51 protein-coding genes and 1 pseudogene (1 of these 52 running past the window's edge) are annotated in these 56966 nt (G+C 60.5%); 22 read left to right on the top strand and 30 right to left on the bottom strand.

What is annotated here, in order from left to right:
• Positions 1 to 165: the start of a methionine--tRNA ligase gene (gene metG / locus LT42_RS10845; protein WP_037012281.1), read on the bottom strand. Its footprint begins 1884 nt before the window's first position; the window shows 165 of its 2049 coding nt (coding positions 1-165); the start codon lies at positions 163 to 165; its stop codon lies off the left edge, out of view.
• 181 nt (positions 166 to 346) lie between these two features.
• Here metG and apbC point away from each other — a divergent pair, with 181 nt between their 5' ends.
• Complete coding sequence (apbC, locus tag LT42_RS10840; RefSeq protein WP_037012279.1) at positions 347 to 1441, top strand: iron-sulfur cluster carrier protein ApbC; 1095 nt, start codon at positions 347 to 349, stop codon at positions 1439 to 1441.
• A 172-nt stretch (positions 1442 to 1613) separates the two neighbouring features.
• On the opposite strand, the gene LT42_RS10835 is transcribed toward apbC, so the two are convergent.
• Positions 1614 to 1823 carry a cold-shock protein gene (locus tag LT42_RS10835; protein WP_002554837.1) on the bottom strand — a complete coding sequence of 70 codons (210 nt, stop codon included), beginning with the start codon at positions 1821 to 1823 and terminating at the stop codon, positions 1614 to 1616.
• A 310-nt stretch (positions 1824 to 2133) separates the two neighbouring features.
• Here LT42_RS10835 and dcd point away from each other — a divergent pair, with 310 nt between their 5' ends.
• Together dcd and LT42_RS10825 are read left to right on the top strand one after the other, a co-directional pair.
• Entirely contained in the window at positions 2134 to 2700 is a 567-nt protein-coding gene (gene dcd / locus LT42_RS10830; protein WP_002554836.1) for a dCTP deaminase, read from the top strand.
• A 109-nt stretch (positions 2701 to 2809) separates the two neighbouring features.
• Positions 2810 to 3028 (top strand): hypothetical protein, encoded by a 219-nt coding sequence (locus tag LT42_RS10825; RefSeq protein ID WP_052075224.1) that lies wholly within the window; start codon positions 2810 to 2812, stop codon positions 3026 to 3028.
• A gap of 152 nt (positions 3029 to 3180) precedes the next feature.
• On the opposite strand, the gene pdeM is transcribed toward LT42_RS10825, so the two are convergent.
• The 9 genes from pdeM to LT42_RS10780 all read right to left on the bottom strand — a co-directional run bounded on the left by pdeM (position 3181) and on the right by LT42_RS10780 (position 13928).
• Entirely contained in the window at positions 3181 to 3837 is a 657-nt protein-coding gene (gene pdeM, locus LT42_RS10820; protein ID WP_037012276.1) for a ligase-associated DNA damage response endonuclease PdeM, read from the bottom strand.
• Positions 3834 to 6326, bottom strand: a complete 2493-nt coding sequence (locus LT42_RS10815; protein WP_037012273.1) for a ligase-associated DNA damage response DEXH box helicase — start codon at positions 6324 to 6326, stop codon at positions 3834 to 3836. The genes pdeM and LT42_RS10815 overlap by 4 nt, the downstream gene beginning before the upstream one ends.
• 274 nt (positions 6327 to 6600) lie before the next feature.
• On the bottom strand, positions 6601 to 7365 hold the full coding sequence (locus LT42_RS10810; RefSeq protein ID WP_037012269.1) for an ABC transporter ATP-binding protein: 765 nt from the start codon (positions 7363 to 7365) through the stop codon (positions 6601 to 6603).
• 12 nt (positions 7366 to 7377) lie between these two features.
• Positions 7378 to 8496: a succinylglutamate desuccinylase/aspartoacylase family protein gene (locus LT42_RS10805; RefSeq protein WP_037012266.1), complete on the bottom strand. Its 1119-nt coding sequence runs from the start codon at positions 8494 to 8496 to the stop codon at positions 7378 to 7380.
• Positions 8497 to 8505: 9 nt separating this feature from the next.
• Entirely contained in the window at positions 8506 to 9216 is a 711-nt protein-coding gene (locus LT42_RS10800) for an ABC transporter permease (RefSeq protein WP_037012264.1), read from the bottom strand.
• Entirely contained in the window at positions 9213 to 9941 is a 729-nt protein-coding gene (locus tag LT42_RS10795) for an ABC transporter permease (protein WP_037012262.1), read from the bottom strand. The genes LT42_RS10800 and LT42_RS10795 overlap by 4 nt, the downstream gene beginning before the upstream one ends.
• A gap of 79 nt (positions 9942 to 10020) precedes the next feature.
• The gene (locus LT42_RS10790; RefSeq protein ID WP_037012260.1) at positions 10021 to 10803 is read right to left on the bottom strand and encodes a transporter substrate-binding domain-containing protein; all 783 of its coding nucleotides are present in this window, start codon (positions 10801 to 10803) and stop codon (positions 10021 to 10023) included.
• Between the two features lie 378 nt (positions 10804 to 11181).
• On the bottom strand, positions 11182 to 12897 hold the full coding sequence (locus LT42_RS10785) for an ATP-dependent DNA ligase (RefSeq protein WP_037012258.1): 1716 nt from the start codon (positions 12895 to 12897) through the stop codon (positions 11182 to 11184).
• On the bottom strand, positions 12894 to 13928 hold the full coding sequence (locus LT42_RS10780) for a ligase-associated DNA damage response exonuclease (RefSeq protein ID WP_037012256.1): 1035 nt from the start codon (positions 13926 to 13928) through the stop codon (positions 12894 to 12896). Before LT42_RS10780 ends, LT42_RS10785 begins: the two co-directional genes overlap by 4 nt.
• 397 nt (positions 13929 to 14325) lie before the next feature.
• Between LT42_RS10780 and LT42_RS10775 the strand changes: the two genes are divergently transcribed.
• Positions 14326 to 14604: a hypothetical protein gene (locus LT42_RS10775; RefSeq protein WP_152597624.1), complete on the top strand. Its 279-nt coding sequence runs from the start codon at positions 14326 to 14328 to the stop codon at positions 14602 to 14604.
• Positions 14605 to 14695: 91 nt separating this feature from the next.
• On the opposite strand, the gene LT42_RS10770 is transcribed toward LT42_RS10775, so the two are convergent.
• From LT42_RS10770 to LT42_RS10755, 4 genes are all read right to left on the bottom strand, one after another.
• Positions 14696 to 17179 (bottom strand): penicillin acylase family protein, encoded by a 2484-nt coding sequence (locus tag LT42_RS10770; protein ID WP_037012252.1) that lies wholly within the window; start codon positions 17177 to 17179, stop codon positions 14696 to 14698.
• A gap of 508 nt (positions 17180 to 17687) precedes the next feature.
• On the bottom strand, positions 17688 to 18332 hold the full coding sequence (locus tag LT42_RS10765) for a glutathione binding-like protein (RefSeq protein WP_037012250.1): 645 nt from the start codon (positions 18330 to 18332) through the stop codon (positions 17688 to 17690).
• A gap of 122 nt (positions 18333 to 18454) precedes the next feature.
• Entirely contained in the window at positions 18455 to 18661 is a 207-nt protein-coding gene (locus tag LT42_RS10760; protein ID WP_037012248.1) for an SEC-C metal-binding domain-containing protein, read from the bottom strand.
• A 4-nt stretch (positions 18662 to 18665) separates the two neighbouring features.
• Complete coding sequence (locus LT42_RS10755; RefSeq protein ID WP_037012246.1) at positions 18666 to 19148, bottom strand: LEA/WHy family protein; 483 nt, start codon at positions 19146 to 19148, stop codon at positions 18666 to 18668.
• A 102-nt stretch (positions 19149 to 19250) separates the two neighbouring features.
• Between LT42_RS10755 and LT42_RS10750 the strand changes: the two genes are divergently transcribed.
• Positions 19251 to 19853 carry a hypothetical protein gene (locus tag LT42_RS10750; RefSeq protein WP_037012243.1) on the top strand — a complete coding sequence of 201 codons (603 nt, stop codon included), beginning with the start codon at positions 19251 to 19253 and terminating at the stop codon, positions 19851 to 19853.
• Positions 19854 to 19905: 52 nt separating this feature from the next.
• On the opposite strand, the gene LT42_RS10745 is transcribed toward LT42_RS10750, so the two are convergent.
• Positions 19906 to 20379 carry a YchJ family protein gene (locus LT42_RS10745; RefSeq protein ID WP_037012242.1) on the bottom strand — a complete coding sequence of 158 codons (474 nt, stop codon included), beginning with the start codon at positions 20377 to 20379 and terminating at the stop codon, positions 19906 to 19908.
• Positions 20380 to 20389: 10 nt separating this feature from the next.
• Complete coding sequence (locus LT42_RS10740) at positions 20390 to 20887, bottom strand: DUF6231 family protein (RefSeq protein ID WP_037012241.1); 498 nt, start codon at positions 20885 to 20887, stop codon at positions 20390 to 20392.
• A 242-nt stretch (positions 20888 to 21129) separates the two neighbouring features.
• Between LT42_RS10740 and LT42_RS10735 the strand changes: the two genes are divergently transcribed.
• From LT42_RS10735 to LT42_RS10725, 3 genes are all read left to right on the top strand, one after another.
• The gene (locus LT42_RS10735; protein ID WP_037012239.1) at positions 21130 to 21831 is read left to right on the top strand and encodes a PA1041 family peptidoglycan-binding anchor lipoprotein; all 702 of its coding nucleotides are present in this window, start codon (positions 21130 to 21132) and stop codon (positions 21829 to 21831) included.
• A 339-nt stretch (positions 21832 to 22170) separates the two neighbouring features.
• Positions 22171 to 22446, top strand: coding sequence for a DUF1145 domain-containing protein (locus LT42_RS10730; RefSeq protein WP_037012237.1), 276 nt, complete (start codon positions 22171 to 22173; stop codon positions 22444 to 22446).
• Between the two features lie 7 nt (positions 22447 to 22453).
• Positions 22454 to 23212 carry a collagen-like protein gene (locus tag LT42_RS10725; protein ID WP_420806900.1) on the top strand — a complete coding sequence of 253 codons (759 nt, stop codon included), beginning with the start codon at positions 22454 to 22456 and terminating at the stop codon, positions 23210 to 23212.
• A 107-nt stretch (positions 23213 to 23319) separates the two neighbouring features.
• Here the strand turns inward: LT42_RS10725 and LT42_RS10720 are convergent, their stop codons facing one another.
• A complete protein-coding gene (locus LT42_RS10720; RefSeq protein ID WP_037012236.1) occupies positions 23320 to 23784 on the bottom strand; it encodes a CopD family protein in 465 nt (154 codons plus the stop codon).
• Between the two features lie 129 nt (positions 23785 to 23913).
• On the opposite strand from LT42_RS10720, the gene dinG reads away from it, so the two are divergent.
• The 6 genes from dinG to LT42_RS10690 all read left to right on the top strand — a co-directional run bounded on the left by dinG (position 23914) and on the right by LT42_RS10690 (position 32380).
• Positions 23914 to 26058, top strand: a complete 2145-nt coding sequence (dinG, locus tag LT42_RS10715; RefSeq protein WP_037012234.1) for an ATP-dependent DNA helicase DinG — start codon at positions 23914 to 23916, stop codon at positions 26056 to 26058.
• Between the two features lie 133 nt (positions 26059 to 26191).
• Entirely contained in the window at positions 26192 to 28525 is a 2334-nt protein-coding gene (locus LT42_RS10710; protein ID WP_052075223.1) for a beta-galactosidase, read from the top strand.
• Positions 28526 to 28600: 75 nt separating this feature from the next.
• Entirely contained in the window at positions 28601 to 29749 is a 1149-nt protein-coding gene (locus LT42_RS10705; RefSeq protein WP_037012232.1) for an EstA family serine hydrolase, read from the top strand.
• A 150-nt stretch (positions 29750 to 29899) separates the two neighbouring features.
• The gene (locus LT42_RS10700; protein WP_037012229.1) at positions 29900 to 31003 is read left to right on the top strand and encodes an OmpA family protein; all 1104 of its coding nucleotides are present in this window, start codon (positions 29900 to 29902) and stop codon (positions 31001 to 31003) included.
• Between the two features lie 48 nt (positions 31004 to 31051).
• The gene (gene pdxH / locus LT42_RS10695; protein ID WP_037012227.1) at positions 31052 to 31699 is read left to right on the top strand and encodes a pyridoxamine 5'-phosphate oxidase; all 648 of its coding nucleotides are present in this window, start codon (positions 31052 to 31054) and stop codon (positions 31697 to 31699) included.
• A 216-nt stretch (positions 31700 to 31915) separates the two neighbouring features.
• Positions 31916 to 32380, top strand: coding sequence for an outer membrane lipoprotein (locus LT42_RS10690; RefSeq protein WP_037012225.1), 465 nt, complete (start codon positions 31916 to 31918; stop codon positions 32378 to 32380).
• Positions 32381 to 32749: 369 nt separating this feature from the next.
• Here LT42_RS10690 and LT42_RS10685 read toward each other — a convergent pair whose 3' ends face one another.
• The 3 genes from LT42_RS10685 to LT42_RS10675 form a co-directional block, all read right to left on the bottom strand.
• Positions 32750 to 34363 carry an NAD(P)/FAD-dependent oxidoreductase gene (locus LT42_RS10685; RefSeq protein WP_037012223.1) on the bottom strand — a complete coding sequence of 538 codons (1614 nt, stop codon included), beginning with the start codon at positions 34361 to 34363 and terminating at the stop codon, positions 32750 to 32752.
• Between the two features lie 208 nt (positions 34364 to 34571).
• The gene (locus LT42_RS10680; RefSeq protein WP_037012221.1) at positions 34572 to 35252 is read right to left on the bottom strand and encodes a COG3650 family protein; all 681 of its coding nucleotides are present in this window, start codon (positions 35250 to 35252) and stop codon (positions 34572 to 34574) included.
• A 62-nt stretch (positions 35253 to 35314) separates the two neighbouring features.
• Positions 35315 to 35914, bottom strand: coding sequence for a short chain dehydrogenase (locus tag LT42_RS10675; RefSeq protein WP_037012219.1), 600 nt, complete (start codon positions 35912 to 35914; stop codon positions 35315 to 35317).
• 104 nt (positions 35915 to 36018) lie between these two features.
• On the opposite strand from LT42_RS10675, the gene LT42_RS10670 reads away from it, so the two are divergent.
• The gene (locus LT42_RS10670) at positions 36019 to 36927 is read left to right on the top strand and encodes a LysR family transcriptional regulator (protein ID WP_037012218.1); all 909 of its coding nucleotides are present in this window, start codon (positions 36019 to 36021) and stop codon (positions 36925 to 36927) included.
• 590 nt (positions 36928 to 37517) lie between these two features.
• Here the strand turns inward: LT42_RS10670 and LT42_RS10665 are convergent.
• From LT42_RS10665 to LT42_RS10645, 5 genes are all read right to left on the bottom strand, one after another.
• The gene (locus LT42_RS10665) at positions 37518 to 38219 is read right to left on the bottom strand and encodes an ABC transporter ATP-binding protein (RefSeq protein ID WP_037012216.1); all 702 of its coding nucleotides are present in this window, start codon (positions 38217 to 38219) and stop codon (positions 37518 to 37520) included.
• The gene (livG, locus tag LT42_RS10660; protein ID WP_037012214.1) at positions 38220 to 38987 is read right to left on the bottom strand and encodes a high-affinity branched-chain amino acid ABC transporter ATP-binding protein LivG; all 768 of its coding nucleotides are present in this window, start codon (positions 38985 to 38987) and stop codon (positions 38220 to 38222) included.
• Entirely contained in the window at positions 38987 to 40249 is a 1263-nt protein-coding gene (locus LT42_RS10655) for a high-affinity branched-chain amino acid ABC transporter permease LivM (RefSeq protein WP_037012212.1), read from the bottom strand. Before LT42_RS10655 ends, livG begins: the two co-directional genes overlap by 1 nt.
• Positions 40246 to 41172 (bottom strand): high-affinity branched-chain amino acid ABC transporter permease LivH, encoded by a 927-nt coding sequence (gene livH / locus LT42_RS10650; protein WP_037012211.1) that lies wholly within the window; start codon positions 41170 to 41172, stop codon positions 40246 to 40248. Before livH ends, LT42_RS10655 begins: the two co-directional genes overlap by 4 nt.
• A 214-nt stretch (positions 41173 to 41386) precedes the next feature.
• Complete coding sequence (locus tag LT42_RS10645; RefSeq protein ID WP_037012208.1) at positions 41387 to 42514, bottom strand: branched-chain amino acid ABC transporter substrate-binding protein; 1128 nt, start codon at positions 42512 to 42514, stop codon at positions 41387 to 41389.
• A 326-nt stretch (positions 42515 to 42840) separates the two neighbouring features.
• Between LT42_RS10645 and LT42_RS10640 the strand changes: the two genes are divergently transcribed.
• Positions 42841 to 43140 carry a DUF2288 domain-containing protein gene (locus tag LT42_RS10640; RefSeq protein WP_037013234.1) on the top strand — a complete coding sequence of 100 codons (300 nt, stop codon included), beginning with the start codon at positions 42841 to 42843 and terminating at the stop codon, positions 43138 to 43140.
• Between the two features lie 266 nt (positions 43141 to 43406).
• A complete protein-coding gene (locus LT42_RS10635) occupies positions 43407 to 44762 on the top strand; it encodes a spinster family MFS transporter (RefSeq protein ID WP_037012207.1) in 1356 nt (451 codons plus the stop codon).
• A 159-nt stretch (positions 44763 to 44921) separates the two neighbouring features.
• On the opposite strand, the gene rapA is transcribed toward LT42_RS10635, so the two are convergent.
• The gene (gene rapA / locus LT42_RS10630) at positions 44922 to 47768 is read right to left on the bottom strand and encodes an RNA polymerase-associated protein RapA (RefSeq protein WP_037012206.1); all 2847 of its coding nucleotides are present in this window, start codon (positions 47766 to 47768) and stop codon (positions 44922 to 44924) included.
• A 205-nt stretch (positions 47769 to 47973) separates the two neighbouring features.
• Between rapA and LT42_RS10625 the strand changes: the two are divergent.
• The 3 genes and pseudogenes from LT42_RS10625 (at position 47974) to ccoM (ending at position 48795) form a co-directional block, all read left to right on the top strand.
• Positions 47974 to 48320 (top strand): annotated as a pseudogene (locus LT42_RS10625) (aspartate-semialdehyde dehydrogenase).
• A 64-nt stretch (positions 48321 to 48384) separates the two neighbouring features.
• Complete coding sequence (locus LT42_RS26010; protein ID WP_162835395.1) at positions 48385 to 48546, top strand: hypothetical protein; 162 nt, start codon at positions 48385 to 48387, stop codon at positions 48544 to 48546.
• A 132-nt stretch (positions 48547 to 48678) separates the two neighbouring features.
• Positions 48679 to 48795 (top strand): cytochrome c oxidase subunit CcoM, encoded by a 117-nt coding sequence (gene ccoM, locus LT42_RS26240; RefSeq protein WP_276209511.1) that lies wholly within the window; start codon positions 48679 to 48681, stop codon positions 48793 to 48795.
• Positions 48796 to 49365: 570 nt separating this feature from the next.
• Here the strand turns inward: ccoM and LT42_RS10615 are convergent.
• The 3 genes from LT42_RS10615 to LT42_RS10600 all read right to left on the bottom strand — a co-directional run bounded on the left by LT42_RS10615 (position 49366) and on the right by LT42_RS10600 (position 52474).
• Entirely contained in the window at positions 49366 to 50337 is a 972-nt protein-coding gene (locus LT42_RS10615; protein WP_037011250.1) for an IS110 family RNA-guided transposase, read from the bottom strand.
• Positions 50338 to 51019: 682 nt separating this feature from the next.
• Positions 51020 to 51490 carry a MaoC family dehydratase gene (locus LT42_RS10605; RefSeq protein ID WP_037012202.1) on the bottom strand — a complete coding sequence of 157 codons (471 nt, stop codon included), beginning with the start codon at positions 51488 to 51490 and terminating at the stop codon, positions 51020 to 51022.
• Between the two features lie 39 nt (positions 51491 to 51529).
• Positions 51530 to 52474 carry an alpha/beta hydrolase gene (locus LT42_RS10600; RefSeq protein WP_037012200.1) on the bottom strand — a complete coding sequence of 315 codons (945 nt, stop codon included), beginning with the start codon at positions 52472 to 52474 and terminating at the stop codon, positions 51530 to 51532.
• Positions 52475 to 52710: 236 nt separating this feature from the next.
• Between LT42_RS10600 and fadD2 the strand changes: the two genes are divergently transcribed.
• Both fadD2 and fadD1 read left to right on the top strand, forming a co-directional pair.
• Positions 52711 to 54399 carry a long-chain-fatty-acid--CoA ligase FadD2 gene (gene fadD2 / locus LT42_RS10595; RefSeq protein ID WP_037012198.1) on the top strand — a complete coding sequence of 563 codons (1689 nt, stop codon included), beginning with the start codon at positions 52711 to 52713 and terminating at the stop codon, positions 54397 to 54399.
• Between the two features lie 342 nt (positions 54400 to 54741).
• Positions 54742 to 56439 (top strand): long-chain-fatty-acid--CoA ligase FadD1, encoded by a 1698-nt coding sequence (fadD1, locus tag LT42_RS10590; protein ID WP_037012196.1) that lies wholly within the window; start codon positions 54742 to 54744, stop codon positions 56437 to 56439.
• Positions 56440 to 56966 lie beyond the last annotated feature (527 nt).

The following is a 56966-nucleotide window of genomic DNA, read 5'->3' as shown; positions in this document are numbered from 1 at the left end:
ACCATGAGCGTCGTCCGCGCAGACATAGATGCACTGATTGCCGCGGTGCTTCTGAAAGCGCACCCACATGTCGGTCTGGATGTACTCGAGCATGTGGCCCAGGTGGATGGAACCATTGGCATAGGGCAGGGCGCTGGTGACGAGAATCTTGCGTGGCTCGGACATTGGGCTCGGCTACTTGAAGTGAAACGGAGGTCGGCCACTATAAAGGCCTGAGCGTTTTTTTTCATCCCGCGCAGCATGTGGGAATCTGCCTATCAACCTGAAAGGGCAGCTCATTGCGCTCTTGCCTGGCAGACAAGGTAGGATGGCCGCCTGTTTTATCAGTCTTTTTAGGGAGTCAGCCATGAGCGCAGTCAATCGCGCAACGGTGGAAGCGGTCCTTCGCCAGTACACCGATCCTTATCTGAATCAGGACCCTGTCAGCGCGAGATGTGTGCGCGCTATCGAAATCGACGGCGGCAGCGTCAGCGTGCATCTGGAGCTCGGCTATGCCGCAGCGCTGTTCAAAAATGGCTGGGCGCAGACGCTGCAGATGGCCATTGAGGGCCTGGATGGCGTCGCATCGGCCAGCGTGCAGATAACGACAGTCATCCGGCCCCACAAGGCAGTAGGGCAAATTCCCGGCCTGGCCAACGTGAAGAACATCGTTGCCGTGGCCTCGGGGAAAGGCGGCGTTGGTAAATCGACGACCGCGGCAAATCTTGCCTTGGCACTGTCTCGCGAGGGCGCTCGTGTCGGTATTCTGGACGCCGATATTTACGGGCCCAGTCAGGGGGTCATGTTCGGCATTGCCGAGGGCACCCGCCCGAAGATCAAGGACCAGAAGTGGTTCGTCCCGATAGAAGCCCACGGCATTGAAGTGATGTCCATGGCGTTTCTGACCGACGACAACACCCCGATGGTCTGGCGAGGGCCGATGGTTTCCGGAGCCCTCCTTCAGCTGGTGACCCAGACCGCGTGGAATGATCTGGATTACCTGGTGATCGATATGCCCCCTGGTACCGGCGATATTCAGCTGACTCTGGCGCAGAAAGTCCCGGTTGCCGGCGCGGTGATCGTAACGACCCCACAGGACCTCGCATTGCTGGACGCGAAGAAAGGCGTGGAGATGTTCCGCAAGGTCAACATTCCGGTGTTGGGCGTTGTGGAAAACATGGCGGTACACATCTGCTCCAATTGCGGGCATGCGGAGCATTTGTTTGGCGAGGGCGGTGGGGAGAAGCTGGCAACTCAGTACGGCGTCGAACTGCTGGCATCGCTGCCCCTGTCCATGCTGATCCGGGAGCAGGCCGATGGCGGCAAGCCCACTGCGATGGCCGAGCCCGAAAGTCAGATTGCGATGGTGTATCAGGAGCTCGCTCGCCACGTCGGCGCGCGTATCGTACTGCAGGAATCGGTATCCGCCCCCATGCCCGACATCTCTGTAAGCGACGATTGATCCGCCCAACCTGAGCGTTGTCTGTGCGATGTGCCGTGGCCAACGGCATGTCGCAGCCAGCAGCCAGCAGGCACGGGTCGCGTACGCTAATTACGGGCGCGATTTATGTTTTCTTCAGGCGTAAAAAAACCCCGCTTTTGAGGGCGGGGTTTTCTAAGCGATTCAGCTCAAGTTAGATAACTTGAACTTCCTCAGCTTGCATGCCTTTCTGACCGCGGGTAGCGATGAAAGAGACCTGTTGGCCTTCTTTCAGGCTTTTGAAGCCGTCGGATTGGATAGCTTTGAAGTGTACGAACAGGTCGTCACCGGATTGTGGAGTGATGAAGCCGAAGCCTTTTTCATCGTTGAACCACTTAACGGTACCAGTTTGGCGATTAGACATGGTGTATCTCCTTGGACAAAGTTAACTGCGACTCAGGAAGTGCCCTGGCCGAGACTGAGTGCAAAGAGCAGGAAAAATTCTTGGAGATGGTTGGATCGAAATTCAACATCGTGTAGATATTCTCAGTGACACAAGCAACACAGTGGAGCCACCTTACCCCTTTTTTTCAGATGTGCAAAGGGGCTGTCTGCGATTTTTTCTTGAGGTGGCTCAACGCCTTTAACGGCCGCGGTGCGCAATCTTTGAACCCGAAGCATTCGCCCGGTAAGATGCCTGACATCTTTTTCACCTCGCTATTCAGGACACCGCCATGAGCATCAAATCGGACAAGTGGATTCGCCGCATGGCGCAGGAACACGGCATGATCGAGCCGTTTGTGGAGCGTCAGGTGCGCGGCGAAGGCGCTGATCGGGTGATCTCTTTCGGCGTGTCCAGTTATGGCTACGACGTGCGCTGCGCCGATGAATTCAAGGTGTTCACCAACATCAATTCGGCCACGGTCGACCCGAAGAATTTCGACGAAAAAAGTTTTGTCGACATCAAAAGTGATGTCTGCATCATCCCGCCCAACTCCTTTGCCCTGGCTCGTACCGTCGAATATTTCCGAATTCCGCGCAATGTGCTGACCATTTGCCTGGGCAAAAGCACCTATGCGCGCTGCGGCATCATCGTCAACGTCACGCCGCTTGAGCCGGAGTGGGAAGGGCATGTCACTCTGGAATTTTCCAACACCACTACGCTTCCGGCGAAAATCTATGCCAATGAAGGCGTCGCACAGATGCTTTTCCTTGAGTCGGATGAAGAGTGTGAAGTGTCTTACAAAGACCGCGGCGGCAAGTACCAGGGTCAGCGCGGCGTGACACTGCCACGTACATAAACGCGCCATTGGTCATGTCAGAAATGAATTTGTCTCGAATTTCGCACTCTACTGACTGAACTGTTCCCATCCGCACCATGCGGTTGGGGCCAACGCTCGGGAGTGCCCTATGAAGAGACAAATCAACACCAGCAACAAGGAAATCGACCCCAGTGCCAATCAGGTCGGGTTGCTGGCTTGGTCGCTGTTAGCGCATCCACATCTTGTCAACATGGTGGCAGGGGGTATTCCCGGCCAGCCCAACCCCGATACCCCGGATTACGATCAACCGATTGAACCCGGCGTGCCAACCGTACCCGACGAGCCGCCACCCGCTCCGGTAGCCTGATTCCCCCTCCCGTCGATGCCCTGCATCGGCGGGTCTAGCATGCCTCGTGTCCCCTTTTATTCGGCCTTTGACGCGTGGCGCTGCCGTCTCGCGGTGTGCCTCGAAGTCGCCGCAAACCATCAAGTCGCTGCGCACAATCGCAGCAGGTTGCTCTACATCGCCTCCCATACCGCGCCGTCCCCTACCACATAGACTTTGCTGTTCTCGGCTCGCTCAATGTTCATCCCTCCAGTGAAGGCGCCAAACGCCGGCAGCAGGCTAACCTTTGGCAGCATGTAGAAACACGGCAATCGCAACCGCTGGCGGCCTCGTCCATACAAGCGATAAGCAGGGTGTACGTGCCCGGCGAGGACGTGAAGGTGCGGATGAGGGTCAGGTTCGTGCTGAAGTGCGTACGGCCCCAGCAGCAGGGGCTCCTCAACCACCTCCATGCGCAGCTCTGGGGGCGGATCGCCTGCGCGTTTGTCGTGGTTGCCGCGAATCAGCGTAATCACGAGGTCAGGGTGGTTGTCGCGCCACGCCTGGATCGCCGCCAGTGTCCCCGCCGCATGGGATTCGGGCGCATGCAGGAAATCCCCGAGAAAGATCAGCCGGTCGCATTCGTAGCTGGCAAGCAACGCGTCCAGCCGCTGCAGATTGGCGTCTGTGGTGCCGTGGGGCACCGGTTGGCCAAGCCGCCTGTAGGCGGCGGCTTTGCCGAAGTGGGCATCGGCAATCAAGAGCGCTTTTTCGGCCGGGTAATAGACGGCTTTGTCGGCCAGCAACCACAGCTCTGCGCCCGCCAGCTGAATCGAAAGACATGGCGTCATGACACGATCTCGGGCCCTGCGGCTTTTTCGAGGTCGCTGACCATGCGTGCGATGCGGTCCGAGAGCTTTTCGGTACTGAGGCTTTCCCGCATGCGTTCCACCAGAAGCGGGAACGCCATCGGGGTAGGGCGTTTAATCACGTGCAAATCCAGGGTCCGGTTGTTGATGCGGTTGAGGGTCTGTTCGAGGCGGGCCACGTCGAGCTCCTGGCGCAGCACCTCTTCCTGAGCCTGGGTCAGTAACAGGTTTCCCGCGTCATACTGCTTGAACACTTCAAAAAACAACCCGCTTGATGCCTGAAGTTGTCGGTTGCTTTTGGGAGCACCGGGATAACCCGAGAACACCAGGCCGGCGATGCGGGCGATCTCCCTGAAGCGGCGTAATGCAAGTTCACCGGCATTCAGGCTGGCGATGATATCCGCCAGCAGTTCGTCGCTGGAAAACAGCTGCGTGGTCAGGCGTTCGTGCCAGTCAATGGCGGTGGCGCTGAGCAACTCAAAGCCGTAATCGTTTACAGCGATGGAGAACGTCAGCGGTGTATGGCGGCTCAGACGCCACGCGAGCAGGCTGGCCAGACCCAAATGCACGTGTCGACCGGCGAAGGGGTAGATAAACAAGTGCCAGCCCTCACGGGATTTCAAGACCTCCGCAAGCAGCGTGTCTTTGCGCGGCAGTGCCGACCATTGCCGTTGTACTTCAAGCAACGGGCTGACGACGTGCATTTCAGGGCTGCTGAAATCGCCCCGCGCGGCGGCGTCAAATTTCTCCACCACCGCGTCTGCCAGTTCGTTGGATAGCGGCATCCGTCCGCCATTCCAGCGCGGCACGGCGGCTTTCTTGGTTGTCGCGCGTTTCACATACGCGGTCATGTTCTCGACCCGCACCAGTTCGAGCAGGCGACCGCTGAACAGAAAACCATCACCCGGCTTCAATCGTGCGATGAAGCCTTCTTCGACGCTGCCCAGTGACCCGCCCCCGCCGCCCTTGCTCCAATACTTCACGTTGATACTCGCCTCACTGACGATGGTGCCCACGCTCATGCGATGGCGTCGAGCGAGTCGTGCATCCGGGACGCGCCAGATGCCGTCCTCGTCCGGCTCGACGCGCCGATAGTCAGGGTAAGCGGTCAGCGACAGGCCGCCATAGCGGACGAACGCCAATGCCCACTCCCACTCATCATCGGTCAGTTCGCGGTAGGCCCAGGCGGTGCGCACTTCGGCTAACAATGCGTCAGGGGTAAAGCCGCCGCCCAGGGCCATGCTCACCAAATGTTGTACGAGTACGTCCAGCGGCTTGTGAGGCGATTCGCGTGGCTCGATCAAACGGGCGTCAACAGCGTCGCGGGCCGCAGCGGCTTCCACCAATTCCAGGCTATGGGTGGGGACCAGCGTGACGCGCGACGGTCGCCCCGGCGCGTGGCCGGAGCGCCCGGCCCGTTGCATCAGCCGGGCGACGCCTTTCGCGGAGCCGATCTGCAACACGCGCTCCACCGGCAGGAAATCCACGCCCAGATCAAGGCTTGAGGTGCAGACCACGGCTTTCAGATGGCCTTCCTTTAGCGCACGCTCGACCCAGTCGCGGACCTCCCGCGAGAGCGAACCGTGGTGCAGTGCGATCAGCCCTGCCCAGTCCGGGCGGGCTTCCAGCAATGCCTGATACCAGATTTCCGACTGTGCCCGGGTATTGGTGAAGAGCAGGCAGCTGGAGCTGCTGTCGACCTCGGCCAGCACTTGCGGCAGCATGCGCAGCCCCATGTGCCCCGCCCAAGGGAAGCGCTCGATGGAAGGCGGCAGCAGCGTGTCGACGATCAGTTCCTTGACCACCTTGCCGTGCACTGTGGTGCCATGGTCGCCGACCAGAACTTGCTGAGCGTGTTGCTGGTTACCCAGGGTTGCGGACAATCCCCAGATCACCAGCTGCGGATTCCATTGGCGCAGCCTTGCCAGGGCCAATTGCAACTGGATACCGCGTTTGTTTCCGATGAGTTCGTGCCACTCGTCCACGACCACCATCTTCAGCGTCGACATGGTGGCCTGCGCGTCGGCTCGCGTGAGCAGCAGCGTCAGGCTTTCCGGGGTGGTGATCAGTGCGGAGGGCAGGCGTCGGCCCTGTTTGGCGCGCTCGCTGCTGCTCGTATCACCGGTGCGCAGGCCTACGCTCCAGGGGATTTGCAGGTCCTGTAGCGGACCTTCCAGGGCGCGCGCGGTGTCGGCTGCCAGCGCTCGCATGGGGGTAATCCACAGCACGCTGAGCGGCGCCGCTGCCGGCTTGCGCTTGCGCGGCTTCAGCTCCGTCAGCTCGGCAGCGGGACGGGCGAACTGATTAAGGGCAGCAAACCACACCGAGTAGGTTTTGCCCGCGCCGGTGCTGGCGTGCAACAGACCCGACTCGCCGCGAGCCACAGCGGCCCAAACCTCTTTCTGGAAAGGGAACGGTTTCCAGCCACGCTCGGCAAACCAGCGCTTGGCGAAATTGACGGCTCTTGGCATGCGCAGGCTCTGGGAGGGATTAAGTCAGAGACCGCTGGGAAGGTGGATTAGTTTGATGGAATATCCGTTTGGATCGATTTGCCAAGCCAACGACGCGGCTGCACCGGTGATTGTGGGAGCGTGCTTGCGCGCAAAAGTAGTGTTCGGTGAGAGCAGTGTTCAGTGAGAAACCTGCGTCAGTCGTACCGGCTTCTTCGCGAGCAAGCTCACTCCCACACGTGTGCGTATTTCTGTACAAAGCGGGGTGTCCAGCCTGCGGCTTAACAGCAGGCTGTTACTTCAAATTCCCGCTCAAAAACTGCTGCAAGCGCTCGCTTTTCGGGCTGCCCAGTACGTCGTCCGGGTGGCCCATTTCTTCAATTTGCCCCTGGTGCAGAAACACCACCTGGTTGGCCACTTTGCGTGCGAAGCCCATTTCGTGGGTCACCAGGATCATGGTCCGGCCTTCTTCAGCCAGGCCCTGGATCACCTTCAATACTTCGCCGACCAGTTCCGGGTCGAGGGCCGAGGTGGGCTCGTCGAACAGCATGATTTCCGGTTCCATCGCCAGTGCGCGGGCAATGGCGACGCGCTGCTGCTGGCCACCGGACAGAAACGCAGGGTATTGATCAGCGACCCGTGCAGGCAGGCCGACCTTGTCCAGGTACTTGCGCGCGCGGGCCTCAGCTTCGACCTTCGACACGCCCAGCACCCGGCGCGGGGCCATGGTGATGTTTTCCAGCACCGTCATGTGGCTCCACAGATTGAAGTGCTGGAACACCATCGCCAGCCGTGTACGAATACGCTGCAGTTCGGCCGGATCGGCCACGCGCATGCCGCCAGCGTCGCTGACCATTCGAACCGGCTGGCCGTCCAGGCTCATGGCGCCATCGTTGGGTTGTTCAAGAAAATTGATGCAGCGCAGGAAGGTACTTTTACCCGAGCCGCTGGCGCCGATCAGACAGATGACGTCGCCGACGCTGGCTTTGAGCGACACCCCTTTGAGCACCTCGTGGTCACCGTAGCTTTTATGCAGGCCATCGATGGTCAGTTTGTACATGAAGGGCAGTCCTCAAGGAGAAAGTAAGTAGCCGCTGCGGTAGGCTTCGGTGCCGGCGACATGGGCAATCACCATGCCGGCGGTCGCCATGCGTCGCAATGAGCGGGCGTACATAAGGCCGTCGTTGGCCGTGTGGATCGGGGTCACCGCGTCGCTGATCGGGTCGATGACCTCGGCGATCAATTGCCCCGCTTCGACGTGTTCGCCGGGCGCGGTGCAGAACACCAGCAGACCGCCTACGGGGGTGGTGACCGGCTCGACGCCGGCTAGCGGCGTCGCCGGGTAAATGAGCTCGGGCAGCTCGGCCGGCTCGCCGGCGATGGTGCCCTGGTGCATCAGGAAGCTGATGATCGCCTGACAATCCCGACTGGCAAGGGCGTGGTTGACGTCGCCCTGGCCGCGCAGCTCCAGGGTCACCGAAAAGTTGCCTAAAGGAATCGGAAAGCGTTTGCCAAAGCGCTGCTGCAGTTGCCACCACACCAGCGTGAAGCACTCGTCAAATGACTGCCCGCCGGAGTCTGTCGCCAGCAGGCTCGCCTGTGCGCCGAGATAACGCGACAGCGGCTCGACCTGCGGCCAGGCTTCGGGCGTGGTGTAGAGATGCTCGACGGACTCAAAATCGCAATGCAGATCCAGCACCACATCGGCGTCGCAGGCAAGGCGCTGCAGGATCAGGCGTTGGGATTCAAGCTGGGTGCTGCCGACACAGGCGTTCAATGCCGTCAGCAGCGCGTTGCGAATCAGCGCGACGTTGGCCTTGGGGTCATCCGTCAGCAGCGCTTCGACTTCATCGCCCACTTGCTGGCCGAGGTCGACGAAGCGGCGGTTGAAGTTCTGCCCGCTCTCCAGCTCATAACGGCCCAGCGGTATGTCCATCAGCACCTGTTCCAGCCCGACGGGATTGGCGACCGGAACAACCACTACTTCACCCAGCAACTGCCCGGCGTTTTCCAGCTCGGCCAGGCGCTGTTTCAGATACCAGGCCACCAGCATGCCGGGCAGTTCATCGGCGTGCAGTGAGGACTGGATGTAAACCTTGCCGGCGCCGTTTTCAGGGCCGTAATGGAAACTGTGGATCTGCCGCGCGGTGCCCGGCACGGGTGCCAGCAGATCATGGGTCTGGTGTCGCATACGTGATTCCTAGTGAGTCGGCCCGAGGAAAGCCAGCCAGCGGCGTTCAGCCAGTCGGAACAGGCCCACCAGAATGAACGTGACGGTCAGGTAGATCAGCGCGGCGATACCGAACGACTGGAACGTCAGGAAGGTCGCCGAGTTGGCGTCGCGCGCCACCTTGAGGATGTCCGGCACGGTGGCGGTGAAGGCGACCGTGGTCGAGTGCAGCATCAGGATCACTTCGTTGCTGTAATAAGGCAGCGAGCGGCGCAGTGCCGACGGCATGATCACGTAGGTGTACAAGCGCCAGCCGGTCAGCCCGTAAGCCTTGGCCGCCTCGACCTCGCCGTGGTTCATGCTGCGAATTGCACCGGCGAAGATCTCGGTGGTATAGGCGCAGGTGTTCAAGGCGAAAGCCAGAATGGTGCAGTTCATTGCGTCGCGGAAGAACGCGCCGAGCATTGGCTGTTCGCGCACGGCGGCGATGCTGTAGATGCCGGTGTAGCAGATCAGCAACTGAATATAGAGCGGAGTCCCGCGAAACAGGTAGGTGTAGAACTGCACCGGCCAGCGCACCATGGGGTTGCGCGACACACGGGCGATGGACAGCGGAATCGAAACAATGAAGCCGATGGCGATGGATGCGCTGAGTAGCCACATCGTCATGGCCAGACCGGTGATGTTCTGGCCGTCCGTATAAAGGAAGGCGCGCCAGTATTCCTGCAGCAATTCGATCATCGTTGAGCCTCCCGGCTGCCAGCGGCATAACGCCGTTCGGCCCAGCGCAGGGCGAAGTTGGACACGCTGGTGATGACCAGATAGATCAGTGCGGCGAGTACCAGGAAATAGAACAGTTGATAGGTGCTTTTACCCGCGTCCTGGGCAGCTTTGACCAGATCGGCCAAGCCGATGATCGACACCAGCGCCGTTGCTTTGAGCACCACCTGCCAGTTGTTGCCGATGCCGGGCAGGGCGAAGCGCATCATTTGCGGGAACACCACCATGCGAAACCGTTGTGAGCGGCTGAGCCCGTAGGCGGTTGCGGCTTCGACCTGACCGCGAGGGACGGCGAGAATCGCACCCCGGAACGTCTCGGTGAAGTAGGCGCCGTAGATGAAGCCCAGCGTGATGACGCCGGCAGAGAAAGGGTCGATCTCGATGTAATCCCATTCCATCGCTTCAGTCAGCGTGGTCAGCCAGGTTTGCAGGCTGTAGAAGATCAGCAGCATCAGCACCAGGTCCGGCACGCCACGGATCAGCGTGGTGTAGATCTGGGCCGGAACGCGCAGCACGGCGGCTTTCGACAGTTTGGCACTGGCGCCCAGCAGGCCAAGCACGATGGCCAGCAGCAGCGACATTACCGATAATTTGACGGTCATCCAGGTGCCTTCCAGCAGCAGCGGGCCGAAGCCTTTCAGGCTGAATGCTGACAGTCCCAGGTTTTGCAGGAGAGTTTCGAACATGTGCAACCTATACAGTCAATAAAAACGCCCGTGAACTTCAGCGGCGGATTCTGGCTGAAATTGACGGGCGTTTGTTTTCTTATTTACCGCTGTACAGATTCAGATCGCCGAAGTGTTTCTTCTGGATCTCGGCGTATTTGCCGTCATCGTGCAACGCCTTGATGCCCTTGTCCAAAAGCGCTTTCAGCTCCTTGTCACCTTTGGAGATGCCGATCGCCGTTTTGGCTGGCAGCAGTGGGTCGTCGATTGGCTGGCTGACTTCGTAGTCGCCGCCCTGTGGCGACTTCAGGAAGCCCAGTTCGGCTTGCAGCATGTCTTGCACCGAGGCGTCCAGACGACCCGAAACGAGGTCGGCATACACTTGGTCCTGGTTGGCATAAGCCTGGGTTTTCACGCCAGCCTTGTCCAGAACGGCCTTGGCATAGGCTTCCTGGATAGTGCCTTGCTCGTAACCAACGGTCTTGCCTTTGAGCGATGCGGTGTCAGCGCTCAGGCCGGAGCCTTTCTTGTACACCAGCGAAGTCGGGCCGGAGAACAGCTCGTTGGAGAAGTCGATGACTTTCTCGCGCGCCGGGGTCACGGTCATGGACGAAATAACGCCGTCGAACTTCTTGGCCTTCAGGCCCGGGATCATGCCGTCGAAATCGCTTTCGACCCACTTGCACTTGACCTTCAGTTCAGCACAGATCGCGTTGCCCAGATCGATATCGAAGCCCACCAGGCTGCCATCGGCGGCTTTGGATTCGAATGGTGCGTAGGAAGGATCGACGCCGAAACGCAGCTCCTTGTATTCCTTGGCCATTGCGTTACCGGCGGCCAGACAGATGGCGAGTGCGGAAAGGGTCAGCCATGCTTTTTTCATCGTTCAGTCCTTAAAACCAAATTGAGCGTTGGGAACACGCGAAGGCTTGCTACCGGCAAGAGCCAGACCGCAAATAGACAGCAATTTCCGAACCAATCAAACAAACACGCGTTTTAAATGTACGGACTTGTCGCAATGATGACTTTGGGCCATCTTTTGTCTGTGTTTACGGCCTCGCAGGCCACCGCAGAGTAGCCGTATCTTGTTGAGAGTGGGCGAAAAAGTTGCAGATTGGAGGGTGTCGACGGCGCTGAGTTTGATCCGGTAGCGATTGGAAACGCCTGCCAGCCCGAAGCATTGGAGCACCAGGGATTTTAGGCGCCCCAAATCAGCGCATTTTCGGCAAGGCGGGGGCTGGCCGGCGCACTGCAACGGGGCTCAGGCCAACAGGTCCTGAAGGGTCGCCAGACTGTCCGCTTCAGCGACCGGCTTGTCGAGCCGCCAGCGGAGCATTCTGGGGAATCTCACGGCAATGCCGCTCTTGTGCCGCTTCGACAAAGCGATGCCCTCGAAGCCCAGTTCGAATACCAGGGTGGGGGTCACGCTGCGCACGGGGCCGAACTTGTCCACAGTAGTTTTACGAATGATCGCGTCCACTTTGCGCATCTCTTCATCGGTCAGCCCGGAATAAGCCTTGGCGAAGGGGACGAGCGTGCGTTCACTGGACTCTGGCGGCCCGTCCCACACCGCGAAGGTGTAATCGCTGTACAGGCTGGCGCGTCGCCCATGACCGCGTTGCGCGTAGATGAGGACGGCGTCGACGCTGAACGGATCGATCTTCCACTTCCACCACACGCCCATGTCTTTGGTGCGGCCCACGCCGTACAGTGAATCCCGCGCTTTGAGCATCATGCCTTCCACGCCAAGGCTTCTGGACGCCTCGCGTTGCCGGCCGAGATCGAGCCAGTCAGTGCCGGTCAGCACGGGCGAGGGCATCAGCACCGGGCTTTGAGCGTCGGCGATGACCTTCTCCATCTGGGTGCGACGTTCATGCTGCGGGCGACTGCGCCAGTCGTGGCCTTCCCATTCCAGCAGGTCGTAAGCCAGTACCACGACCGGCACGTCTTCCAGAATTTTCTTGCCCAGGGTTTTGCGGCCAATGCGCTGCTGCAACAGGGCGAACGGCTGAACCGACGGGGTCGCTTCACCGGGCGTTCCGGGGGCGGGGGTTTGCAGTGCAAAATCGCTGTCTTCGGCGTCCGCCGGTGCTGCGGCTTTCCACACCACGATTTCGCCGTCGATCACTGTTCCGTCAGGCAGGCACTGGGCGAGGCTATGCAACTCCGGGAAGCGATCCGTAACCAATTCTTCGCCCCGAGACCATATCCACAACCGACCTTCACGCTTGACCACTTGTGCACGAATGCCGTCCCACTTCCACTCCACCTGCCAGTTCTCGGCAGCGCCCAGCAGGTTCTCGAATTGGTCCACCGGTTGCTGCAGGGAATGGGCAAGAAAGAAAGGGTAGGGCTGGCCGCCCCGTTGCGCATGTTCGTCAGCTGATTCCTCGGCGATCAATTTGAGATAGCCTTCAGCGCTGGGCCGGTGCGAGAGGTCGGTATACCCCACTAGTCGTTGGGCCACGCGCTTGCTGTCAATGTCCGCCAAGGCGGCAAGGGCTCGGGTGACCAACAGCTTAGAGACCCCGACCCTGAAACTGCCGGTGATCAGCTTCAGGCAGACCATCAGGCTTTGCGGGTCCAGCTGCGACCAGAACGTGGGCAAGCGTGCGAGCAACTCTTCGGGGGGCAAGCCGCGCAGGGGCAACAGGTGATTTTCCATCCAGCTGGCCAGGCCCTCTTCGGAGCTGTGCTCGGCTTTGGGCAGCAGCAGCGATAACGTCTCCGCCAAATCGCCTACCGCCTGGTAACTCTCCTCGAACAGCCATTCCGGCAGGCCGGACAGCAACAGCGCCTGCTCACGCAGCATGCGCGTCGGCACCAGTTGCCGTGGGCGTCCGCCGGCCAGGAAATACACCGCCCACGCGGCGTCTTCGGGAGCGGCCTGGCTGAAGTAAGCCTGCATCGCGGCCAGCTTGGCGTTGCTGGAGGTGGTGGCGTCGAGGTCCGAATACAGCTCGGCGAAGGCCTTCATGAGGCGGCCTCTTCTGCCGGTTCAGATTTGGCTGCCGCATCGTCTTCTTCATCGCCGTACTCGGTGGTGAAGCCCTGCGCATCCAGGCCTTGTTCGCGCAGGTAGCGCACCAGTACCGCGACCGATCCGTGGGTCACCATCACGCGCTCGGCGCCCGTGTTTTCGATGGCCCACAACAAGCCGGGCCAGTCGGCGTGATCCGAGAGCGCGAAGCCCCGGTCCACGCCGCGCCGACGGCGCGTGCCGCGCAGCATCATCCAGCCGCTGGCAAAGGCGTCGCTGAACTCGCCGAAACGGCGCATCCAGGTGCTGCCTCCGGCAGAGGGCGGGGCGACGATGAGGGCGCTGCGCAATGCCGGGTCGGTTTTTTTGAAATCGCCGGCGTACTGGGTTTCCGGGATGCGCACGCCGGCTTCGCGGTATACGCGGTTCAGGGGTTCGACGGCGCCGTGGACCAGAATCGGGCCGATGCTGGGGTCGATGCCGTGGAGGATGCGCTGGGCTTTGCCGAATGAATAAGCGAACAGGACGCTGGCTTTGCCGGCGGCGGCATTGGCGCGCCACCATTCGTTGACGCCGGCGAAGATTTCCGATTGCGGCTGCCATTTATAGATGGGCAGGCCGAAGGTGGATTCCGTGATGAAGGTGTGACAGCGCACTGGCTCGAAGGGCTCGCAGGTGCCGTCGGGTTCGACTTTGTAGTCGCCTGAGGCAACCCAGACTTCGCCCTGGTATTCGAGGCGAACCTGGGCGGAACCGAGTACGTGGCCGGCCGGGTGGAGGCTGAGTTTGACGCCGTGGTGGGTGATGCTTTCGCCGTAGGCGAGGGTTTGAAGGTTGATGTCCTGGCCCAGTCGGGAGCGCAATATGCCTTCGCCGGGCGCGGCGGCGAGGTAGTGCTGGTTGCCGGTTCGGGCGTGGTCGCCGTGGGCGTGGGTGATGACGGAGCGTTCGACCGGGCGCCACGGATCGATGTAGAAATCACCGGGCGGGCAGTAAAGGCCTTCGGGGCGGGCAATGACAAGATCCATGGGGTGACCGGGTTTGGGGGCTTGTCTTGGTAGAGCGGTGGGCGGGGGTGGAAGTTCGGTCGGGGTGCTTCGTGTAGCTGCGTGTTTATCCGGCATCTCGGGTGATCCGAATGGAGATCAAGAGCGTCGGCCTAAAGGCTCGACTGTTTCGCCTTCGGCGAGTTACTTGGAAAGGCACCCCAAGTAACCAAGGGTGCCTGCTCCTGGTTTGGCCCGACTTCGTCGGGTTCCTTCACTCCGGTCTTGCTCCGTGGGCCCGCGCCGAACGGACATCCATGTCCTGACGGCGCTCTCGCCGCATCCATGCGGCTCGGCCCACTGCGCAAAACCTGCGTTCAGCCTGCACCCAAGTCGCGATGGGTGTCGTCTGAGCTTTTTGTGTTTGAAGATCAAGGGCGTGGAGCAGATCAAAAGCGTGGATCAAATCAAGGACGTGGAGCAGATCAAAAGCCTGGAGCAGATCAAAAGCCTAGAGCGGATCAAGGGCGTGCAGGAGATCAAAAGCTTCCCGGCTGAAGCCGGTCCCACTGACTGCATGCGCATTCACTGTAGGAGCCGGCTTGCTGGCGAACGCGGTCTGTCATTGACGCTAGATGTTTCTGATCCAACGCTTTTGCCATCGAGCCGCCAGCTGCCACGGGGCCCTCCGCGTAATGGGGCGGCGTTTAGCGCTTGATCGTTCCCACGCTCTGCGTGGGAATGCATCCCGAGACGCTCTGCGTCATTGCGCAGGATCTCGCTGACCCCGGCAACCCAGTAAGTGCTGCTTACTTTCCGGGCGTCAGTGTCAGGCGCTGTTTGCCGTAGGCTTTTTCGAAGTTTTCCGGTTGCATCGGCACAGACATGTACAGGCCTTTCATCCACGGGTCTATGCCGTTGGCGTAGTACGGGCTGGCAGGGTTGCCGGATTGGCCGGCGGCGTTCTGCGCCATCATGGGCTCTTGTTGGGCGAAGTCGACGATCATGCGCATCGCCGGAACGACCGCGGCGTTGAAGTCCTGGCCCCAGTGGAAGCCCGAGGCGTTGAGCGTGGTGTGGTCACCGCCGCTGGCCACGGGGCCTTTGACTGCGCCGGCCTTGCTGCCACCCAACGCGGCGCTCAGCTGCGCGCTTTGCGAGGTCCACACGGTTTGATGCAGCTTGCCCCACTGCCAAGCCTTGTGATCGGCACCCAGCTGGCTGTCCCCTGTGGAGATTGCGGCGGCCAGGCTGCGCGCCAGGATGGCGGGCTTGTCTTCTTTTTGCGGCGTTTTCACGTCGTCCCAGTACGGACTGTCTTCGCGGCCCAGCAGGTGATCGGCCTGGGGTGAGTAGGACAGGTCTGCGTTTTGCACCAGCGCTTTCCAGGCCGGGCTGGTTTCCGGGCCCAGTTCGTCGAGGAAGGTTTGTCGCGCGCTTTCCTGCAGGAACAGCTCATAGACGGCGGCATCAGCCGATCCCGGCGACAGCCTGCCGTCGAACGCCATCAGACGGCTCAATGCTTCACGCGCCTTGTCCCGATCTGCCGATGGCAGTGCGTCGATGGCCTGCTTCAAAGGGGCTGACATGCCGGGCGCGGCGAACATTTTTTTAAGCTTCGCGGCGAAGGTTGTCGTTTGGTCATATTGCATGGCCACGGTGCTGCGCGTGTCTTGCTTGCCAGCGTTGGCCAGCTCGGCGATCCGTTCTGCACGCTCAGGATAGTCCCAGGAATTGGACAGCTGCATGCCATAGCCTTTGGGCATCGTGCGCTGGTTGGCGGTGGCGATCCAGCCTTGCGGCGAATCCTGATCGTACGGATGCAGCATGGCGTCGGCATAGCCGTCCCAGTCGAACTTGCCGTCCCAGCCTGGCGAGGGAATCAGCCCCAGCCCGTCACGACGGTTCGGGTATTTGCCGGTCACTTGCCAACCGGTGTTCGACGCATCCGCGAACACCATGTTCAGGGTGATCGCGCGGATCTCACGGGTGGTGTCGAACGCCCGCTGCACGTTGGGTGCGCGGGTCAGATCGAACAGCGCATCGAGGGTTTTGTCGTCTTTGGCGTCCGGCGTTTGCAACGCGATGCCCAGCCCGCTGGCCAGTTGCGCGGCGCCTGCGTTGAGTAACGGGCCATGCCGGGTTTCGTAGGCGGGCTCGCGCACCGGGCTCTGGCCCTTCACGAAGTAGGTTTCTTCATGCGCGCCCGCTGCCACCCATTTGCCGTCGGCCATGACCATCAGGCGGTTGTTTTCCCGTTTGATCTTTTCAAGAAACAGGTCCTGGTTGTCGCCCATGGCCGGGCCCATGCCCCAGGCCAGCTTGCCGTTGAAGCCGGACAACACCAGTGGCAGGCCAGCCACGGTTGCGCCGGCGGCCTGGTATTTCGGCGAACGGATCTGCACGAAGGTCCACATGGAGGGAAGGGTGGGCGACAGTTGGCTGTCGGTGGCCAGCAGGCTCCTGCCGGCGCGGGCGCGCTGCGGCGAAATTACCCAGTTGTTCGACGCCGATACCCCCAGCAGATTGAGATCGGAGAGCTGCAACGCCGCCTTGTCCAGATCGCTCAGCCCCGGCAATTGGCTGCCCAGGTTCAAACCCTTGAGCTTGTCGGCTTCATCGAAAGGCAGCGCTTCGTCCGGATAGGTGGGCAGCAGCCAGGCCAGTTTGTCCGCCCCGACCTTTTGTGCCAGCACCAGCGAGGCGATTTCTTCCTGCAGATTCACCGACAGGCTGAAGTTGAGCAGGCTGAAAATCAGCGCCGAATCCTCCGGCTTCCAGTACTCGGGCTTGTAGCCAGAATCGGCGAGGTCGGCCGGCAGCTTGTCGCGATAGCGGAACAGGTAGGCGTTGACGCCGCGCGCATACACCTCGAAGAAGCGTTTCAGGCGCGGCGAGGAAGCGGCGTACAGCTGGCTGGCAGTCTGCTTGAGGTTGGCGGCGCGCATCATGCGGTCGAGATCGAGCGCACCCGGTCCGGCGATTTCCGACAGCCGGCCCTGAGCCAGCAAACGCATTTGCATCATTTGCGTGATGCGGTCGCTGGCGTGGACGTAACCCAGGGTAAACAACGCGTCATGAAACGTGCTGCTTTCAATCAGCGGCATACCCAGTGAATTGCGGCGGATAGAGACGTTCTGCGCCAGACCTTTAATAGCGAACACTCCGCTGGCAGGCGGCAGGCTGTCACGGTCTTCACCCCCGAGCTGGCAACCCGCCAGGCTTAGCAGACCGATCATGGCAGCGGCCACGCTCACGCGCGTTTTCAACGTTGAAAGGGCTGGCGACGCCATGATGTAGCTCCTGCGGGGGTGATCGTTCAAAGGGCGCTACGTTAGTGAGCCGTCGAGCGCCACGCAAGCCGGGGACGAGAGTTTATTTTCGGGATTTGGGGGGGGGGAGCGGTCGTCAGCGCAGAGAGCAGACCGCAGAACCCGTGGGCTCGGCTTGCTGGCTGTCGAATCTGTAGGAGCCGGCTTGCTGTGCATCGAATCTGTAGGAGCCGGCTTGCTGGCGAACAGGGTGTGTCAGGCACCTCAGTAGCGACTGATCTACGCGGTTCGCCAGCATGCTGGCACCTACAACGGGTATTCGTCAGTTGGCAGCGCGGTACAGTCGGTGTTCGTCCGTCGGCAAAGTCGTAGAACCTTCATTCGCCAGCAAGCCGGCTCCTACAACGGGTATTAGTCAGTTGGCAGCACTGTACAGTCGGTGTTCGTCGGCTGGCAAAGTCGTCGAGCCTCGCTTTCGCCAGCAAGCCTGCGCCCGTAGCTTTATCCGCCTGTCGGACGCCTTCAGCGGTCAGGGTTTCGGTGGGTTGATCTGGTCGACCAGCGCGTAGGCGCGTTTTACCGCATCACGACTGGCGATCGATTCGAACCAGCGCTTGAGGTGCGGGAAGTCATCCAGATCCTGCTGCTGAAACGTATGCGGCACAATCCACGGATAGATCGCCATGTCCGCAATGCTGTAGTCCTCACCCGCCACAAATGCGCGGTCGGCCAGGCGCTCGTTCAAAACGCCGTATAGCCGCGCAGTTTCGTCGACGTAGCGTTTGATGGCGTAGGGGATCTTCTCTTTGGCAAACCGGTTGAAATGGTGGTTCTGACCCGCCATCGGTCCCAGGCCGCCCATCTGCCAGAACAGCCACTGCAGGGTTTCCTGCCGACCGCGCAGGTCCTGGGTCATGAACCGGCCGGTCTTTTCCGCCAGATACAGCAGGATCGCGCCTGACTCGAACAGGTTCAGCGGCTGGCCGCCGTCTGCCGGTTCGTGATCAACGATGGCCGGGATTTTGTTGTTGGGCGATATCTTCAGGAAATCGGGCTCGAACTGCTCGTTCGCGCCGATATTGACCGCAAAGATCTTGTAAGGCAGGCCCGCCTCTTCCAGGAAGATCGAGACTTTGTGGCCGTTGGGGGTGGTCCAGTAGTGCAGGTCGATCATGGTGCGCTCCGGGTGTGGTCATCACGACTGCCATTGAGGCTGACGCTGTTTTACCCCTTCGCGTGTTCGTTGCACAAACAAAAACGGCCTGAAAGCTCAGGCCGTTGCAAGGGATCGGGCTGTCAGGCGCCGTGGCATTTCTTGAATTTCTTGTCGCTGCCGCAAGGGCAGGGATCGTTGCGGCCCACGTCCTTGAGCGTGTTGCGCACGGGCTCTTGGGGGGCGTGGTTGCAATGCGGGCCATGCACGTGGCCGTGGTCATGATGATGATCGTGATGGTCGTGATCGTGGTCGCAGTCTGGACCGTGCACGTGAGCTTGCTGGTTCATGGGGTTACTCCGGAATCAAATCGCCGGGGATTATGTCGCCATTGCGTCCAATGCGCACGCTGTGTCCGAATAAAAATCCGGTCTTGAGCTTGCCGTCCAGCCGGTAATGCACAGGCTGACCGGACTTGCCCAGCACCCGCGAGATGTCCTTGAGGTGCTCCCACAAATTGGCGCGGATCGGTACGGAGAAGTTTTTGTGGCTGTTGGCTTTGACAATGAACCAGTCGCTGTACACGCCCTCGCTGAGCAGCATGTCGTTGAGCATGATCTTGTAGCGCAAGCCGCGCACCAGCAGGCTTGAGTCATTCGGATTGTCGACTCTCAGGCGCAGCTTGAAATCCTGGCGCAGGAGTTTTGCCTTGACCACCTCAACTTTAAGCAGTTTGACGTCAGGGTCTTCAAATCCGCCGGTTATCCAGGTCGAACAGCCGGTCAGCGCAAGTAATGCGCAGAGGCCTGCGATTCTGAGGACGTATGCTGCAAACATCGTGGGTCGCTCCCTTTTGCCCGGTCTGACAGTCGTCAGCGTGACTCGCCGTTCCACACAGCCTGCGCCATACTCGCGCCATGTGTCGAAGGAGTATTGACCATGAAGCTCTATGAAATCGTATTTTCCGGCCAACTGGTCCCGGGCGCGCAGCCCGATCTGGTCAAGGCCAACATGGCGAAGCTGTTTCAGGCCGACGCCCAGCGTATCGCGTTATTGTTTTCCGGTCGTCGGTTGGTGCTGAAAAACAATCTGGACGAGGCCGCAGCCGAAAAATACCGCTCGACGCTGGAGCGGGCTGGGGCCTCGGCCCAGGTTGTGCAAATGGCGCAGGCAGTCCCGCCACCACAGGAAGTGCCCGGTCAGGTGGAGGTCGAAGAGGTCGAGCTGGCGCCGCCGCCCGATGAGCCCAACTGGACACGCAAGCCCTCATCAGCAACCGCTCCGCGCACCGATGCCGCGCCAGCGCGTAAAGCCGAAGTCAAGCCACGCGACGTGTACATGGCCGCTTTCGTCGATGTGGAGGCGCCCGACTTCACGCTGTCCGAGCCGGGTCAGGACGTGCAGGATGCGAAAGCCCCGCCGCGCGCGCCGCAGCTGGACCTGTCGGCACTTAGCCTTGCACCTGCCGGGAGCGAGCTGGGTCAGGAAAAAGCTGAGCGGCAAGTACGGGTGCCGGACATTTCCCATATCCGTCTGGCCTGAAGGCTGCGCCTGTTTGGATGGTAGATGACGGATACGGCGCTCAGATCACCACTCAGTTGAGATATGCCGAGCAGCATTTCTTGAATTTCTGCCGGCTCCCGCAAGGACAGGCATCGTTACGGCCCGCCTTGAGCGACACCGTCGGGTCGATGAAAAACCAGCGCCCTTCATGCTGCACAAATGCGGAGCGCTCGCGATGCCGATGCTCGCCTTCGGCATCGTGCCAGCGTGCGGTGAACGTCACGAAGGCATGTTCAGGCTGGCCGCCGATCAGCTCGGCGCTCTCAACGTCCAGCCCCAGCCAGGTGCTCTGCGTGCTCCATTGAGCAATGGCTTCGTGATCCAGGCCGTCTCTCTGCGCAGGCAGCGTGGTGTCCAGCAGATACTCCACCCGCCCCAATACATAGGCGCTGTAGCGCGAACGCATCAGTGCCTCGGCACACGGCGCCGGCAAGCCCGCGTGATATCGATTGCAGCAGCCGTCCAGAAGATTGCCGCTGCCACAAGGACATGTTGCGCTGCTCATGATGCGTCTCTCACCACCAGTACTTGCCGTAATTCTCCGGGTTGGCCCAGAACTTTGCGTTCAACCAGTCCGGCACCTGTTTATATTCCCGCAGATCATAGGTGAACAGCGTCAACACCTGCTCGTCCCGGGAAAACCGTTCGCTGGCCTGCAGCGCCAACGAATAAAAATCCGTGGGCTGCCAGCCGCAGGCATCGAGGTCGGCCAACACCGCAATGCGGCTGGCATTGAGGTTGCGGATGCCGCCCAACAGTTCCAGCCCTCCGCGTTTTTGCATGTGCTCCAGACAGTCGACCACCAGCGCCAGGTCGAATCGCTGCCCGGCCAGTTCAGCGGGTAGACGTCCGGGCGCGGCCCATGCCAGCTCGGTCTGAGGATGTGCTTCGCAAAAAGCCTGCAGGGCCGGAAAACGCTCGGCGCCGATCAATAACAGACGCTTGGGCGCGTAAAGATCGAGCAGAGCGGCCAGGGCCTGTTGCGGCGTGCGGCTGGAGAAGCGATCGGTCATTTGAGGTCCTCGGTCGGACGGGAAGGTTAGCGCGCAAAACTCCAATGGCCTAGTGCTGAACTTTTCCATTTCGCGGCGTGACAAAGCGTACGGAGTGAAGGCAAAAGGCTATTCCCCCAAGAAGAGTCCGTATTGTGCGGTAAATACCGTAACAGCCGCCCACATTGGGGTGGCGAACGGCCCCACACGCGTCTTTACTGCATTTCAGTCGGTTTTAGCCGATACCAAAGGAGAAGAACTGTATGAGCATGATTCGGACAGCGTTACCTCTGATTTTGGTGACCAGTGTATTGACGGGGTGTGCGGGCTTGCAAAAGACCGACTGGCCTCTGTGCGCGGCGGGCGGTGCGCTGAGCGGCGCAGCGATCGGGGCCTTTCAGAGCGCATCGGTGGCGGCAGGTTTTGGCGCTGCGGTCGGCGTCATGGCTGGCGCGTATTGCTGGACGCATGGCGACGGCGATGATGACGGTGACGGCGTCCTCAATAGCAGGGACAAGTGCCCGGACACGCCTAAAGGGACGCCGGTCGATGCAACCGGTTGCCCACTCGTAACGCCGGCGCCTGAGCCTGTTGCCGCGCCGGTGGTGCTGCCGAAGGAAGAAGTCATCACCATCCGCGATGTGCATTTCGAGTTCAATAAAGCCACGCTGACGGCAGGTGACAAACAGCAACTGGACATGGTCGCCACCAAGCTAAAAACCGAGGCGCCTAACGTACAGCTGCATGTCAGCGGTCACACCGACAGCGTCGGCGGCGATGCGTACAACCAGAAACTGTCGCAGAAACGCGCGCAGTCGGTGACCGATTATCTGGTTAGCGCAGGCATCCCGCGTGCTTCGTTTGTTTCCGTGGAAGGCGACGGTGAAGCGCGTCCGGTTGCGGACAACAAAACCGCCGACGGCCGTGCCCTGAACCGCCGCGTTGAGATCAAAATCAACCGTTGAAACAAGGTTGATGCGGTGAAAGAAGCCCCGGTTCAACAGCCGGGGCTTTTTATTGTCGGCGACTTGGTCGCCACCGCAATCTCAACCGCAAGAACCATTGATTGTCACTGAACCTGTAGGAGCCGGCTTGCTGGCGAACCCGGTACTTGCCAACACAGATAGATGTGCTTGTTCGTGATGGCCAGCAAGCCCCCTCTACAACGACATGGCCTGCTTGCCCTTGATCCATTCAACACCTGTAACTTTTGAAACCTGCCTCTGGCATAGTCCCGCGCGTCACCGTACTGTGCGCAAATCATTTTTCACCGCACAAAATCAATAAAACAGCAGAGGCCTTGCATGAGTGTGTTTTGGGGAACAGGGAAAGTGCTGACAACGGGGTTCTGGCTGCTGGTGCTTGCCAGCCTTGCCACCGTCATGCCAAACCCCTTTGACGTACTGTTCAAACTGGCGGGCGGGTTGTTGCTTGTTCTCCATGTCATTGAGCTCATCGGCTTCAATGCCACCCTGCGCGGCCGGCCACACCCGGCGCGGGACCGCCTGATGATCCTGCTCTTTGGCATTTTCCACTTGAACACCATCGCACGCCCACAGGCCGAGGTTAATCATGCGTAACGCAATGCTGATGACGGCGGCTCTGCTGTCGGCGCTGAGCAGTTCCTGGGTCATGGCCCAAAGCATTTCCGTTGAGTCTCATTCGCTGATGCGTCTGCCCTCCAAGACCAGCGTGTTGCAACTGGACCGACTCGAAGTCGCCGATTACGGCACTCTCCTGATTCCGGCAGGGCTCACTGAGGTGAAAGTGGGGCAACTGATCATGGGCCACGAGTCACGCATCGCCATCGTGCCCAGCGCCGAGCCGTTCAGCTTGCAAGTCAAACAGGGCGACCTGGGCACCGGCGCGGAAATTACCGCACGCGGCGCACCGGGGACCTTCGAGAAGGCGCCTACTCCAGGCCGTAACCTGACCCTGCGTATCGAACAACTCAATGCCGATCAGCTGTTTGTCGATGCCCGTGGCGGCGCCGGCTCGCCGGGATACGTCGGACTGGATGGCGGCAATGGCATCGATCCGGGGTGCACATGGGGCTCGGCCAGTCGGGGAATCGATGGCGATAATGGCGGCAATGGCCGCGATGGCGCCCCAGGTGCCGTCGTGCGCCTTGAACTGCCGGCAACCTTCACTAACGACCGCATAAAGGTCAACGTTCAAGGCGGTGCCGGTGGCGTTGGCGGCGACGGCGGGCGGGGTGGCAAAGGCGGCGCGTCCAAAGGCTGCGTGGTCTACCGTGCTGACGGCGCCAAGTCCGGCAAGAACGGCGAAAAAGGCCAGTCTGGTGCGGTCGGGCCAGCGGGCGCTATTGTGGTTCGCAACCTCTGATTCGCCTCCACGCGATAGCTGCTTCGCGGCGTGGCCCTGTGTCTGAACGCACATTTACCTTCGGGTGATGGCCGCAAGGCATGGGGCTTCATGTAGGGCCAAATGGCTCAGAACATGGGCCTGCTGGCAGCAATCGCCACGACGGCCATTCCCACGATCAGATTGATCCCCACCAGACGTCTGATGCCGCCCAGTGCGGCGGCGCCCTCAGCCCATTGCTCGGCCAGTACGGCCTTGCGCAACTGGGGAAGGTTCAGCGTCGATGCCCGCAGAAACAGCGCCACCATCACAACGTACAGCCCCATCATCACCTGGACGTAGCGTGGCGCCGTCTGAAAGCCACTGAAATTCATATTGATCATGCCAATACCGGTGACCGGCAGCAGGATCACTGCGGCCCATACCCACACGAAAAACCGTGGCAAAACCTGCAGCCACAGCTTCAACCGGGCCGGGCCCTCCAGGGCTGCGATGACCGCCGGTCGAAGAATCATCCAGGCGAAAAACATTCCTCCTACCCAGGCAATCGCTGCCAGTACGTGCAAGACGTAGACAAAGGCTACAGGTGACATCCAGAACTCCGATCTGCGCAGAAAGAATTAGCGCGGTATGATAGCCGCCCGCCGAGAGTACTGAAGATATATCCAGCGGTTTTCGTGTTTTCATTCAGCACCCGTGACGCCGAGCCAACGACCCAGCCCATGATCAGCACCGAACTCAAATCCCAGATTCAGGGCGCCTACTCGCGTTTCCTCGAAGCCAAGAGCCTCAAGCCTCGCTACGGTCAGCGTCTGATGATCGCTGAAGTGGCCAAGGTGCTGGGCGATGTCGACACCGACGAAGAAGGCCGCCGTTCGGGAGACCCTGCCGTGGTGGCGGTCGAGGCGGGGACTGGCACCGGTAAAACCGTGGCCTACGCGATTGCAGCCATTCCGACAGCCAAAGCCGCCGGCAAACGGCTGGTGATCGCGACTGCGACCGTCGCGCTGCAGGAGCAAATCGTCTACAAGGACCTGCCCGACCTGATGCGCAACAGCGGCTTGAACTTCACGTTCTCGCTGGCCAAGGGTCGTGGTCGCTACATGTGCCTCTCCAAGCTGGACATGCTGCTGCAGGAAGGCGACGCCCAGAGCGCAACCGCGCAGCTGTTCGAAGAAGAAGGCTTCAAAATCGAAGTCGACGAGGCCAGCCAGAAGCTCTTCACGACGATGATCGAGAAGCTCGCCGGCAACAAATGGGACGGCGACCGCGACAGCTGGCCCCAGGAGCTGGCCGACCAGGACTGGGCGCGCCTGACCACCGATCACAGCCAGTGCACCAACCGCCACTGCCCGAACTTCCAGCAATGTGCCTTTTACAAAGCGCGCGAAGGCATGGGCAAGGTCGACGTCATCGTCACCAACCACGACATGGTTCTCGCCGACCTCGCGCTGGGCGGCGGTGCGGTTCTGCCCGACCCCCGCGACACGCTGTATGTGTTCGACGAAGGCCATCACCTGCCCGACAAAGCCATCGGCCACTTTGCGCATTTCAGCCGTTTGCGTTCCACTGCCGACTGGCTCGAACAAACGGCAAAAAACCTCACCAAATTACTAGCCCAGCACCCGCTGCCGGGCGATCTGGGCAAGCTGATCGAGCAAGTGCCGGAGCTGGCACGCGAGATCAAGACCCAGCAGCAGTTCATGTTCACCGCCTGTGAGCAACTGGCGGACTTCAAGCAAGGCGAAGACATGGAAGGGCGCGAGCGTCCGCGTCATCGCTTCATTGGCGGTGTAGTCCCCGAACACATGCGCGAGATGGGCATCGAGCTGAAAAAAGGTTTCGCTCGGCTCGACGACCTGTTCACGCGCCTGACCGAGCTGCTCAAAGAAGGCATGGACGGTGAGGTCAACATCGGCATCGCCAGCCACCAGGCTGAAGAGTGGTATCCGTTGTTCGGCAGCCTGCTGGCTCGCGCTCATGGCAACTGGGAGTTGTGGACGGCATTCACTGCCGAAGACCCGGAAAACAGCCCGCCCATGGCGCGTTGGCTGACCCTGGCCGACAGCGGCTCGTTGTTCGACATCGAGGTCAATGCCAGCCCGATACTCGCGGCCGAAATGCTGCGCCGCAATCTGTGGAACGTGGCCTATGGCGCGCTGGTGACCTCGGCGACGCTCACGGCCCTCGGCAAGTTCGACCGCTTCCGCATGCGTGCCGGGCTACCCAAAGACGCTGTCACTGCGGTGGTGCCAAGCCCGTTCCATCACGCCGACGCTGGCGTGCTGCGTGTGCCGGACCTCAAGGCCGACCCGCGCAATGCCGCTGAACACACGGCGGCGATCATTCGCGACCTGCCCGGGCTGGTTGAAGGCTCCAAAGGCACCCTGGTGCTGTTCTCGTCACGCAAGCAGATGCAGGAAGTGTTCGACGGTCTGGAGCGGGACTGGCGCAAGCGGGTGTTCATTCAGGGCAACCTGTCCAAGCAGGAAACACTCAACAAGCACAAGGCTCGGGTGGACGGCGGCGATGAGAGCGTCCTGTTCGGGCTGGCCAGCTTCGCCGAAGGTGTCGACCTTCCTGGCGCTTACTGTGAGCATGTGGTGATCGCCAAGATTCCTTTCGCGGTGCCCGACGATCCGGTCGAAGCCGCTCTGGCGGAATGGATCGAGGCGCGCGGCGGCAATCCGTTCATGGAAATCGCCGTCCCCGACGCTTCGTTGCGCCTGATCCAGGCGTGTGGTCGTCTGCTGCGTACCGAGCAGGATCGCGGCATCATCACGTTGCTCGATCGCCGCGTCGTCACCCAGCGGTATGGCAAAGCCATCCTCAATGCACTGCCGCCATTTCGGCGCGAAATTTCCTGAGGCCGTGTCGTTGATAAAACGTTGCTGACAAAACGTTGCAAACGAACACGGTTGACCGGGCTTTCCCGGTCCGCCTGGCTGCGCATCACCTGTTGCGCGTCAGGCCGCAGACGATCAAGGAGCTTCCGATCACATGATTCGCCGTTCACTGCCCGCCATTCTTGCCACGCTGTGGGTCGGCATGGCCCACGCCGCGCCCGATGTGCAACAAACGCTGTTCAACTTCGTCCGGCCTGCCGACGTCGTCAAAGTCACCACTCAGGATGCCGGTTTTCCGCAGGCCAATGCCGAACAGACCGCCGAGGGTGAAGTGCTGCGCCGCGTCATTTTCAATCCGGTAGCAAAACCGAGTCTGCGCTTGACGCCGCAGGCAGGTGTGTGGGACTGGAGTCAGGACAGCGCGATGACCCTGCGCCTTCAAAGCGCGATGGACTGGGCCCTGACCCTCTATGTGCAGATTGAAAGCCGTGACGGCAAAATCCTCACCAGCCGCATTGATTTGCCCGCCGGCCCTGCACAAACCTTGGTCCTCCCGCTCAAAGCCAGCTCACCGCTGACCCAAGGTATGCGCGCCGGTCCGCCGATGCCATGGACCTACGAGGGGCAGCGGGTATTGCTGGCCAACACCGAAGGTGAGTTGAACAGCGCTGAAGTTGCATCGGTCACCGTGTCGATGTCACAGCCCAACGTTGCGCAGAGCGTGCTGATCGAAAAATTCGGCGTGCAAGAAGGCAACGCCATGCAAACCGCGGCCTACAGCAACCTCGTCGACAGTTACGGGCAGTTCACCCGCGGCAAATGGCCTGAGAAGGTCGCCAGTGACGATCAACTCAAGTCCCAGGCCGACAAGGAGCAGCAGCAGTTGCAAGCCTGGCTGAGGGACCGCCCGGCCCACGATAAATACGGCGGTCTGGTCAGCGGCCCGACCTTTGAAGCGAAGGGGTTCTTCCGCACTGAAAAGCGCGACGATCGCTGGTTTCTGGTGACGCCGGAAGGCCACCCCTTCTACTCGCTCGGGGTCAATGCCGTGTCCCTGGACGACAGCCAGACCTACGTCGAACGCCGCGAAGGTATGTTCACCGGCCTGCCCGGCAGCGACGATCCACTCGCCGTTTTCTTCGGAAAGGGTGATGACAACCGCGAAACAGGCGCGAACCGGAACCGGCAGTTCGACCAGGGCCGGTGGTTCGATTTCTATGGTGCCAATCTGCAGCGCACTTATGGCGCGCCCAAATGCGCGGACGCGCCAAGCCCCGCTGAAAGCCGTGACGATGAAGAAGCCGCCGCTGCCAACCCGGCAAGCGCGGCCGCACCCGTCCCTGCGCCTGCGACGGATAAGCCTGTGGCAGCAGCGGTTGATTGCAAACCGCCCATTGTGGACAGCCAACGTTGGGTCGATCACACGCTGCAACGGCTCCGGGCCTGGGGTTTCAACACCATCGGCAACTGGAGCGAGCCCGCGCTGGAAAACGCGGAAAGCGACCGGCAAGACCGCGTTCCGTACACGCTGCCGCTGTCCATCGTTGGCGATTACGTGAGCATCAGCACCGGTCAGGACTGGTGGGGCGGGATGCCGGACCCGTTCGATCCGCGCTTCGCCATGGCCACCGAACGAGCCGTTGCCATCGCCGCACGCGACCACCGCGACGACCCTTATCTGATCGGTTATTTCTCGGACAACGAACTGGCCTGGGCGGCACCGGGCAATGATCCGAAGGAGCGCTACGGGTTGGCGTACGGCACGCTGAAGCTGACCACCGATGTGCCGGCCAAGCGAGCATTTCTCAAGCAACTGCGCGACAAGTACCGGAACGAAGAGGGGTTGTCCAAAGCGTGGGGTATTCATCTGTCTGCCTGGGAATTGATGGAAGATCCAGGTTTTGAGCCGCCGCAACCGACCCCGGATCACCCGGAAATCGAAAACGACTTCCGGTATTTCCAGCGCATATTCGCAGAGACCTATTTCAAGACAATCTCCGACGCCCTGAAATGGCACGCGCCCAACCATATGCTGCTTGGGGGACGTTTCGGCGTCACAAGCCCAGAAGCTATCGAAGCCTGTGCGAAGTATTGCGATGTGCTGAGTTTCAATATGTACACCCTCAAGCCGCAGGATGGGCTGGATTTTGCGAAATTGAGAGTGCTGGACAAGCCTGTGCTGGTCACCGAGTTCCACTTTGGTTCTCGTGACCGTGGTCCGTTCTGGGGCGGCGTTCTCGAAGTGCCCCGAGAAGAAGACCGGGGTCCCGCGTATGCCGGCTTCCTGAAAAGCGCGCTGGCCGAGCCTTCGATTGTCGGCGTGCACTGGTTCCAGTATTTGGACCAGCCTGTGACCGGCCGCCTTCTGGATGGCGAAAACGGGCACCTGGGCCTCGTCGGCATCACCGATGTGCCTTACCAGGGTTTTGTGGAGGCTGTGCGCAAAGCCAATGCCCAGGTGGCGGGTGTGATCGGCAAGCGGCTTTAGCCGGGCGGTTCACAAAGCCGCCATTCACTGGAACAATGTCCGCCATTTTTCGCCGCCCGACCGGAGAGCCAGACCGTGCAGATTCAAGGCCATTTCGAGCTTCAGTTTGAAGCGGTACGCGAGGCGTTCGCCGCATTGTTCGACGATCCGCAGGAGCGCGGCGGTGCGTTGTGCGTGCAGATCGGCGGTGAAACGGTGCTGGATGTCTGGACGGGCACGGCCGACAAGGACGGCAGTGAAGTCTGGCACAGCGATACCATTGCCAATCTATTCTCCTGTACCAAGACGTTCACCGCCGTCACGGCGTTGCAGCTGGTAGGGGAGGGCAAGTTGAACCTCGATGAACCGGTTGCACGGCTCTGGCCCGAGTTCGCCGCCAATGGCAAACAGTCCATTACGCTGCGCCAACTGCTTTGTCATCAGGCTGGCCTCCCTGCAATCCGGGAGATGTTGCCGGCTGAGGCGCTTTATGACTGGCACGCCATGACCGACGCGCTGGCGGCCGAACAGCCCTGGTGGACGCCGGGGCAGGGCCATGGTTACGCGGCGATTACCTACGGCTGGCTGGTAGGTGAGCTGATTCGCCGTGCTGATGGTCGCGGGCCGGGCGATTCCATTGCGGCGCGGATTTCGCGGCCGTTGGGCCTGGATTTTCATGTCGGGCTGGCGGAAGAGGAATTTCACCGGGTCGCCCATATCGCCAGGGGCAAGGGCAATACCGGTGACGAGTCCGCGCAACGCCTGCTGCAGACCACCCTGCGCGAGCCCGCCTCCATGACGGCAAGAGCGTTTACCAACCCTCCGTCGATCATGACCAGCACCAACAAGCCCGAATGGCGGCGCATGCAGCAACCCGCCGCCAACGGTCACGGCAACGCGCGCAGTCTGGCCGGCTTCTACAGCGGCTTGCTCGATGGCAGCCTTTTGGATGGCGACTTGCTCAACGAGCTGACGCGCGAGCACAGCATCGGCCAGGACAAGACACTCCTCACCCAGACCCGCTTTGGCCTGGGCTGCACGCTTGATCAGCCGACCGTACCGAACGCGACCTTCGGGCTGGGCGCCAAAGCGTTTGGCCACCCTGGGGCGGGCGGTTCAGTGGGGTTCGCCGATCCCGAGCGCGACGTCGCGTTTGGCTTCGTGACCAACACACTGGGTCCCTATGTACTGATGGATCCTCGCACCCAACGCCTGGTGCGCGTGCTTGGTGAGTGTTTGCAATAAGTTTCGTCGTTAAGTGCTTGTTCTACCGACTGTCAGTTAATCTTAGTTAACCGAACCGTAGGGCGGTTTCTTTTTCCAAAACCGCCTTTATGCGTGTTATATGAGCGCTGCTTCGTTCATTTTCTGATCAATTATTTGTGTGGGTCACCCATGTCAGCCAACAAAAGTCTCGCATTTGCTCTGTGCCTCGCCGTCACCGGCTGTGCACAAACCCCTCAGGATCAATCAGCCAGTAACGATCACTGGTGGTCGTTCGGCTCGGGCAAAGGTGCGGATGCCGCTCCGGCAACTCAGGCACCAAGTCCAGTGGCGGCGCAGGTAGCGAAGTCTCAGGCCGAAACCGGCACGCGTTGGTACTGGCCGTTCGGTTCGGACCATGGCGTCACCGAGAAGAAGCCCGAGGTCGCTGCAACCCAGCCTGTCGCTCCGGCCGTCGCTCAAGCCAATGACGGCGCCAAGTGGTGGTGGCCGTTCGGGGCCAGCGAGGCCAGGAAAGACGCGGCGCCAGTGCTGCCGAAGATCGACCCCAAGGTCACCCAGGCGTGGCTGGACCTGAACGAGCCGAAAGTGCGCGAAGCGATCAAGGACAGCCAGTTCCAGCTCGAGCGCCGTGACGACATTCTCGTGGTGACCGCGCCCGTCGACAGCACCTTCAATCCGAAGCGTCCGGAAATGCTCCTGCCGACCAACCTTGGCCCGATCAGCCGCATGGCCAAGATCGTTGAAGTCGACCAGCGCGCCGCCGTTCTGGTGTTGGGCCACAGCGATGTCGCCAGCGATGCCGACCTCAAGATCAGCCAGCAGCGTGCCCAGTCGGTCGCGGCGATTTTCCGCCTCAGCGGCCTGCAGCGTAACCGTCTGAGCCTGCGTGGCATGGGCGCCGACATGCCGCGCGCAGCCAGCGACAGCGCCCCGGGTCGTGCCCTGAACCGTCGTGTTGAAATCATCCTCACCCCGCAAGACACCATGGTTGCCCAAATGGCCAAGTACAACTTGCCGCCAGCGCCGACCCTGCTGGCCGTGCAAACTGCCAACGCCCCGGCTCCCGCCCCGGTTGCTGCTCCGGCCAAGGCCGCTGCACCTGCCAAATCGGCTGCACCGGCCAAGAAAGCCGTTGCGAGCAAGGCTTCCGCAGCCAAAGCGCCTGCGGCTAAAAAAGCCCCGGTGAAGAAGGCTGCGCCGGTGAAAGCCAAGGCAGCGCCTGCCAAAGCTGCGGCCAAGAAACCCGCCCCGGATGCTCAGGCCGGCAACTGAGGTTATTATCGGGATCCCGCTCACGGATCTCGATAAAGGAAGGCAGTGATGAGCCAGCATCTGGCCGATATGCGCCGTAATTATGCCCGCGAAGGTTTGACCGAAGCCCAGGCACCGGAAGAACCCTTCGCGCTGTTTCGCCGCTGGTTTGACGAGGCGGTCGAAACGGAGCAGGCGCCTGTCGAAGCCAATGCCATGACGCTGGCGACCGTTGACGTTGACGGTCGTCCCCACTGCCGGGTCTTGCTGCTCAAGGGGCTCGATGCCCACGGCTTTACGTTCTTCTCCAACTATGAGAGTGCCAAAGGTCAGCAGCTGAGCGAGCGGCCCTTCGCCGCCATGACATTCTTCTGGCCCACCCTGGAACGTCAGGTGCGGATCGAGGGGCGGGTGGCAAGAGTCAGCCACGAAGAGTCCAACGCTTACTTCCAGATCCGCCCGCTCGGCAGCCGACTCGGCGCATGGGCATCGCCGCAGAGCCGGGTTATCGCCGACCGTGAAGAACTTGAAGGCCTGCTCAGAGCCACCGAGGCCCGATTCAGCGATTTGCAACCCGAGTGTCCCGAGCACTGGGGCGGTTACCGCCTCGTCGCGGATCGCATCGAGTTCTGGCAAGGGCGCCCCAGTCGCCTGCATGACCGCCTCAATTACCGGTTGGTGCAAGAGACGTGGCAGCGCGAGCGTCTGGCGCCTTAGCCCCGGCTCAACGTGCCGGCGGTCAGGTAAAAGGCCATGGGGCAGGGCCTCTGTCACACTTTTATTTGAATCAATGCCTGGCGCTGCCGTCCATTGTTTGAGACGTGGACGGGTTGCTGTATCACGGCTGAATAAACGTAAATTATCGGTACAGGACCGTGACATCGATTAACGTCGCAGAGTCTAATGGCTACCTGTTCCTCTGGAGATACTGTTATGCGCAAGTCTGTTCTGTTGGTTGCTTCGTTCACCGCCATGGCGTTGACGCTGGGCGGCTGTACTTCGAGCCTCACCGGTGACTCGTACTCGCGCGACGAAGCTCGCCAGGTGCAGACCGTACGCCTGGGCACCATCGAGTCGCTGCGCCCGGTGAAGATTGAAGGCACCAAAACCCCGATCGGCGCGGGCGCGGGCGCCATTGTTGGCGGCGTCGGCGGCAGCGCCATCGGCGGCGGCCGTGGCAGCATCGTGACTGCGGTGATCGGTGCAGTCGCCGGCGGTTTGCTGGGCTCGGCGGCTGAAGGTGGCCTGACCCGTGCGCAGGGCGTTGAGATCACCGTGCGGGAAGATGACGGCACCATGCGCGCCTACGTGCAGGAAGTTCAAGAGAACGAGATCTTCCGGGTTGGTGAGCGCGTCCGCATCATGACGGTCAACGGCACCAGCCGCGTCAGTCACTAAGCCGAGCTGTCGCTCACAAGGCGGACCTTCAATCCGCTGACTGAAACGCCCCGATGATTCGGGGCGTTTTCGTTTCATCTGCTCTCGTTCATGTGGCGTCTGAATGCAGGGCCGATGAGCAGCACGCCACCGCCCTGAACCGCGGGGCAGGCATGGTGCTGCCAGGGTAGACCTAGCGACAACCGTTCGCGCTGGCGCAACACTCCAACCGGTTCGCCAGCAAGCCGGCTCCTACAGTTTTTCCGGACACCCTCTGAAATCTGCGGCATATGCGAATCTTAGGAGCCGGCTTGCTGGCGAACGCGGTTGGTCATTTACGCGTCCGGCAAACTGACTCACGAGGCTGTAGGGCGTTACCTTGTGGGCGGTTTAGTGGGTCATCCCCAACATGCTGCGCGCCAGAGCTTCCGCAATGCGAATGCCGTCGACCCCCGCCGACAGGATGCCGCCCGCGTACCCTGCGCCTTCTCCCGCCGGGAAAAGGCCTTTGACGTTGAGGCTCTGCAAGTCTTCGCCTCGGGTGATCCGCAGCGGCGAGGATGTGCGCGTCTCGATGCCGGTCAGGATCGCGTCGTGCTGTGAGAAACCTTTGATCTGCTTCTCGAAAGCCGGCAGCGCCTCCCGGATGGCTTCGATCGCGAACGCAGGCAAAGCGTCGGCGAGGTCGGTCAGCTTGACGCCGGGCTTGTAGGAAGGCTCCACCTGGCCCAAGGCTGTCGACGCCTTGCCGGCGATGAAGTCACCGACCAGCTGCGCGGGGGCTTCGTAGGTTTCGCCGCCCATCAGGTAGGCATGCGACTCCAGGCGCTCCTGCAGCTCGATGCCTGCCAATGGGCTACCCGGGTAATCCTCTTCCGGAGTGATGCCCACCACAATGCCCGAGTTGGCGTTGCGCTCGTTGCGCGAGTACTGGCTCATGCCATTGGTCACGACGCGGTTCGGCTCTGACGTTGCTGCGACGACAGTGCCGCCCGGACACATGCAGAAGCTGTAGACCGACCGGCCGTTGCTGGCGTGGTGTACCAATTTGTAATCGGCGGCGCCGAGCTTGGGATGACCGGCGTATTTGCCCAGACGGGCGCGGTCGATCAAGCCTTGAGGATGCTCGATGCGGAAGCCCACCGAAAACGGTTTGGCCTCCATGTACACGCCGCGCCCATGGAGCATGCGGAAAGTGTCGCGGGCACTGTGACCCAACGCCAGGATCACATGCCGGGAATCGATGCGCTCGCCGCTGTCGAGCACCACGCCCTGCATCTGGCCGTCCTCGATGAGCACGTCCGTCACGCGTTGCTGGAAACGCACTTCACCGCCCAGCGCCACGATCTGATGACGCATGTTCTCCACCACCCCGGTCAGTCGGAATGTGCCGATGTGGGGTTTGCTGACGTAGAGGATTTCATCGGGCGCGCCGGCCTTGACGAGCTCGTGTAGCACCTTGCGGCCGATGAATTTCGGGTCTTTGATCTGGCTGTACAGCTTGCCGTCGGAAAAGGTGCCTGCGCCGCCCTCACCAAACTGCACGTTGGACTCGGGGTTGAGCACGTTCTTGCGCCACAGGCCCCAAGTGTCTTTGGTGCGCTGACGGACTTCGGTGCCGCGCTCCAGGATGATCGGCTTGAAGCCCATCTGCGCCAGCAAAAGGCCGGCAAAAATGCCGCACGGACCAAAACCGACCACCAGCGGGCGCTCGCTCAGGTCGGCCGGGGCGTTGCCGACCATCTTGTAGCTGACGTCCGGGGCCGGGCCGATGTGTTTGTCGTGGCTCAAGCGCTTGAGCAGGGCCGGCTCGTCACGCACTTGAAAGTCGATGGTGTAAATGAACTGCAGCTCAGTGGATTTCTTGCGCGCATCGTAACTGCGCTTGAACAGGGTGAAATCCAGAAGCTCGTCGCTGCCGATGGCCAGGCGTTGCAGAAGTGCAGGGCGCAGTTCGTCGTCCGCGTGGTCTAGCGGCAGTTTGAATTCGGTGATTCGTAACATTTAAAAATCCGGTTTCGGGCCGCAGGATCGGCCCGGCAGCACTACAAGAGCGGGCGATTATAAGCCACATTTCGGGGCGAACGGTGTAAGCAGGTGACGGGCGAAGCAGTGCAGGAGCGCGCTTGGCCGCGATTCTGCCGGGCAGTGGTCAGGGATGTGCTTCCGGGAACGCGCTCGCGAGCAAGCGCGCTCCTGCAAAAGACAGGCATCAGTCGTTGCGCATGGCCCCGAAGTAGGCGCAACCGCGCTGAACCTGGCCATTGACCCGCAGTTCGGCAGTGAGGTGCTGGACAGAGCCGTTCGAGGGGTCCACGCAACGCAGCGGCGCGACGTACAGCTCGACATGCTGGTTGTTGGCGTCGGTGATCAGATTGAAACGGCCCTCTGGCATCTGTTCTTCCATGTAGGGCACGGCGAACGGTTCCTTGCCTTCACGCTCAAGCACCAGGCCCTTGCCACTCGCGTTGAGGTTCCACTTCGGGCCATTGCCGCTGGCATGAATGGTCAAGCGCTTGAAGTTGGGGTCTTCGCAGGCGCCGCTCGGCCGCTCGACGCGGTAAAGCTGATAAAGGTCGGCCTGGCCGTCACTGCCCTGGGCTTTGCTGGCGACAAAGTTGCCGCGTACATCGGCGAACGCCTTGCCGTTTTTGTCTACCACCGAGGCGGCTTCCTGGAGGATGCCGGTGTTGCCCTTGTCGGACACCGCGTAGCGTCGCTGTTCGTTGCACGGGGCGAAGAACAGCTTGCCGCCGTCTCCGCTGAGGGTGCCCTGCATGCGGATCATGCCGGCAGTCGATACCTTGTTGTCAGCGGAAGGTGACGGCATCAACTGGCAGCCGGCAAACACGGGCAACAAGGCAAACATCAGGGCAGAACGAGCAGCGGACATGGGGCGGTCTCCAGACAAGTGCCGCCACGTTACTCAGCCTGCTCGTTCATCACAAGGGGCGATTAGCCAACCTGATAGGTCTGTCCGGTTTGTAGCCCTTCGACACTTTTGGCATACGCCAGCGCTACATCCGCTGCCGGAACTGGCTTGAAGCCACGGAAGTAGGGCGCGTAACTGCCCATCGCTTCGACCAGCACGTTGGGGCTGACCGAGTTGACCCGCATCCCACGCGGCATCTCGATGGCAGCGGCACGCACGAATGCGTCGATCGCGCCATTGACCAGGCTGGCCGACGCGCAGGTGCGAATCGGGTCAACGCTGGTGATTCCGGTCGTGAACGTGAAGGACGCTGCGTCGTTGGCGTATTCCCGGCCGATCAGCAGCAAATTGACCTGCCCCATCAGTTTGTCACGCAGACCCAGGGCAAAAGAGTCGGCGGTCATTTCGCCGAGCGGCGCGAACGTGACATTGCCGGCCGCACAAATCAATGCGTCGAAAGAGCCCGTCCGTTCGAATAGTTTGCGGATCGAGTCGCTGTCACTAATATCGACGTGCTCGTCCGGGCCGTTTCTTCCAATGCGGACGATCTCATGGCGGGGCGCCAATTCCTTCTGGATCGCCGAGCCAATGGTGCCGCTGGCGCCAATCAACAGGATTTTCATGATGCGGTTTTCCTCTTCTCTGGACGGTGACCCAGTCTGGGCCGCCCGTTACCACCGAAACAGGGCCTAAACGGCAATCCCGCTTTGTCAGAAAGGAAACAATCATGAGCGAAATGGACGACCTCGCGGCGTTCGCGCTGCTGGTGGAGGCCAATAGCTTCACGCTGGCAGCGCAGTGGCTGGACACCAGCACCAGTCAGCTGTCCAAGCGCATCAGCAAGCTGGAAAAGAACTTTGGCGTGACGCTGCTCCACCGCACCACGCGCAGCCTGACCCTGACCTCGGCAGGCGCCATCCTGCTGCCCGAGGCTCGCGCGCTGCTGGCGCAACGGGATCGTATTCGGGACGCGATGGCGTGCCTCGGTGAAAGCCTGATCGGCAGCGTGCGGCTGACGGTGCCGGTGTCGTTGGGCGAAACCGTTTTTGAAGGCTTGCTTACCGAGTTCGCTCAGGCCTACCCAGACGTGCAGGTGGAACTGGACCTCAACAACCACTATCGCGACCTGCGCCGGGACGGCTTCGATCTGGGGATCCGCTCCAGCGTCGGCATCGACGAGCGGTTAGTGGCCAAGCCGCTGTTGGCCCTGCAGGAACTGACCTGCGCCAGCCCCGAATACCTGGCCAGACAGGGCACGCCGCAAACGCCGGAAGAACTTCGCGCACACCGGTGCCTGCTCAACAGCCACAACACAGGGCGCGAGTCGTGGACCTACCATCAGCAGCACCAACTGACCCGCATCAACGTCCGTGGCACGTTCGCCAGCAACCACTACGGCCTCCTCAAAAAAGCCGCACTGGTCGGCGCCGGCATCGCGCGACTGCCGTCGTACATGGTCCATGAAGAATTGAAAGACGGCCGTTTACAGTGGCTGCTGCGCGACTACCAGACACCGGTATCGTCGCTGTACCTGGTCCATCCCTTCGAAGGGCGGGTGCCGAGGCGTGTGCAAGTCATGGCGGATTATCTGAGCGAATGGTTCGAACGCAGCACAGCGGCTTTGGAAAAGCTTTGACGGCTAGGAGGGTCGGCCTCGTTGGTGGGGAGAGGTAAAGCTGACGCGGAGCGTCACAGGATGCATTACCACGCGGAGCGTGGGAACGATCAGACAGGTTTAAACAATCAAAAATTCCAGTGCGTCAACTGGCCTCTTCCCGGCTAAAGCCGGTCCTACAAAAAGCAACGCATGCAGTCAGTGGCACCAGCGGCAACCTCTGTAAACCCGGCGGCGCCCAGTAGGACCGGCTTCAGCCGGGAAGCTTTTGATCTGCTTTTGATCTGCTTTTGATCTGCTTGTGATCTGCTTTTGATCTTCATACGCAAAAAGCCCAGACACCGCCAATCGCGACTTGGGTGCAGGCTGAACGCAGGTCTCGTGGAGTGGGCCGAGCCGCATGGATGCGGCGAGAGCTGCCCCCCGCCATGGATGGCGGACGGCAGCGGGCCCACGGAGCGAGACCGGAGTGAGGGTACTCCGACGCAGGAGGAGCCAAACCAGGAGCAAGCACCCTTGGTTACTTGGGGTGCCTTTCCAAGTAACTCGCCGAAGGCGAAACGCTCTGCCGTTAGGCAGACGCCCTTGATCTTGCTGTAGATCCGGCCCCGTTAACCACCCAGATAAGCATCCCGCACTTTCGGATCAACCAACAACTCAGCCCCCGAACCCTGCATCACCACCCGGCCATTCTCCAGAACATACGCACGGTCAGCGATCTTCAACGCCTGATTCGCATTCTGCTCAACCAGAAACACCGTCACCCCATCGCGCCGCAACTGCTCAACAATCTCGAAAATCTGCTGAATGATAATCGGCGCCAGACCCAGCGAAGGCTCATCGAGCAACAACAACTTCGGCTTGCTCATCAACGCCCGTCCGATGGCCAGCATCTGCTGCTCACCGCCGGACATCGTCCCGCCGCGCTGATTGAAACGCTCCTTCAAGCGCGGAAACAACTCAAGCACCTTATCCATCTGCACCTGATAATCGTCCTTGTCGGTGAAGAATCCGCCCATCGCCAGATTCTCCTCCACCGTCAGCCGCGCGAACACACGACGGCCCTCAGGCACCACCGCAATGCTCTTGCGCATGATCACCGACGACTCCAGACCGACCAGCTCCTCGCCCATATAGCGAATGCTCCCGCTATGAGCACGCGGCGAACCACAGAGCGTCATCAACAGCGTCGACTTGCCCGCACCGTTGGCGCCGATCAGCGTGACAATCTCGCCCTGCTGCACGTCAATGCTGACCCCGTGCAACGCCTGGATCTTGCCGTAGAACGTGGAAACGTTATCGAACTGCAGCATTTACGCTTCCCCCAGGTAGGCTTTGATCACTTCAGGATTGTCACGGATCTGCTCGGGCGTGCCATCGGCCAGGGGAGTGCCCTGGTTGATCACCACGATATGGTCGGAGATGCTCATGACCAGCTTCATGTCGTGCTCGATCAACAACACCGTGGCGTTGTGCTCGTTGCGCAGCACGCCGATCAGCGCTTTCAAGTCTTCGGTTTCTTTCGGGTTCAGACCGGCAGCCGGCTCGTCGAGCATCAGGATGCGCGGACGCGTCATCATGCAGCGCGCAATTTCAAGACGGCGCTGCTGACCGTACGCCAGCGTGCCGGCAGGGCGGTTGGCGAAGTCCTTCAGATCGACGGCTTCCAGCCAGTGCTCGGCATATTCCATGGCCTCGCGCTCGCTTTTGCGGTACGCCGGGGTCTTGAACAGGCCGGCCAGGAAGTTCGTGTTGAGATGACGATGCTGGGCAACCAGCAGGTTCTCCACCGCCGTCATTTCCTTGAACAGGCGCACGTTCTGGAAGGTACGCACCACGCCCTTGCGAGCGATTTCATGGCCGGCCAGCCCCTGAATCGGCTCGCCGTCCAGCAGGATGGTGCCCGAGGTAGGACGGTAGAACCCGGTCAGGCAGTTAAACACGGTGGTCTTGCCGGCGCCGTTGGGGCCGATCATCGACACCACTTGTTTCTCATTGACGGTCAGGCCTACACCGTTGACGGCCAACAGCCCGCCAAAGCGCATGCACAAGCCGGACGCCTGCAGAATTGGACGGCTCATCAGCGCTCCCCCTTGAGTTTCATGACGGGACGCTGCATCGGCAGGAAGCCCTGAGGACGCCAGATCATCATCAGCACCATCAAGGCGCCGAAGCCGAGCATCCGGTATTCGCTGAACTCGCGAAGCAGTTCAGGCAGCAGAATCATCACGATAGCTGCGAGGATCACACCGAGCTGCGAACCCATGCCGCCCAGCACAACGATCGCCAGAATGATTGCCGACTCCAGAAAGGTAAAAGACTCAGGCGTAATCAGGCCCTGGCGCGCGGCGAAGAAGCTGCCCGCGAAACCGGCGAACGCAGCGCCCAGGGTGAAAGCCGACAGTTTGATGATGGTCGGATTCAGGCCGAGTGCGCGGCAGGCGATTTCGTCTTCACGCAGCGCTTCCCATGCGCGGCCGATGGGCATGCGCAACAGCCGGTTGATCACGAACAGCGCCAGCAGGGCCAGCAACAGGGCGATCAGGTAAAGGAAGATCACCTTGTTGATGGAGTTGTATTGCAGGCCGAAGTATTCATGGAAGGTCTGCATGCCTTCGGCAGCCTTGCGCTCGAACGTCAGGCCGAACAGCGTTGGTTTTTCGATGTTGCTGATGCCGTTCGGACCGCCGGTGACGTCAGTCAGGTTCCGCAGGAACAGGCGGATGATTTCACCGAAACCCAGCGTCACGATCGCCAGGTAGTCGCCGCGCAAGCGCAGGACCGGGAAGCCCAGCAAAAACCCGAAGGTTGCCGACGCCAGCCCTGCCAGCGGCAGGCAGATCCAGAAGCCGAAACCGAAGTAATGCTGGAGCAGGGCGTAGGTGTACGCGCCCACGGCATAGAAACCGACGTAACCCAGATCCAGCAGCCCGGCCAGACCGACGACGATGTTCAGGCCCAGGCCGAGCATCACGTAGATCAGGATCAGCGTGGCGATGTCCACCGCGCCGCGCGAGCCGAAGAACGGCCAGACCAATGCGGCGATGACCAGGGCACCGAGGAACCAGCGCTGGGTCGACGGCAGGGTCAGAAAGTTGCTGGTCTTGTCGGACATCAGCTGCTTTTGCGGGCGGCCGCGCCACATCGCGCTGATCTGCTCGTTGAACAGCACGCGCAGGAACATCAGAAACGCAGCGGCGAAAATCACCAGCACGGTGGTGTTGCTGGCGCCCACTACCGCAAGGTTTACCCCCACGATGTCCAGTTTGAGCCCGAGGATCGGGTAAGCGACGGCCAGTACCAGCACTGCGCTGAAAAGGGCCGATTTGAGATTCCTGGTCATACTTTTTCAACCTCCGGACGGCCGAGCAGGCCGGTTGGCCGGAACAACAACACCAATACGAGAAGACCGAACGCCACCACATCCTTGTACTGGTCACCGAAGATATCGGCACCAAAGGCTTCGGCGACGCCCAGCACCAGACCGCCGAGCATCGCGCCCGGGATACTGCCGATGCCGCCCAACACGGCCGCGGTAAAGGCTTTGATGCCCACCAGGAACCCGGCGTTGGGGTTGATCACGCCGTACTGCATGCTCAGCAGCACCGCAGCGACGGCCGCCAGCGCGGCACCGATGACGAAGGTCAGCGCAATAATGTTGTTGGTGTTGATGCCCAGCAGGTTGGCCATCTTGATGTCTTCGGCGCAGGCGCGGCAAGCGCGTCCCAGGCGAGAGCGGGAGATGAACCAGGTCAGCCCCAGCATCGCCACCAGCGTCACGATGAAGATCAGGATCTGCATGTAGGAGATCACGACCTCATGGGTGCTGCCGGGGCCGAAAACGAAGTTGCCGGGGATGAGGTTGGGAATCGACTTGTCTTTCGAGTCCTGCGACAACAGCACGGTGTTCTGCAGGAAAATCGACATGCCGATGGCGGAAATCAGAGGGATCAAACGGTTGCTGCCGCGCAGCGGGCGATAGGCGACTCGCTCGATGGCGTAACCGTAGGCACTGGTCACCACGATACTGGCGACGAATGCTGCGGTAATCAGCAGGGGCAGGCTGTCCAGGCCGAGCATGGTCAGACCGGCCAGGGCGATGAACGCCACATACGAACCGATCATGTACACCTCGCCGTGGGCGAAGTTGATCATGCCGATGATGCCGTAAACCATGGTGTAGCCGATGGCAATCAAGGCGTAAGTGCTGCCAATGGTCATCCCATTAACCAGCTGTTGAAGAAAGTGATAGAGATCTATCGGCATTGCTGTGTGCTCCTAAAAACCTGCCTGGTGTTCCACTGGTGAAGTCTTTTCCCGCTCGCGCGTCGTGATCTACGTCCGCGTTCGGCACGAGCCCAGTGATTCACTGGTGCGGTTTCAAGATGTTCAGGGGCCGGAATTCTTGTGGAATTCGGTGCCCAGCTAAAACAAAGCCCACTGCGGTTGCAGTGGGCTTCGGGTAAGCCTGAAGGCTGCGTTATTTCGCAGGGGCTTCAGTCTTGGTGCCGTCTTTGTGCCAGGTGTAAACGACGAATTTGAAGTCCTTCAGGTCACCCTTGTCGTCAAACGACAGATCGCCGGTAGGGGTCTTGAAGGTACCGGCGTGGATGGCTGCAGCCACCTTCGCGGTGTCTTCGGATTTGGCCGTTTTGATCGCCTCGGCGATCACTTCCACCGCAGCGTAGGCCGGGAACACGAACGGACCGCTAGGGTCTTCTTTTTTCGCTTTGAATGCTGCGACCAGATCGTTGTTGGCAGGGTCCTGGTCGAACGATTTCGGCAGAGTCACCAGCAGGCCTTCGGAAGCGTCCTGGGCGATTTGCGAGATCGAAGCGTTGCCCACGCCTTCAGGGCCCATGAAGCCGGCTTTCAGGCCTTTTTCCTGCGCCTGGCGCAGAATCAGACCCAGCTCTGGGTGGTAGCCGCCGTAGTAGACGAAGTCGACGTTGGCTTGCTTCATTTTGGCGATCAGCGAAGAGAAGTCCTTGTCGCCGGCGTTGATGCCTTCGAACAGGGCGACTTTCACGCCGTCTTTTTCAAGGGTCTGCTTGACGGCAGTGGCGATGCCTTCACCGTATTGCTGTTTGTCGTGGATGACCGCGACGATCTTCGGCTTGACCTGCTTGGCGATGTATTCGCCGGCAGCCGGGCCCTGGGCGCTGTCCAGGCCGATGGTGCGGAACACCAGTTTGTAGCCACGGGCGGTGATTTCCGGGCTGGTGGCAGCCGGGGTCACCATGATGATGCCTTCGTCTTCGTAGATGTCCGAAGCAGGCTGAGTGGAGCTGGAGCACAGGTGACCAACCACGAACTTGACGCCGTCGTTGACCACTTTGTTGGCGATGGCGACCGCTTGTTTCGGGTCGCAGGCATCGTCGTATTCAACCGCTTCAAGCTTTTTGCCGTCGACGCCGCCTTTGGCGTTGATCTGCTCGATGGCCATCTTGGCACCGCTGAACTGCATGTCGCCGTACTGGGCAACCGCGCCGGTCTTCGGGCCGGCGATGCCGATCTTGATGGTGTCAGCTGCGAACGAGTGGCTGGCAACCCCCGCCAGAACCAGTGCGGCAAACAGCTTGGAAATCTGATTAATACCCTTAGTCATGATGCTCCACTCTTGCGTTGTAGTTTTTATAATCCTGACGGCCAAAGCTGCAGGACCGGATGAAATCTCCAGGCCACACCCCCGGCAACTGTACCGGAACAGTTTAGAGCGCCGGTTGAGCGCTTGAAAAGCTGGCTGCAGTGGGCAAAGCCTGTGAATGTCGCTTAATCGACAGAAAGATACACAATCCAGCCAGCTGTTTTGTCCCATTGAAGGACCTAACGAGCGGCTTGAGCGAACTTCTCTGCAATCAGTCACTTAAAACCGGGTTTGTCGGTGCGAAAGGCGGCGCTATCATTGCGCCGATTTTCAATACGGTGAAACCCATGACGCAAGAACCTAGCACCCTCTATGCCAAGCTGCTTGGCGAAACGGCCTCTATCACCTGGAAAGAATTGCAACCGTTCTTTGCAAAGGGTGCCCTGTTGTGGGTCGAGGCTTCTCAGGATTTGATCGCTGTCGCGCAGGCATTTGCTGAAAACAGTGAGGCGCAGGTGGCTGTTTGGCTCAATAGCGGAGAAGTCGGCAAGGTCTCTGAATCAAAGGCTCTGGACCTTCTGGAGCGTGATCCGCCGTTATGGGCGGTGGTCGTAGCCCCTTGGGTGTTGATCCAGGAAAGGGCATGACCTCGTTCTTCGCCCAATAAAGGTGCGTGGAATGGTGGCAATGTGGGTAGGTCGGTAACTGCCAGTGTGTCGGCGGTAGCGGATGCGGTCACTGATGCCAAGTGCGTTTGAGGCATGGCGCGGGTGCTGCGAGTGCATGCGCGGCGCCTCCGATGGCGGGTCATCAGCGATGCGAATGTTCACAGACAGTTTGGGAGAGGCTGACTAGATTTCAGGTTCACGGCTCGACGGGTCTGGCCGGTCAAATAACAAGAAGAGAGTGACACATGAATCATTCGACGCAGGCGGCGAACGCCTGGCGCGTTCTGTTTCTGCTGTTCCTGGCCAATCTGTTCAACTTCTTCGACCGCACCATCCCGGCGATCATCATCGAGCCGATTCGCAAGGAATGGCAGCTGAGCGACTTCCAGCTCGGCATCATCGGCACCGCGTTCACGCTGGTCTATGCCATCGCCGGGCTGCCATTGGGCCGCATGGCCGACAACGGCTCGCGGCGCAAACTGATGGGCTGGGGCCTGGCGGTGTGGAGCGGGCTGACCGCCGTGAACGGTCTGGTCGGAAGTTTCTGGGCGTTTCTGCTGGTGCGCATGGGGGTAGGGATTGGCGAGGCCAGCTATGCGCCGGCCGCCAACTCGCTGATCGGCGATTTGTTCCCGGCCCACCGTCGCGCCCGCGCGATGGGCATCTTCATGCTGGGACTGCCGCTAGGCCTGCTTCTGGCGTTCTTCACCATTGGCGCGATGGTGCAGGCGTTCGGCAGCTGGCGAGCGCCGTTTTTTATCGCCGCCGTGCCCGGGCTCGTGCTGGCGGTGTTCATGTTTTTCATTCGTGAGCCGGCACGGGGCGCGGCTGAAAGCGTGGCCATTTCCCGGGAAAAAATCGATCGTCCGATCCGCCGCCTGTTGGCGATTCCCACGTTTCGCTGGCTGGTGCTGGCCGGGCTGGCCTTCAACTTCGCCACTTACGCGTGCAACTCGTTCATGGTGTCGATGCTGCAGCGCTATTTTCTGCTGCCGTTGCAGGAAGCCGCGATGGCCACGGGATTGATCGTCGGTGTGACCGGACTGTTCGGCCTGACCCTCGGTGGCTGGGTCGCAGACAAGGTGCATCAACGCTGGAGCAACGGCCGTTTGATGTTCGCGGCGTTGAGCATGGTGGTCGCCACGCTGTGCACCGGTTACGCGCTGCATGCCGGGCGTATCGAAATCGGTGTTTTTGTCGGGGTGTTCAGCCTCGGCTGGCTGTTTTCCTACAACTTCTATACCTGCGTTTACACCGCCATTCAGGACGTGGTGCAGCCTCGGCTGCGTGCGACCGCGATGGCATTGTTTTTTGCCGGTCTCTATTTGCTGGGCGGCGGGCTGGGACCGGTGGTGGTGGGTTTGCTGTCAGACCATTTCGCCCATTCGGCGATGTACGCCGCGCAGGTCGAGCTGATGACCGAGCCGTTCAAGGCAGTGGGTCTGCACGATGCGATGTATCTGATACCGGTGGCGTTGTTTTTCGCGCTGGTGTTTCTGGCGCGGGCGTCGACGTGTTTCAGCGCCGATGCGCAAAGGATGCGCGAGGGGATGGCGGCGGATGAGCCGTTGGGGAAGGGGGTGAAGCCGTCCGTAGCCTGAATGATTGTGTCTGTTGATCGGGTTGGCACGGTCCCTGTAGGAGCGCGCTTGCCCGCGAAAAGGTGTGTCAGTCACCGCATCCGTAACTGACACACCGCAATCGCGGGCAAGCGCGCTCCTACAGGTTGGGTGTTCGCCGCGGGATGCGCGGCGAACCCGTTATCCCGCCACCAGCACCCGAATGGCTTCCAGACGCAGCGCGGCTTTTTCAAGCATCGCCAGCCCTTGCTCACGCTGCTCACGCAACGCCGTCAGCTCGCTGTCGCGGACAGTCGGGTTGACGGCCTGCAATGCGGTCAGGCGCGCCAGTTCTTCGTCCGTGTCGGCGGCGAGGCGGCGTTGCGCCTCGGCCACGCGTTCGGCGTGCTTGGGCGCGATCTTGCTTTCAGCGGCATTGATCTGCGGATTGAGCACATCGCGCTGGGCCTGGATGAACTTGTTGGCGCTGGCCCGCGGCACGCTTTCGAGCTGGTCGTTCAGGGTAGTGAAAGACACGCGCCCCGACAGGTCATTGCCGTTGCCGTCCAGCAGGCAGCGCAGCGCGGCCGGTGGCAGGTAGCGGCCCAGTTGCAGCGAGCGCGGCGCAACCACTTCACTCACATAGAGCAGTTCAAGCAGCACAGTGCCGGGCTTCAAGGCTTTGTTTTTGATCAGCGCGACGGCGGTGTTGCCCATCGAGCCGGACAGCACCAGGTCCATGCCGCCTTGCACCATCGGGTGTTCCCACGTGATGAACTGCATGTCCTCACGGGACAGCGCCTGGTTACGGTCGTAGGTGATGGTCACGCCTTCGTCGTCGCCCAGCGGGAAGCTGGCATCGAGCATCTTCTCGCTCGGGCGCAGGATCAGCGCGTTCTCGGAATGATCTTCACTGTCGATGCCGAACGCGTCGAACAGGGTTTCCATGTAGATCGGCAGGCTGAACTGATCGTCCTGCTCAAGAATCGCTTCAACCAGCGCGTCGCCTTCGCCGGCGCCGCCGGAGTTCAGCTCCAGCAGGCGATCGCGGCCGGTGTGCAATTCGCTCTCCAGACGCTCGCGTTCGTTGCGGGCTTCGGTCACCAGCGCTTGCCAATCGTCTTCGTCACCGCCTTCAAGCTGCGGCAACAGGCGCGGACCGAACGTATGCTGCAGCGCGTTGCCGGTCGGGCAGGTATTAAGGAACGCGTTGAGCGCTTCGTGATACCACTGGAACAGGCGCTCTTGCGGGCTGGTTTCCAGATACGGTACGTGCAGTTCGATGATGTGTTTCTGGCCGATCCGGTCGAGACGACCGATACGCTGTTCCAGCAGGTCGGGGTGGGCCGGCAGGTCGAACAGCACCAGATGATGAGAGAACTGGAAATTGCGGCCTTCACTGCCGATTTCCGAGCAGATCAGCACCTGAGCGCCAAACTCTTCGTCGGCGAAGTACGCCGCCGCGCGGTCGCGCTCAAGGATGTTCATGCCTTCGTGGAACACCGTTGCCGGGATGCCTGAGCGCACGCGCAGGGCGTCCTCGAGATCCATCGCGGTTTCGGCGTGAGCGCAGATGACCAGCACTTTCACGCGCTTGAGCATCTTCAAGGTGTCGATCAGCCAGTCGACGCGAGGGTCGAAGCGCCACCAGCGTTCTTCTTCGCTGCTCTCGCCATGGGCCTGGAAGCTGACTTCCGGGTACAGATCAGCGTGCTCGCCAATCGGCAGTTCCAGGTATTCGGCCGGGCAGGGCAGCGGGTACGGGTGCAGTTTGCGCTCGGGGAATCCTTGCACGGCGGCACGGGTGTTGCGGAACAACACGCGGCCGGTGCCGTGACGGTCAAGCAGCTCGCGGATCAGGCGCGCGTTGGCTTCGGTATCGCCAGCGGCCACCGCGGTGAGCAACGCTTCGGCCTCTGCGCCGAGGAAGCCACGAATGGTCTCGTTGGCCTTGGGCGAAAGCGTGCCCTTGTCGAGCAGCTCCTGCACGGCCTCGGCGACCGGGCGATAGTTTTCGCTTTCGGCGCGGAAGGCGTGCAGGTCGTGAAAACGGTTCGGGTCGAGCAGGCGCAGACGCGCGAAGTGGCTGTCCTGGCCCAGTTGCTCCGGCGTTGCCGTCAGCAGCAGCACGCCTGGAATCACTTCGGCGAGTTGCTCGACCAGCGAGTATTCGCGGCTGGCCTTTTCTTCATGCCAAACCAGGTGGTGGGCTTCGTCGACCACCAGCAGGTCCCAGCCCGCGGCGAACATCGCATCCTGGGCCTTCTCGTCTTCGACCAGCCACTCCAGCGAAACCAGCGCCAGCTGCGTGTCTTCAAACGGGTTGCTGGCATCGCTTTCGATAAAGCGCTCGGCGTCGAACAGCGCGACCTGCAGGTTGAAGCGGCGGCGCATTTCGACCAGCCACTGGTGCTGCAGGTTTTCCGGCACCAGGATCAGTACGCGGTTGGCGCGGCCTGACAGCAACTGGCGGTGGATGACCAGACCGGCTTCGATGGTCTTGCCCAGACCCACTTCGTCCGCCAGCAGTACGCGGGGCGCGATACGGTCAGCGACTTCACGGGCGATGTGCAACTGATGCGCGATCGGCTGTGCGCGCACGCCGCCCAGTCCCCACAGCGAGGATTGCAACTGACGGCTGGTGTGTTCGAGGGTGTGGTAACGCAGGGAGAACCACGGCAGCGGGTCGATCTGCCCGGCAAACAGACGGTCGGTGGCCAGGCGGAACTGAATGAAGTTCGACAGCTGGGTCTCTGGCAGGGTCACCGGCTGGTTTTGCGCGTTCAGGCCGTGATAGACCAGCAGGCCGTCGACGTCGTCGACTTCACGGACGGTCATCTTCCAGTTTTCGAAATGGGTGATGGTGTCGCCTGGCGAGAAGCGCACTCGCGTCAGCGGCGCATTGCGCAAGGCATACTGGCGGGTGTCGCCCGTGGCCGGATAGAGCACGGTCAGCAAGCGACCGTCCTGCGCCAGAACGGTGCCCAAGCCCAGCTCGGCTTCGCTGTCGCTAATCCAGCGTTGCCCCGGTTGATACTGCTGCGACATGCTGCCTGACTCCCGCCTTGAAAAAGCCGACTATGTTAACGGAACAAGGCCTCCAGGCCAAAGCCACATTGTAAAAACCCCCGGATACACGGGATATGAGGCCTGTGTGGGCACTTGCTGCAAAAAACATAGTCGAAACTCGCGCTTGAATCGGCTCAAGTCGACGAAACGGCAGCCGACAGCCTGATAACAGGAGACCATTACCATGCTGCCACCGCTGATCCCACTGAGCGCGGCCCCGTGACTTCGCAGCTGGACCCGGTCAAACCTACCCCGGACATCCCGCCGGTGACGCCGATTCAAAAGAGTTCGAGCGAAACCACTATCGACATGGGCGAACGCGACCGCGAGCAGGGCGAATTGCTGCTGCGCGAAGAACAGCGCCGGCATCAGCGCCGCCGCAGCGACCGCCGCGTCGCGGACCGTCATCCCGAGCTTGAGGAAGGCCCGGCCATTCCCGGGGATTTTCTCAATGCCGACGACACCGTGCCGGTAGTGCCGATCATAGATGACGAGCCGCGCCAGGGTTTGTGGGTCGATCTGAAAGTCTGAGGCTGGTCAGCGAGGTCGGGATTGCGCATCATTGGCCGCAACGGGTATTGACGAGCGGTACGCCATGAGCAATGACGAAAAACTGGTAGACCTGAGCGCCGAGCGCGCCAGACGTGTTCACGACCTCAATGACAAGCGGCTGAACGAAGTGCGTCAGGCTTTCGAGCAGGCAATGCCCTTGGGCAAGGGCAAGAAGAAAGCCAAGAGCAAACCGAAAAAACGCTAGACGACCCCTTCTTACATATCGGCTCCCGGCGGCTGTCAGCGAATGACGCCGGCGTTGACCTGCATCAAGTCCTCCCCGCAAACCTGCGGTTAACCTTTGCTCATCAAACAGAGCCAGGCAGAGGGCGCTCGCATGTTTCTCGACCACGCGGTAATAGCCGGCGTCATGACGGTGGGGTTGCTGATGGTGATTTACTCAGGCATCGCACTGTTCGCCCGGAAAGACTCAACCCGGCGCGCGAGACGCTGAGGCTTTTATAAAAAGAGCACGCAACGCGGGACCGGGGCATGACGGGCAACTTCGGTTGCCCGTTTTTTTTGCATTCGCCAGCAAGCCGGCTCCTACGGATTTTGTGCGAGGCGCAGATTTTAGTGTCGGCGCCGATCCTACGGATTTTGTGCAGAGCGCAGATTCTGATCATCACGCCGATCCACTGTAGGAGCCGGCTTGCTGGCGAACCGGACCTGCGCTACGCCCATGCAGCATCTGAACACATGCAATCTACGCACGACGACGTCGCGTCTGAGCACATGCAGTCCGCCACAGCCATGCGGAGGCTGAACGCAAGCATTCGCCAGCAAGCCGGCTCCTACGCATTTTGTGCGAGGCGCAGATTTTAGTGTCGGCGCCGATCCTACGGATTTTGTGCAGAGCGCAGATTCTGATCATCACGCCGATCCACTGTAGATATCGTCTTAATGCTCCTACTGCAAGCCCAGCAGCGCGCTAGCGCTGCTGCTTTTCAAGCAGGCACGAATATACGCCCGCGGCCCATCCCGCAGCGACATCCTAGCCATTCAAGTCCTACTTGATCAGCCGTTAATGAGCCAAAGCAATTTCAGGTTCGAAAGGCCTGTTGCTTTTAAGCACGCCATAGACCAAGTGCAACATCTTACGCATCACTGCACAGATAATTTGCCGGGGAGCCTTTCCGTTCGCCTTCAATCTCTTGGCGAACTCTCTCAGCACCACATTGTGTTGTATTCCTACGATCGCGGGCATGTAAAGGCCGCCCCTGAGTCGCGACGAGCCGGTTCGACTTATGCGGGTTGGACCCACGTAGCCTCCAGAGCGGTCCTGTCTGGGCGATAATCCAGCGAAGGCAGAAAGTTTTTTCGGTCCTTCGTAGTCCAGAGGGTCTCCCAGTTCCGCGAGGATCAGCGCGGCGGTCTTCTCGCCTAGACCATCAATGGAGGTCATCAACTCGCTCTTGCCGCGTAGGTCAGGATCATCGTCGATGTGTTGCTTGATCGCTTTTTCCGTTTTGGTGATTTCTTCCAAGACATGAGCAATCACCGATTCGATCGACGTTACGACGTTCGGGCTGGCAACTTCCAAGCGGTTTTTCTCCATCTGGCGGATCTCGTTGAGATCTTCCAAGCGGCGGACCAAAGCCCTCAGACGGCGCCGCGACTGTGGCTCAGGCACCCAAAGCCGTAACTTGCGATGCTTCTGCATGGCGAAATCGGAGATGAGTTTGGCGTCAGTCTTGTCAGTCTTGTTGCGTGACAACTCCGACTTGGCGTGAGCGGCGGTGGTGGCAGGGTTCGCGATATGAAGCCGATATCCCTTTTGAAAAAGGAAGTCAGCCAACGCTTCGTGATAATTACCCGTGGCCTCGATGACAATCAGCGCGTCCGCTGTGGCGTGCTTGCGAAGCCAGGACTCGAACTCGGCAAAGCCCTTGGCATCATTGCTCAACTTGCCCTTGGTGCGGTGTTTGCCATTGTCCAACGGCGTCGCAACATCAAAAGTATTCTTGGCCATGTCAACGCCAACGAATGAAGACATGCTGTTCTCCTTTTCAACTAAAGATCAATCATCGCGTCACTCGGCTTCGACCTTGTAAATGCGAGCTCACAAAGTGGCTCTAGATATCGTACGAGCTCAATGAGTGAGGTTGGAAAGGCGGAGAATGGATCTACTTCGCAGGCTACAACGCCACTAGGAGCCGGTCATCTTCACGCCTTTCCCTCGATGATCAGTCGAGAACTTTACCTTCTGAGAAGACAAAGTCGAGATACAAGGAGCCGGCTTGCTGGCGAACCGGACCTGCGCTACGCCCATGCAGCATCTGAACACATGCAATCTACGCACGACCGTGCAGCGGAAGAACACATGGAATCTGCGCACGGTGGTGCAGCGGAAGAACATATGCAATCTGCGCACGGTGGTGCAGCGGAAAAATATGCCATCCGCCCACAGCCATGCGGTGGCTGAACGCAAGCATTCGCCAGCAAGCCGGCTCCTACGGATTTTGTGCGAGGCGCAGATTTTAGTGTCGACGCCGATCCTACGGATTCTTGTGCAAAGCGCAGATTTTGGTGTCGACGCCGATCCACTGTAGGAGCCGGCTTGCTGGCGAACCGGACCTGCGCTACGCCCATTCAGCATCTGAACATATGCAATCTACGCACGGCCATCCAGCGTCAAATCACATGCATTCGCCAACCAACCGCCCTCGCAGCCTCGATCAACCCACGGTGATCGGCGGCAACTCGGCCAGGCTCACGGTTTGCAGCTTGCGGGGGGCGAGGATCTCGGCTTCGCCATCAACGACCAATTCATCGTTCTGGTTGAACACGCGGGTCGCGATGCGCACGCGAAATTTCGGCAGCTTTTCGAGGATTTCCAGGCGCACGGTCAAGGTATCGCCAATCTTTACCGGCTTCTGGAACGTCATCTGCTGGCCCAGGTAAATCGTGCCCGGACCCGGCAGTTCACAAGCCACTGCCGCACTGATCAACGCGCCGCTGAACATGCCGTGGGCGATGCGATCCTTGAACATGCTTTTGGCGGCGAACTCAGCGTCCAGATGAACCGGATTGCGGTCGCCGGACATCTCCGCGAACAGCTGAATATGGCGCTCTTCGACGGTTTTGCTGTAGCTGGCCGTCTGACCGACTTCAAGGGCTTCGTACGGCGTGTTGGTGACTTGAGTCATGGAGTGTCCTGTCGCATAAATAAAAGTGGGCCGCTGGCGTCATTCGCTGCGGCGCGGTCTTGGCTGCTGCAGCGCCTGCTCAAGCCAGGCGAGCAGGTCCCGGGTGACCTCTTCACGGTTGATCTCGTTGAAAAGCTCATGACGCGCCTGCGCATAGACTTTCAGCGTGACCAACGGGTGCCCGGTGCCTCTCAGCGCGTCTGCCAGATGCGTGAGACGCTTGCCGTCGCTCACCGGATCACATTCACCGCCAATGATGAGTATCGGAAGGCCTGAATCGATCTGCGCCAGGTTCGAGTGGCGGCTGATCTGCTGCAGGCCGCCGAGCAGATCCATCCACAGCTGATTGGTACAGCGGAACCCACAAAGGGGGTCGCTGGCGTACGCGTTAACCTGCTCGGGATCGCGACTGAGCCAGTCATAGCAGGTACGTGCGGGCTTGAAGTGCTTATTGAAAGCGCCGAATGACAAGTGCTCGATCAGCGCGCTGCGCCCGGTAGGTCCCTGGCGCCAACGCTCGATCCGCGCCACCAGCGCTGCCGATCGGTAAAACGTCACCGGCTGGTAATTCGAGGCACTGAGAATGGCGCCCTGCAAGCTGGCGCTGTGGTGCAACAGATACGCCTGGGCGATGTAGCTGCCCATGCTGTGGCCCAACAGGAACACCGGTACGCCCGGATGCCGCACCGCAACGGATGCTTTAAGGGTGGCGAGGTCACCGACCACCTTGTTCCAGCCATCCTTGTCGGCGTAGTGACCCAGAATCCCGTGCGTGGCGGTCTGGCCGTGGCCACGCTGGTCCGCGGCGTACAGGGCAAAACCCGCCCGTGCCAGCGCAGCACCCAGCTTTTGATACCGCCCGCTGTGCTCGGCCATGCCGTGGGACAACAGGACCACTGCCCGGGCATTGCCCAGCGGTCGCCACGAATGGACGAAGAGGCGGGCATGGTCGTGCGCGTCCAGCCAAAAAGCATCCTGTTCCATTGCGTTTCCCTGGCTCTGTAAAAAGTTGTGGCAAAAAACGCAGTGGCGAGCGCTTCGCTTGAGTGTATAGCCGTAGCCGGATGGCAGGCTGTTTACCCGCAAGATTCACGGCGTTGATGACATGCGTACGAGTATTTGCCTTCTATGCCATAGCTGCTAACGTCCGGCAAACGCCCGTTTAAATACCACGGGGCCAGTACACTCGGGTACCACTCAGGTAAGAGGATAAAAACAACATGCAACCTGAATTCTGGAACGACAAGCGCCCCGCTGGCGTTCTCTCTGAGGTGGACCTTGCGGCCTACTCATCGGTGGTCGAGGTGTTTGAGCGCAGTTGCCGCCAGTATGCCGACCGCCCGGCCTACAGCAATATGGGCGTCACGCTGACGTATGCGGAGCTTGAACGGCAGTCAGCGGCGTTTGCCGGCTACCTGCAGCAACAGACTGATCTCAAGCCTGGCGACCGCATCGCCGTGCAGATGCCCAACCTGATTCAATACCCCATCGCGGTGTTCGGTGCCATGCGAGCGGGGTTGATCGTCGTTAACACCAACCCTCTTTATACCGCCCGGGAGATGCGTCACCAGTTCAAGGACTCGGGCGCGCGCGCGTTGGTGTACCTCAACGTCTTCGGCAAAAACGTTCAGGAAGTGCTGCTGGACACCGACATTCAGTACCTCATCGAAGTGAAGATGGGCGACATGCAGTCCGCCGCCAAAGGCTGGCTGATCAACACCGTGGTCGACAAGGTCAAAAAGATGGTGCCGGCGTACCACCTGCCCCAAGCCATCGCGTTCAAAACCGTGCTCAAGCGGGGGAAGGGCGATCGTTTGCAGGCGGTGCCATTGGCGCTGAAGGATGTCGCAGTGCTGCAGTACACCGGCGGTACCACAGGCTCGCCGAAAGGCGCGATGCTGACTCATGGCAATCTGGTCGCCAACATGCAGCAGGTCTATGCCTGCATGTTGCAACATGGCCCGGACGGTCTGCCGATCTTCAAGCAGGGCAGCGAGATCATGGTGGCGCCGTTGCCGCTTTATCACATCTATGCGTTCACCTGTAATTGCATGTGCATGATGGTCAGCGGCAATCACAACGTGCTGATCACCAATCCGCGCGACATCGGCGGCTTCATCAAGGAGCTGAAAAAGTGGAAGTTCTCGGCGATGCTCGGCCTCAATACGCTGTTCGTGGCGCTGATGGACCATCCCGAGTTCAAAACCCTGGATTTCTCGACCCTGCGCCTCACCAATTCAGGCGGCACCGCGCTGGTCAAGGCCACGGCGGAGCGCTGGCTGCAGCTGACGGGCTGCCCGATCGTCGAGGGCTACGGCCTGACTGAAACGTCTCCCGTCGCCACCGCCAATCCCTACGGCAATCAGTCCAGGCTGGGCACGGTAGGCATGCCGGTGCCGGGCACCACCGCCAAGGTCATCACCGACGATGGCGTCGAGCTGCCCGTCGGTGAACGCGGCGAGCTGTGCCTCAAGGGGCCACAAATCATGTTGGGTTACTGGAACAAGCCAGAGGCCACTGCCGAAGTGCTCGATGTCGAGGGCTGGCTGAAGACGGGTGACATCGCGGTCATCGACCCGGACGGGTTCATCTGCATCGTCGACCGCAAAAAGGACCTCATCATCGTCTCGGGCTTCAACGTCTACCCCAACGAAATCGAAGACGTGGTCTCGCGTCATCCCAAAGTTGCCAACTGTGCAGTGATCGGCGTTCCGGACGACCGCTCTGGTGAAGCTGTGAAGCTGTTCGTGGTGCCGAGGGATGCCACGCTGACCAGCGAGGAGTTGAAGGCATACTGCAAGGAGAATTTCACCGGCTACAAGATTCCCAAGCAGATCGTTCTGCGTGAGTCACTGCCCATGACGCCGGTCGGGAAAATCCTGCGCCGGGAATTGCGCGACATCGCCTGATCAGCATGGCGTCACATGAAAACGGCGTGTTGCTCACGCCGTTTTTTTTCGCGCTGAAGGTGCAGAAAAGGGTCTGTCGGTCGGCGTCGGCATGAGCCTCTGGCGTAGGAAAATTCCGACATTTAGGTTCATTGCTCTAAACGTGACTGGCGAATATTCAAGAGTCATCGTTGTGACTGGAGAGCCCGCTTTTGGCTCTAGGCGGCCCTTTGCAAAGCTGCTACGCTCGCCCCGCTTTTTGTACCATCGGTCAACAAGAAGCGGTGACTACAGTATTCCAAACACAAGAAATCATCGCATCAAGCGGTGTGTAGAAACGCTGTCGATGAGGAGTAGGCCTGCATGCTCGAAAACTTCTGGAAGGATAAATATCCGACGGGTATCGATGCCGATATCAACCCGGACCAGTATCCGAATGTACAGGCCGTATTGAAACAGTCCTGCGAGCGTTTCGCCAACAAACCTGCTTTCAGCAATCTGGGTAAAACCCTGACGTACGGCGAGATGTATACGCTGTCCGGTGCCTTTGCCGCCTATCTTCAGCAGCACACCGACCTGCAGCCCGGTGATCGCATCGCCGTGCAACTGCCCAACGTGTTGCAGTACCCGGTGGCGGTGTTCGGGGCCATCCGTGCAGGGCTTATCGTGGTCAACACCAACCCGCTGTACACCGCGCGGGAAATGGAACACCAATTCAACGATTCCGGCGCCAAGGCGCTGGTCTGCCTGGCAAACATGGCGCATCTGGCCGAAAAGGTCGTGCCCAAAACCGGCGTCAAGCACGTCATCATCACTGAAGTCGCTGATTTGTTGCCGCCCCTCAAGCGTCTGCTGGTCAACAGTGTCATCAAGTACGTGAAGAAGATGGTTCCGCCGTTTCATCTGCCCAAGGCGATCAAATTCAACGACGTGCTCGCCAAAGGGCATGGCCAGCCGGTGCAGGATGTTTCTCCGGGCGGCGGCGACGTCGCGGTGTTGCAATACACCGGAGGCACCACAGGCGTGGCCAAGGGCGCGATGCTCACCCACCGCAACCTGATCGCCAATATGCTGCAGTGCAAGGCGTTGATGGCGGCGAACCTCAATGAGGGCACCGAGACCCTGATCACGCCGCTGCCGCTGTACCACATCTATGCGTTCACCTTTCACTGCATGGCGATGATGTTGAGCGGCAACCATAACGTCCTGATCAGTAATCCGCGTGATCTGTCAGCGATGGTCAAAGAGCTGTCGAAGTGGAAATTTTCCGGTTTCGTCGGGCTCAACACGCTGTTCGTTGCGCTGTGCAATAACGCCGAATTCCGCAAGCTGGATTTCTCCTCGCTCAAGCTCACCCTGTCAGGCGGCATGGCGCTGCAACAGGCGGCGGCCGAGCGCTGGAAAGAAGTGACCGGCTGCTCGATCTGTGAAGGTTATGGCATGACCGAAACCAGCCCGGTGGCGTCGGTCAACCCGTTCCAGCAGATCCAGATGGGCACCATTGGCATTCCGGTGCCATCGACCCTGTGCAAGACCATCAATGACGCTGGCGAAGAAATGCCGGTGGGTGAGGTGGGCGAGTTGTGCATCAAGGGCCCGCAGGTCATGAAGGGCTACTGGCAAAATCAGGCCGCCACCGACGAGATGCTCGACGCCGACGGCTGGTTGAAGACGGGTGATATCGCAATCATCCAGCCCGATGGCTACATGCGCATCGTCGACCGCAAGAAGGACATGATTCTGGTCTCCGGCTTCAACGTTTACCCCAATGAACTGGAAGACGTGCTGGCCGCCTTGCCGGGCGTGCTGCAGTGCGCCGCCATCGGCGTGCCGGACGAAAAATCCGGCGAGGCCATCAAGCTGTTCGTCGTGTGCAAGCCGGGCACGACGCTGAGCAAGGATCAAGTCATGGCGCACATGCGTGCCAACGTCACCGCGTACAAAGTGCCCCGCAGCGTGGAATTCCGCGATGCGCTGCCAACCACCAACGTCGGCAAAATCCTGCGCCGTGAGTTGCGTGACGAAGAGCTGAAAAAGCTGGCGCTGAAGAAGCCTGCGTAAGTCAGCCGTGACATCCGCAGACCCCGCCAGCTCCACACATCCATAGGAGCCGGCTTGCTGGCGAACCTATGGGGTCAGCCACATTTTCGTATCTGACCCTCCGCGTTCGCCAGCAAGCCGGCTCCTACAGGTTTCGCGTACGCCGAAGGTTGCCGGTGTTGTACCGGACCGACAGGTTCCGCGTACGCCGAAGGTCGCCGGTGTTGCCCGGATCAACCTGTTTTGCGTACGCCGAAGGGTTGCCGGTGTTGCGCGAATCAACTGTAGGAGCGCGCTTGCCCGCGAATGCGGTGTCGTTGACACATAACCGATGCCTGACCCACCGCGTTCGACCAGATCAAGCCGGCTCCTACAGGTTTTGCGTACGCCGAAGGTTGCCGGTGTTGCTCCGGATCAACCGGTTTTGCGTACGCCGAAAAGGTCGCCGGTGTTGCCCGGATCAACCGGTTCCGCATACGCCGAAGGTTGCCCGGTGTTGCACCGGATCAACCGGTTCCGCGTACGCCGAAGGTCGCCGGTGTTGCGCG

Source organism: Pseudomonas lutea (assembly GCF_000759445.1).
Classification (GTDB): Bacteria; Pseudomonadota; Gammaproteobacteria; order Pseudomonadales; family Pseudomonadaceae; genus Aquipseudomonas; species Aquipseudomonas lutea.
Note: the sequence above shows the minus strand (reverse complement) of the source record. Positions and strands in the feature narration are given on the sequence as shown.

Bases quoted from the DNA above. Each gene is read 5' to 3' on its own strand.
- apbC (WP_037012279.1), top strand. From the start codon at position 347: ATGAGCGCAGTCAATCGCGCAACGGTGGAAGCGGTCCTTCGCCAGTAC.
- LT42_RS10835 (WP_002554837.1), bottom strand. From the start codon at position 1,823: ATGTCTAATCGCCAAACTGGTACCGTTAAGTGGTTCAACGATGAAAAA.
- dcd (WP_002554836.1), top strand. From the start codon at position 2,134: ATGAGCATCAAATCGGACAAGTGGATTCGCCGCATGGCGCAGGAACAC.
- LT42_RS10825 (WP_052075224.1), top strand. From the start codon at position 2,810: ATGAAGAGACAAATCAACACCAGCAACAAGGAAATCGACCCCAGTGCC.
- pdeM (WP_037012276.1), bottom strand. From the start codon at position 3,837: ATGACGCCATGTCTTTCGATTCAGCTGGCGGGCGCAGAGCTGTGGTTG.
- LT42_RS10815 (WP_037012273.1), bottom strand. From the start codon at position 6,326: ATGCCAAGAGCCGTCAATTTCGCCAAGCGCTGGTTTGCCGAGCGTGGC.
- LT42_RS10810 (WP_037012269.1), bottom strand. From the start codon at position 7,365: ATGTACAAACTGACCATCGATGGCCTGCATAAAAGCTACGGTGACCAC.
- LT42_RS10805 (WP_037012266.1), bottom strand. From the start codon at position 8,496: ATGCGACACCAGACCCATGATCTGCTGGCACCCGTGCCGGGCACCGCG.
- LT42_RS10800 (WP_037012264.1), bottom strand. From the start codon at position 9,216: ATGATCGAATTGCTGCAGGAATACTGGCGCGCCTTCCTTTATACGGAC.
- LT42_RS10795 (WP_037012262.1), bottom strand. From the start codon at position 9,941: ATGTTCGAAACTCTCCTGCAAAACCTGGGACTGTCAGCATTCAGCCTG.
- LT42_RS10790 (WP_037012260.1), bottom strand. From the start codon at position 10,803: ATGAAAAAAGCATGGCTGACCCTTTCCGCACTCGCCATCTGTCTGGCC.
- LT42_RS10785 (WP_037012258.1), bottom strand. From the start codon at position 12,897: ATGAAGGCCTTCGCCGAGCTGTATTCGGACCTCGACGCCACCACCTCC.
- LT42_RS10780 (WP_037012256.1), bottom strand. From the start codon at position 13,928: ATGGATCTTGTCATTGCCCGCCCCGAAGGCCTTTACTGCCCGCCCGGT.
- LT42_RS10770 (WP_037012252.1), bottom strand. From the start codon at position 17,179: ATGGCGTCGCCAGCCCTTTCAACGTTGAAAACGCGCGTGAGCGTGGCC.
- LT42_RS10765 (WP_037012250.1), bottom strand. From the start codon at position 18,332: ATGATCGACCTGCACTACTGGACCACCCCCAACGGCCACAAAGTCTCG.
- LT42_RS10760 (WP_037012248.1), bottom strand. From the start codon at position 18,661: ATGAACCAGCAAGCTCACGTGCACGGTCCAGACTGCGACCACGATCAC.
- LT42_RS10755 (WP_037012246.1), bottom strand. From the start codon at position 19,148: ATGTTTGCAGCATACGTCCTCAGAATCGCAGGCCTCTGCGCATTACTT.
- LT42_RS10750 (WP_037012243.1), top strand. From the start codon at position 19,251: ATGAAGCTCTATGAAATCGTATTTTCCGGCCAACTGGTCCCGGGCGCG.
- LT42_RS10745 (WP_037012242.1), bottom strand. From the start codon at position 20,379: ATGAGCAGCGCAACATGTCCTTGTGGCAGCGGCAATCTTCTGGACGGC.
- LT42_RS10740 (WP_037012241.1), bottom strand. From the start codon at position 20,887: ATGACCGATCGCTTCTCCAGCCGCACGCCGCAACAGGCCCTGGCCGCT.
- LT42_RS10735 (WP_037012239.1), top strand. From the start codon at position 21,130: ATGAGCATGATTCGGACAGCGTTACCTCTGATTTTGGTGACCAGTGTA.
- LT42_RS10730 (WP_037012237.1), top strand. From the start codon at position 22,171: ATGAGTGTGTTTTGGGGAACAGGGAAAGTGCTGACAACGGGGTTCTGG.
- LT42_RS10720 (WP_037012236.1), bottom strand. From the start codon at position 23,784: ATGTCACCTGTAGCCTTTGTCTACGTCTTGCACGTACTGGCAGCGATT.
- dinG (WP_037012234.1), top strand. From the start codon at position 23,914: ATGATCAGCACCGAACTCAAATCCCAGATTCAGGGCGCCTACTCGCGT.
- LT42_RS10710 (WP_052075223.1), top strand. From the start codon at position 26,192: ATGATTCGCCGTTCACTGCCCGCCATTCTTGCCACGCTGTGGGTCGGC.
- LT42_RS10700 (WP_037012229.1), top strand. From the start codon at position 29,900: ATGTCAGCCAACAAAAGTCTCGCATTTGCTCTGTGCCTCGCCGTCACC.
- pdxH (WP_037012227.1), top strand. From the start codon at position 31,052: ATGAGCCAGCATCTGGCCGATATGCGCCGTAATTATGCCCGCGAAGGT.
- LT42_RS10690 (WP_037012225.1), top strand. From the start codon at position 31,916: ATGCGCAAGTCTGTTCTGTTGGTTGCTTCGTTCACCGCCATGGCGTTG.
- LT42_RS10685 (WP_037012223.1), bottom strand. From the start codon at position 34,363: ATGTTACGAATCACCGAATTCAAACTGCCGCTAGACCACGCGGACGAC.
- LT42_RS10680 (WP_037012221.1), bottom strand. From the start codon at position 35,252: ATGTCCGCTGCTCGTTCTGCCCTGATGTTTGCCTTGTTGCCCGTGTTT.
- LT42_RS10675 (WP_037012219.1), bottom strand. From the start codon at position 35,914: ATGAAAATCCTGTTGATTGGCGCCAGCGGCACCATTGGCTCGGCGATC.
- LT42_RS10670 (WP_037012218.1), top strand. From the start codon at position 36,019: ATGAGCGAAATGGACGACCTCGCGGCGTTCGCGCTGCTGGTGGAGGCC.
- LT42_RS10665 (WP_037012216.1), bottom strand. From the start codon at position 38,219: ATGCTGCAGTTCGATAACGTTTCCACGTTCTACGGCAAGATCCAGGCG.
- livG (WP_037012214.1), bottom strand. From the start codon at position 38,987: ATGAGCCGTCCAATTCTGCAGGCGTCCGGCTTGTGCATGCGCTTTGGC.
- LT42_RS10655 (WP_037012212.1), bottom strand. From the start codon at position 40,249: ATGACCAGGAATCTCAAATCGGCCCTTTTCAGCGCAGTGCTGGTACTG.
- livH (WP_037012211.1), bottom strand. From the start codon at position 41,172: ATGCCGATAGATCTCTATCACTTTCTTCAACAGCTGGTTAATGGGATG.
- LT42_RS10645 (WP_037012208.1), bottom strand. From the start codon at position 42,514: ATGACTAAGGGTATTAATCAGATTTCCAAGCTGTTTGCCGCACTGGTT.
- LT42_RS10640 (WP_037013234.1), top strand. From the start codon at position 42,841: ATGACGCAAGAACCTAGCACCCTCTATGCCAAGCTGCTTGGCGAAACG.
- LT42_RS10635 (WP_037012207.1), top strand. From the start codon at position 43,407: ATGAATCATTCGACGCAGGCGGCGAACGCCTGGCGCGTTCTGTTTCTG.
- rapA (WP_037012206.1), bottom strand. From the start codon at position 47,768: ATGTCGCAGCAGTATCAACCGGGGCAACGCTGGATTAGCGACAGCGAA.
- LT42_RS26010 (WP_162835395.1), top strand. From the start codon at position 48,385: ATGAGCAATGACGAAAAACTGGTAGACCTGAGCGCCGAGCGCGCCAGA.
- ccoM (WP_276209511.1), top strand. From the start codon at position 48,679: ATGTTTCTCGACCACGCGGTAATAGCCGGCGTCATGACGGTGGGGTTG.
- LT42_RS10615 (WP_037011250.1), bottom strand. From the start codon at position 50,337: ATGTCTTCATTCGTTGGCGTTGACATGGCCAAGAATACTTTTGATGTT.
- LT42_RS10605 (WP_037012202.1), bottom strand. From the start codon at position 51,490: ATGACTCAAGTCACCAACACGCCGTACGAAGCCCTTGAAGTCGGTCAG.
- LT42_RS10600 (WP_037012200.1), bottom strand. From the start codon at position 52,474: ATGGAACAGGATGCTTTTTGGCTGGACGCGCACGACCATGCCCGCCTC.
- fadD2 (WP_037012198.1), top strand. From the start codon at position 52,711: ATGCAACCTGAATTCTGGAACGACAAGCGCCCCGCTGGCGTTCTCTCT.
- fadD1 (WP_037012196.1), top strand. From the start codon at position 54,742: ATGCTCGAAAACTTCTGGAAGGATAAATATCCGACGGGTATCGATGCC.